This is a genomic window from Sphingopyxis sp. (genome assembly GCF_036261875.1).
GTDB lineage: Bacteria > Pseudomonadota > Alphaproteobacteria > Sphingomonadales > Sphingomonadaceae > Sphingopyxis.
The window spans coordinates 1-56,720 of record NZ_DATAJZ010000007.1 but is presented as its reverse complement, the minus strand read 5'-3'; the positions used below and the strand labels follow the sequence as shown (position 1 = coordinate 56,720).

Annotated in this window: 57 protein-coding genes (1 of these 57 running past the window's edge); 20 read left to right on the top strand and 37 right to left on the bottom strand. The window is 67.7% G+C overall.

Features of this window, described 5'->3' with window-relative positions:
- From VHO04_RS02005 to VHO04_RS01975, 7 genes are all read left to right on the top strand, one after another.
- Positions 1–223: the final stretch of a putative O-glycosylation ligase, exosortase A system-associated gene (locus tag VHO04_RS02005; protein ID WP_329626804.1), read on the top strand. Its footprint begins 1,166 nt before the window's first position; 223 of the gene's 1,389 nt are visible here — the last part of the coding sequence; its start codon lies off the left edge, out of view; its stop codon occupies positions 221–223.
- Positions 224–281: 58 nt separating this feature from the next.
- Positions 282–1,292, top strand: a complete 1,011-nt coding sequence (locus VHO04_RS02000) for a DNA topoisomerase IB (protein ID WP_329626803.1) — start codon at positions 282–284, stop codon at positions 1,290–1,292.
- 17 nt (positions 1,293–1,309) lie between these two features.
- Positions 1,310–2,521: a mechanosensitive ion channel family protein gene (locus VHO04_RS01995; RefSeq protein ID WP_329626802.1), complete on the top strand. Its 1,212-nt coding sequence runs from the start codon at positions 1,310–1,312 to the stop codon at positions 2,519–2,521.
- Between the two features lie 94 nt (positions 2,522–2,615).
- Complete coding sequence (locus VHO04_RS01990; RefSeq protein ID WP_329626801.1) at positions 2,616–3,074, top strand: MaoC family dehydratase; 459 nt, start codon at positions 2,616–2,618, stop codon at positions 3,072–3,074.
- Positions 3,075–3,137: 63 nt separating this feature from the next.
- A complete protein-coding gene (locus VHO04_RS01985) occupies positions 3,138–4,319 on the top strand; it encodes an acetyl-CoA C-acyltransferase (RefSeq protein ID WP_329626800.1) in 1,182 nt (393 codons plus the stop codon).
- A gap of 1 nt (position 4,320) precedes the next feature.
- Positions 4,321–4,905: a carboxymuconolactone decarboxylase family protein gene (locus VHO04_RS01980; RefSeq protein ID WP_329626799.1), complete on the top strand. Its 585-nt coding sequence runs from the start codon at positions 4,321–4,323 to the stop codon at positions 4,903–4,905.
- Between the two features lie 16 nt (positions 4,906–4,921).
- Entirely contained in the window at positions 4,922–5,212 is a 291-nt protein-coding gene (locus tag VHO04_RS01975; protein ID WP_329626798.1) for a putative quinol monooxygenase, read from the top strand.
- Positions 5,213–5,222: 10 nt separating this feature from the next.
- Here VHO04_RS01975 and VHO04_RS01970 read toward each other — a convergent pair whose 3' ends face one another.
- Positions 5,223–5,705 carry a hypothetical protein gene (locus tag VHO04_RS01970; protein WP_329626797.1) on the bottom strand — a complete coding sequence of 161 codons (483 nt, stop codon included), beginning with the start codon at positions 5,703–5,705 and terminating at the stop codon, positions 5,223–5,225.
- A gap of 134 nt (positions 5,706–5,839) precedes the next feature.
- On the opposite strand from VHO04_RS01970, the gene VHO04_RS01965 reads away from it, so the two are divergent.
- A complete protein-coding gene (locus tag VHO04_RS01965; protein WP_329626796.1) occupies positions 5,840–6,208 on the top strand; it encodes a DUF805 domain-containing protein in 369 nt (122 codons plus the stop codon).
- Here the strand turns inward: VHO04_RS01965 and soxR are convergent.
- Positions 6,197–6,703 (bottom strand): redox-sensitive transcriptional activator SoxR, encoded by a 507-nt coding sequence (gene soxR, locus VHO04_RS01960; RefSeq protein WP_329626795.1) that lies wholly within the window; start codon positions 6,701–6,703, stop codon positions 6,197–6,199. The two genes, VHO04_RS01965 and soxR, sit on opposite strands and share 12 nt — an antisense overlap.
- Before the next feature lie 94 nt (positions 6,704–6,797).
- Between soxR and VHO04_RS01955 the strand changes: the two genes are divergently transcribed.
- Positions 6,798–7,193, top strand: a complete 396-nt coding sequence (locus VHO04_RS01955; protein WP_329626794.1) for a VOC family protein — start codon at positions 6,798–6,800, stop codon at positions 7,191–7,193.
- Between the two features lie 66 nt (positions 7,194–7,259).
- Positions 7,260–7,724, top strand: coding sequence for a pyridoxamine 5'-phosphate oxidase family protein (locus tag VHO04_RS01950; protein WP_329626793.1), 465 nt, complete (start codon positions 7,260–7,262; stop codon positions 7,722–7,724).
- Here VHO04_RS01950 and VHO04_RS01945 read toward each other — a convergent pair.
- The 3 genes from VHO04_RS01945 to VHO04_RS01935 all read right to left on the bottom strand — a co-directional run bounded on the left by VHO04_RS01945 (position 7,721) and on the right by VHO04_RS01935 (position 10,998).
- The gene (locus VHO04_RS01945; RefSeq protein ID WP_329626792.1) at positions 7,721–8,203 is read right to left on the bottom strand and encodes a MarR family winged helix-turn-helix transcriptional regulator; all 483 of its coding nucleotides are present in this window, start codon (positions 8,201–8,203) and stop codon (positions 7,721–7,723) included. The two genes, VHO04_RS01950 and VHO04_RS01945, sit on opposite strands and share 4 nt — an antisense overlap.
- A gap of 231 nt (positions 8,204–8,434) precedes the next feature.
- Positions 8,435–9,424 carry a dipeptide epimerase gene (locus tag VHO04_RS01940; RefSeq protein WP_329626791.1) on the bottom strand — a complete coding sequence of 330 codons (990 nt, stop codon included), beginning with the start codon at positions 9,422–9,424 and terminating at the stop codon, positions 8,435–8,437.
- A 353-nt stretch (positions 9,425–9,777) separates the two neighbouring features.
- Positions 9,778–10,998 (bottom strand): polyhydroxyalkanoate depolymerase, encoded by a 1,221-nt coding sequence (locus VHO04_RS01935; RefSeq protein ID WP_329626790.1) that lies wholly within the window; start codon positions 10,996–10,998, stop codon positions 9,778–9,780.
- Between the two features lie 177 nt (positions 10,999–11,175).
- Between VHO04_RS01935 and VHO04_RS01930 the strand changes: the two genes are divergently transcribed.
- Positions 11,176–12,960, top strand: a complete 1,785-nt coding sequence (locus tag VHO04_RS01930) for an ABC transporter transmembrane domain-containing protein (protein WP_329626789.1) — start codon at positions 11,176–11,178, stop codon at positions 12,958–12,960.
- A gap of 25 nt (positions 12,961–12,985) precedes the next feature.
- On the top strand, positions 12,986–13,528 hold the full coding sequence (locus VHO04_RS01925; protein WP_329626788.1) for a DUF1993 domain-containing protein: 543 nt from the start codon (positions 12,986–12,988) through the stop codon (positions 13,526–13,528).
- Positions 13,529–13,646: 118 nt separating this feature from the next.
- Here the strand turns inward: VHO04_RS01925 and VHO04_RS01920 are convergent, their stop codons facing one another.
- From VHO04_RS01920 to VHO04_RS01865, 12 genes are all read right to left on the bottom strand, one after another.
- Entirely contained in the window at positions 13,647–14,099 is a 453-nt protein-coding gene (locus VHO04_RS01920; RefSeq protein WP_329626787.1) for a biopolymer transporter ExbD, read from the bottom strand.
- A 246-nt stretch (positions 14,100–14,345) separates the two neighbouring features.
- Positions 14,346–14,966 carry a DJ-1/PfpI family protein gene (locus tag VHO04_RS01915; RefSeq protein ID WP_329626786.1) on the bottom strand — a complete coding sequence of 207 codons (621 nt, stop codon included), beginning with the start codon at positions 14,964–14,966 and terminating at the stop codon, positions 14,346–14,348.
- A 216-nt stretch (positions 14,967–15,182) separates the two neighbouring features.
- The gene (locus tag VHO04_RS01910) at positions 15,183–16,295 is read right to left on the bottom strand and encodes an OmpA family protein (RefSeq protein ID WP_329626785.1); all 1,113 of its coding nucleotides are present in this window, start codon (positions 16,293–16,295) and stop codon (positions 15,183–15,185) included.
- Positions 16,296–16,425: 130 nt separating this feature from the next.
- On the bottom strand, positions 16,426–16,878 hold the full coding sequence (locus tag VHO04_RS01905; RefSeq protein ID WP_329626784.1) for a DUF2793 domain-containing protein: 453 nt from the start codon (positions 16,876–16,878) through the stop codon (positions 16,426–16,428).
- 10 nt (positions 16,879–16,888) lie between these two features.
- Complete coding sequence (locus VHO04_RS01900) at positions 16,889–19,066, bottom strand: phage tail protein (protein WP_329626783.1); 2,178 nt, start codon at positions 19,064–19,066, stop codon at positions 16,889–16,891.
- Between the two features lie 160 nt (positions 19,067–19,226).
- Positions 19,227–19,643: a peptidoglycan endopeptidase gene (locus VHO04_RS01895; protein WP_329626782.1), complete on the bottom strand. Its 417-nt coding sequence runs from the start codon at positions 19,641–19,643 to the stop codon at positions 19,227–19,229.
- Complete coding sequence (locus VHO04_RS01890; RefSeq protein WP_329626781.1) at positions 19,636–20,475, bottom strand: DUF2163 domain-containing protein; 840 nt, start codon at positions 20,473–20,475, stop codon at positions 19,636–19,638. Before VHO04_RS01890 ends, VHO04_RS01895 begins: the two co-directional genes overlap by 8 nt.
- Positions 20,469–22,790: a DUF2460 domain-containing protein gene (locus VHO04_RS01885; protein ID WP_329627009.1), complete on the bottom strand. Its 2,322-nt coding sequence runs from the start codon at positions 22,788–22,790 to the stop codon at positions 20,469–20,471. Before VHO04_RS01885 ends, VHO04_RS01890 begins: the two co-directional genes overlap by 7 nt.
- Positions 22,790–23,359, bottom strand: coding sequence for a tail tape measure protein (locus VHO04_RS01880; RefSeq protein WP_329626780.1), 570 nt, complete (start codon positions 23,357–23,359; stop codon positions 22,790–22,792). Before VHO04_RS01880 ends, VHO04_RS01885 begins: the two co-directional genes overlap by 1 nt.
- Positions 23,352–23,555, bottom strand: a complete 204-nt coding sequence (locus VHO04_RS01875) for a phage tail assembly chaperone (RefSeq protein ID WP_329626779.1) — start codon at positions 23,553–23,555, stop codon at positions 23,352–23,354. Before VHO04_RS01875 ends, VHO04_RS01880 begins: the two co-directional genes overlap by 8 nt.
- Before the next feature lies 1 nt (position 23,556).
- Entirely contained in the window at positions 23,557–23,868 is a 312-nt protein-coding gene (locus VHO04_RS01870) for a gene transfer agent family protein (RefSeq protein WP_329626778.1), read from the bottom strand.
- A complete protein-coding gene (locus VHO04_RS01865; protein ID WP_329626777.1) occupies positions 23,865–24,272 on the bottom strand; it encodes a phage major tail protein, TP901-1 family in 408 nt (135 codons plus the stop codon). Before VHO04_RS01865 ends, VHO04_RS01870 begins: the two co-directional genes overlap by 4 nt.
- A 46-nt stretch (positions 24,273–24,318) precedes the next feature.
- On the opposite strand from VHO04_RS01865, the gene VHO04_RS01860 reads away from it, so the two are divergent.
- Positions 24,319–24,660 carry a hypothetical protein gene (locus VHO04_RS01860; protein ID WP_329626776.1) on the top strand — a complete coding sequence of 114 codons (342 nt, stop codon included), beginning with the start codon at positions 24,319–24,321 and terminating at the stop codon, positions 24,658–24,660.
- 337 nt (positions 24,661–24,997) lie between these two features.
- Here the strand turns inward: VHO04_RS01860 and gp17 are convergent, their stop codons facing one another.
- The 11 genes from gp17 to VHO04_RS01805 all read right to left on the bottom strand — a co-directional run bounded on the left by gp17 (position 24,998) and on the right by VHO04_RS01805 (position 33,373).
- Positions 24,998–25,399, bottom strand: coding sequence for a tail completion protein gp17 (gp17, locus tag VHO04_RS01855; protein WP_329626775.1), 402 nt, complete (start codon positions 25,397–25,399; stop codon positions 24,998–25,000).
- Positions 25,396–25,944, bottom strand: a complete 549-nt coding sequence (locus tag VHO04_RS01850; protein WP_329626774.1) for a head-tail connector protein — start codon at positions 25,942–25,944, stop codon at positions 25,396–25,398. Before VHO04_RS01850 ends, gp17 begins: the two co-directional genes overlap by 4 nt.
- The gene (locus VHO04_RS01845; protein ID WP_329626773.1) at positions 25,941–26,222 is read right to left on the bottom strand and encodes a hypothetical protein; all 282 of its coding nucleotides are present in this window, start codon (positions 26,220–26,222) and stop codon (positions 25,941–25,943) included. Before VHO04_RS01845 ends, VHO04_RS01850 begins: the two co-directional genes overlap by 4 nt.
- Positions 26,223–26,251: 29 nt before the next feature.
- Positions 26,252–26,407 (bottom strand): hypothetical protein, encoded by a 156-nt coding sequence (locus VHO04_RS01840; RefSeq protein WP_329626772.1) that lies wholly within the window; start codon positions 26,405–26,407, stop codon positions 26,252–26,254.
- Complete coding sequence (locus tag VHO04_RS01835) at positions 26,404–27,891, bottom strand: tail fiber domain-containing protein (RefSeq protein WP_329626771.1); 1,488 nt, start codon at positions 27,889–27,891, stop codon at positions 26,404–26,406. Before VHO04_RS01835 ends, VHO04_RS01840 begins: the two co-directional genes overlap by 4 nt.
- 253 nt (positions 27,892–28,144) lie before the next feature.
- Positions 28,145–29,287, bottom strand: a complete 1,143-nt coding sequence (locus tag VHO04_RS01830; RefSeq protein WP_329626770.1) for a phage major capsid protein — start codon at positions 29,285–29,287, stop codon at positions 28,145–28,147.
- Between the two features lie 5 nt (positions 29,288–29,292).
- Positions 29,293–29,691 (bottom strand): HK97 family phage prohead protease, encoded by a 399-nt coding sequence (locus VHO04_RS01825; RefSeq protein ID WP_329627008.1) that lies wholly within the window; start codon positions 29,689–29,691, stop codon positions 29,293–29,295.
- A gap of 41 nt (positions 29,692–29,732) precedes the next feature.
- A complete protein-coding gene (locus tag VHO04_RS01820; RefSeq protein ID WP_329626769.1) occupies positions 29,733–30,062 on the bottom strand; it encodes a DUF6127 family protein in 330 nt (109 codons plus the stop codon).
- Between the two features lie 14 nt (positions 30,063–30,076).
- On the bottom strand, positions 30,077–31,183 hold the full coding sequence (locus VHO04_RS01815; RefSeq protein WP_329626768.1) for a phage portal protein: 1,107 nt from the start codon (positions 31,181–31,183) through the stop codon (positions 30,077–30,079).
- 397 nt (positions 31,184–31,580) lie between these two features.
- Complete coding sequence (locus VHO04_RS01810; protein ID WP_414713076.1) at positions 31,581–32,864, bottom strand: DNA-packaging protein; 1,284 nt, start codon at positions 32,862–32,864, stop codon at positions 31,581–31,583.
- A 23-nt stretch (positions 32,865–32,887) separates the two neighbouring features.
- On the bottom strand, positions 32,888–33,373 hold the full coding sequence (locus VHO04_RS01805) for a hypothetical protein (RefSeq protein ID WP_329626766.1): 486 nt from the start codon (positions 33,371–33,373) through the stop codon (positions 32,888–32,890).
- Positions 33,374–33,671: 298 nt separating this feature from the next.
- Between VHO04_RS01805 and VHO04_RS01800 the strand changes: the two genes are divergently transcribed.
- Entirely contained in the window at positions 33,672–35,876 is a 2,205-nt protein-coding gene (locus VHO04_RS01800) for a S9 family peptidase (RefSeq protein WP_329626765.1), read from the top strand.
- Positions 35,873–37,534 (top strand): M20/M25/M40 family metallo-hydrolase, encoded by a 1,662-nt coding sequence (locus VHO04_RS01795; protein ID WP_329626764.1) that lies wholly within the window; start codon positions 35,873–35,875, stop codon positions 37,532–37,534. Before VHO04_RS01800 ends, VHO04_RS01795 begins: the two co-directional genes overlap by 4 nt.
- Positions 37,535–37,747: 213 nt before the next feature.
- Here the strand turns inward: VHO04_RS01795 and VHO04_RS01790 are convergent, their stop codons facing one another.
- Complete coding sequence (locus tag VHO04_RS01790) at positions 37,748–41,383, bottom strand: hypothetical protein (RefSeq protein ID WP_329626763.1); 3,636 nt, start codon at positions 41,381–41,383, stop codon at positions 37,748–37,750.
- Between the two features lie 187 nt (positions 41,384–41,570).
- Between VHO04_RS01790 and VHO04_RS01785 the strand changes: the two genes are divergently transcribed.
- A complete protein-coding gene (locus tag VHO04_RS01785; protein ID WP_329626762.1) occupies positions 41,571–42,539 on the top strand; it encodes a helix-turn-helix transcriptional regulator in 969 nt (322 codons plus the stop codon).
- Positions 42,540–42,788: 249 nt separating this feature from the next.
- Here the strand turns inward: VHO04_RS01785 and VHO04_RS01780 are convergent, their stop codons facing one another.
- Both VHO04_RS01780 and VHO04_RS01775 read right to left on the bottom strand, forming a co-directional pair.
- Positions 42,789–44,129, bottom strand: a complete 1,341-nt coding sequence (locus VHO04_RS01780; RefSeq protein ID WP_329626761.1) for a PLP-dependent aminotransferase family protein — start codon at positions 44,127–44,129, stop codon at positions 42,789–42,791.
- Positions 44,122–44,562, bottom strand: a complete 441-nt coding sequence (locus VHO04_RS01775) for a DUF983 domain-containing protein (protein ID WP_414713069.1) — start codon at positions 44,560–44,562, stop codon at positions 44,122–44,124. Before VHO04_RS01775 ends, VHO04_RS01780 begins: the two co-directional genes overlap by 8 nt.
- Positions 44,563–44,636: 74 nt before the next feature.
- On the opposite strand from VHO04_RS01775, the gene VHO04_RS01770 reads away from it, so the two are divergent.
- Positions 44,637–45,212, top strand: coding sequence for a phosphoribosyltransferase (locus VHO04_RS01770; protein WP_329626759.1), 576 nt, complete (start codon positions 44,637–44,639; stop codon positions 45,210–45,212).
- Positions 45,205–46,230, top strand: coding sequence for an adenosine deaminase (locus tag VHO04_RS01765; protein ID WP_329626758.1), 1,026 nt, complete (start codon positions 45,205–45,207; stop codon positions 46,228–46,230). The genes VHO04_RS01770 and VHO04_RS01765 overlap by 8 nt, the downstream gene beginning before the upstream one ends.
- A gap of 7 nt (positions 46,231–46,237) precedes the next feature.
- Here the strand turns inward: VHO04_RS01765 and VHO04_RS01760 are convergent, their stop codons facing one another.
- The 6 genes from VHO04_RS01760 to VHO04_RS01735 form a co-directional block, all read right to left on the bottom strand.
- Positions 46,238–46,549: a reverse transcriptase-like protein gene (locus VHO04_RS01760; RefSeq protein ID WP_329626757.1), complete on the bottom strand. Its 312-nt coding sequence runs from the start codon at positions 46,547–46,549 to the stop codon at positions 46,238–46,240.
- A gap of 245 nt (positions 46,550–46,794) precedes the next feature.
- The gene (locus VHO04_RS01755; RefSeq protein WP_329626756.1) at positions 46,795–48,894 is read right to left on the bottom strand and encodes a TonB-dependent receptor plug domain-containing protein; all 2,100 of its coding nucleotides are present in this window, start codon (positions 48,892–48,894) and stop codon (positions 46,795–46,797) included.
- A complete protein-coding gene (locus VHO04_RS01750; RefSeq protein WP_329626755.1) occupies positions 48,891–49,622 on the bottom strand; it encodes a hypothetical protein in 732 nt (243 codons plus the stop codon). Before VHO04_RS01750 ends, VHO04_RS01755 begins: the two co-directional genes overlap by 4 nt.
- A gap of 110 nt (positions 49,623–49,732) precedes the next feature.
- On the bottom strand, positions 49,733–51,415 hold the full coding sequence (locus VHO04_RS01745; protein ID WP_329626754.1) for a M56 family metallopeptidase: 1,683 nt from the start codon (positions 51,413–51,415) through the stop codon (positions 49,733–49,735).
- A complete protein-coding gene (locus VHO04_RS01740) occupies positions 51,415–51,792 on the bottom strand; it encodes a BlaI/MecI/CopY family transcriptional regulator (protein ID WP_329626753.1) in 378 nt (125 codons plus the stop codon). The genes VHO04_RS01745 and VHO04_RS01740 overlap by 1 nt, the downstream gene beginning before the upstream one ends.
- A gap of 364 nt (positions 51,793–52,156) precedes the next feature.
- Positions 52,157–52,807, bottom strand: a complete 651-nt coding sequence (locus tag VHO04_RS01735; protein ID WP_329626752.1) for a glutathione S-transferase family protein — start codon at positions 52,805–52,807, stop codon at positions 52,157–52,159.
- Positions 52,808–52,982: 175 nt separating this feature from the next.
- On the opposite strand from VHO04_RS01735, the gene VHO04_RS01730 reads away from it, so the two are divergent.
- Both VHO04_RS01730 and VHO04_RS01725 read left to right on the top strand, forming a co-directional pair.
- Entirely contained in the window at positions 52,983–54,578 is a 1,596-nt protein-coding gene (locus VHO04_RS01730; protein ID WP_329626751.1) for a CHASE domain-containing protein, read from the top strand.
- Entirely contained in the window at positions 54,568–56,646 is a 2,079-nt protein-coding gene (locus tag VHO04_RS01725) for a hydantoinase/oxoprolinase family protein (RefSeq protein WP_329626750.1), read from the top strand. The genes VHO04_RS01730 and VHO04_RS01725 overlap by 11 nt, the downstream gene beginning before the upstream one ends.
- Positions 56,647–56,720: the final 74 nt, after the last annotated feature.

The window sequence follows — 56,720 nt, the reverse complement described above, 5'->3', positions numbered from 1 at the left end:
ACCGCTCGCCACCGCCCTCCAGCACGGCCATATCGTCTATATGGTCGGCTCGCTGTTCGTCGGCATAGCGTTCCAGCCCTTCATCTACATGATGCTCGCACTCGAAATCGGGCTGTCGACCTATGTTCGGCGGCGCGAAAAGGAGTCCGGATGGCGCCCGCTGATGGCGCGCCCGGCGCGGGTTCCCGCGCGACAGGGGTTTCCGGGTTCCCCGTCAGCCTAGCGGGATTCTTATCCGGCGGCAGCGGGAACCATGAGCGGAGTCGGGGCGCTATTGCCCCATGCCCCGTACCCGCCTTATCCACATCGACGACAGCCTGCCCGGCATCGGCCGCGAGCGCGCGGGCGAAGGCTGGCGCTACCGCGACGCCAAGGGTCGGGTCATCCGCGACGTCGCCGAGATCCGCCGCCTGAACGCGATCGCGCCGCCGCCCGCCTATGAGGATGCCTGGTTCTGCCCGGCGCCCAACGGCCATATCCTCGCCACCGGCTATGACGCGCGCGGGCGCAAGCAATATCGCTATCATCCCGAGTTCCGGCTGGCGCAGGATGCGGACAAATACGACCGCTGCATCGCCTTCGGCCACGCGCTGCCGCTGCTCCGCGCGCGGCTGGAGGACGATCTTGCGCGGCGCGCCCTGTGCCGGGAGCGGATCGTCGGGGCGGCGGTGCGCCTGCTCGACCTCGCCGCGCTGCGCGTCGGGAACGAGGAATATGCCGCCGCGAACAACAGCTTCGGCGCCACGACGCTGCGCCAGCGCCACGCCCGCCTGTCGGGCCGGACGCTGCGCCTCAGCTACCGCGCCAAGGGCGGCGCAAAGCGCGAGGTGACGATCAGCGACCGCAATCTCGCGACGCTCGTCCGCCGCCTCCAGGACCTGCCGGGGCAGCGTCTCTTTCAATATGAAGACGAGGACGCCCTCTGCGCGGTCGGATCGAGCGACGTCAACGCCTATATCCGCGAGGCGATGGGCGAGGATTTCAGCGCCAAGCATTTCCGCACCTGGTCGGCGAGCGTCGCGGCCTTCGCCTTCCTCCACGATGCACCCGAACCGCCGACGCTGAAGACGATGCTCGCGCATGTCGCGGACCGGCTCGGCAACACCCCCGCGGTCGCGCGCAAGGCCTATGTCCACCCCGCGATGATCGCGGCGGCGCAGGAGCGCGGCGATTTCGCAGCCGCCGCCGGTCCACTGCCGCGCGCGACCCGATATCTTTCGCGTTACGAACGCGGCTTTCTATCCTATCTCGAACGCGCGCCCGACGCCGCGGCGTTGCTTCGTTCCGCCTGATCCGCCAAGAGGATGATGTGACCCTTTCGCTTCTCGCCGCCGCCCAGACCGCTGCCACACGGCCCGCTGCCGCGCGAACGGCCGCTGCGGCGACCAATCCGCTCGACGACCTGCGCCATTATTGGGACGCCAGCATCATCTGGGTGAACAACCACTGGCTGCAGATCGGCATCGCGATCGGCGTCGGGCTGGTCATCTATGCGCTGCTGACGATGGCGCGGCGTTTCGCGCTCAAGCTCGCGCAGTCGGCCGATGCCGAGATGAGCTTCACGCACATCGCCGGGCGCGTCCTGCACAAGACCAAGTCGACGGTGCTCGCGATCGTCGCAATCCGCCTCGTCGCGGGCTATGCGCAACCGCCGGCGGTGATCCTGCAACTCATCCAGTTCGTCTTCACGATCGCGGTGGTGATGCAGGTCGCGATCTGGGCGCGCGAGATCGTGCTGGGCCTCATCCAGCGCCGCGCCGCCGAAGGGCACAACGAAACGCTCAGCAACGCGATGGGAATCATCCGGCTGCTGATCAGCGTCGCGCTGTTCGCGATCGCCGCGATCGTCATCCTCGACAATATGGGGGTCAACGTCACCGGCCTCGTCGCCGGGCTCGGCATCGGCGGCATCGCGATCGGCCTCGCGGCGCAGGGAATCTTCTCCGACCTCTTCGCTTCGCTCTCGATCATCTTCGACCGGCCGTTCCGGGTCGGCGAGACGATCAAATATGACACGAGCACCGCGACGGTCGAGCGCATCGGCCTCAAGAGCACCCGGCTGCGCTCGGTGAACGGCGAACTGCTGGTGATCTCCAACACCAATCTGCTCAGCAAGGAGATCACCAATTTCGCGCATCTCCACCGGCGCCGGGTGAGCTTCGTCCTCAACATCATCTATCAGACGAGCCCCGAAAAACTCCGCGCCCTTCCGGCCTTGCTCGAAGAACAAGTGAAGGCGGCCGGGCATGAATTCATCCGATCGAGCTTCGTCGCCTTCAACCCGTCGAGCCTGGATTTCGAGCTGGTGTTCGACGTGTTCAGCGAAAATTACGACGAGGTCATCGCGGCGCGGGGCGACGTCGCGATCCGCATCGTCGCGGCGCTGGGCGAGGCGGGCTATGAATTCGCCTATCCCACGCAAACCACCTTCACCGCCGCCCCCGATGGTACGATGATCATGCCCTATGCCGAGTCCCCGAAGCCTCGCGCGAGCGCCGCAAAGTCGGGAAAGTCAGGCTGACGCTACGGCACCGTAGCGCAAAGTCCTTCGCTCTTGTGCAATGCGGCAAGACGGGCCTAGAACGCGCCCCGAACCAACAATCGAGGGGATCAATATGACCACGATTACGCCGCAGGAATTGCAGGGCAAGGTGGGCGAACATCTCGGCACGTCCGACTGGGTGCTCGTCGATCAGGAGATGATCAACAAGTTCGCCGACGCGACGGGCGATCACCAGTTCATCCATGTCGACGCGGAAAAGGCGAAGCTGACGCCGTTCGGCGGCACGATCGCCCACGGCTTCCTGACGCTGTCGCTGATCCCGATGCTCGGCGCGAGCACTGACGGGCCGAAGGTCGGCGGCGTCAAGATGGGCGTCAACTACGGCGGCAACAAGGTCCGCTTCCTCGCCCCCGTCCGTTCGGGCAAGCGCGTGCGCAGCCATGTCAAGCTGCTCGAACTCGACGAGAAGCGCCCCGGCCAGTGGCAGCAGACCAACGAGATCAGCATCGAGATCGAAGGCGAGGAAAAGCCCGCGCTGATCGCCGAATGGATCACGCAATTCTTCGTCTGAGCAGAAATATCCGGCCGACCTCCCCCGAAAAGATAATCGGAACCAAGCAGAAGGACCCTTATCATGCGTGACGCCGTCATCGTTTCCACCGCCCGCACCCCGCTGACCAAAGCGGCGCGCGGCTCGTTCAACAACACCACCTCGCCGACGCTCGGTGCCTATTCGGTCGCCGCCGCGGTCGAGCGCGCCGGGGTCGAGGGCGGGACCATCGACGACGTCATCTTCGGCGCCGCGATGCAGCAGGGTTCGCAGACGATGAACGTCGCGCGGCTGATCGGCCTGCGCGCCGGGCTGCCCGTCACCGTTCCCGGCATGTCGATCGACCGTCAGTGCTCGTCGGGCCTGATGACGATCGCGACCGCCGCGAAGCAGATCATCGTCGACCGCCAGGACATCGTCGTCGCGGGCGGCGTCGAGAGCATCTCGAAGGTCAGCGGCAGCGGCAAGACCTTCTTCGAGGCCGACCAGGAACTGCTGGCGATGCACAAGGACATCTATATGCCGATGATCGGCACGGCAGAGGTCGTCGCCAAGCGCTACAACATCAGCCGCGAAGCGCAGGACGAATATTCGCTCCGGTCGCAGCAGCGCACCGCCGCCGCGCAGGCCGCGGGCAAGTTCGCCAACGAGATCGTCCCCTGCAAGGCGACGATGGCGATCGTCGACAAGGAGACCAAGGAGGTTTCTTACAAGGAGGTCGTTGCCGACCGCGACGAGTGCAATCGCCCCGACACGACGCTCGAAGGGCTCGCGAGCCTGAAGCCGGTGATGGGCGAAGGCCATACGATCACCGCGGGCAACGCCAGCCAGCTTTCGGACGGTTCGTCGGCGTGCGTCGTGATGGAAGCCAAGGTCGCCGAAAAACGCGGCCTGACCCCGCTCGGCCGCTATGTCGGCATGGCGGTCGCGGGCACCGAGCCCGACGAGATGGGCATTGGCCCCGTGTTTGCCATTCCGAAGCTGCTCGAACGCTTCGAACTCAAGATGGACGACATCGGCCTCTGGGAACTCAACGAAGCCTTCGCGGTGCAAGTGCTCTATTGCCGCGACAAGCTCGGCATTCCCGACGAACTTCTCAACGTCAACGGCGGCTCGATTTCGATCGGCCACCCGTTCGGCATGACCGGCGCGCGCTGCGTCGGCCACGCGCTGATCGAAGGCAAGCGCCGCGGTGTCAAATATGCCGTCGTCACCATGTGCATCGGCGGCGGCCAGGGCGCGGCGGGCCTGTTCGAGGTCTTCTGATTTGCGCCTGAACGCTCCGCGTATCGAGCCGGTCGATCTCGATCGGCTCGATGCCGACCAGCGCGCCGCGCTCGCCCCTTTCCTTACCACCGATGGCGGCAAGGTCGGGGGCGGGCGGGTGCTCAACATCTTCCGCACCCTCGCGCACGCGCCGAAAGCGCTGACCGCTTTCCTCGCTTGGGGCGGCTATATCCTCTCGCGCCGCAACGCGCTGACGGAACGCGACCGCGAACTCGTCATCCTGCGGACGGGATATAATTGCCGCTCGGGCTACGAATGGACGCAGCACAAGCGCATCGGTCTCGGCTGCGACCTGTCCGAAGCCGAGATCGAGCGGATCAAGGCCGGCCCCGACGCCGACGGCTGGAGCGATCTGGACCGCGCGATGCTGCGCGCGACCGACGAGCTGACCGGGCGGCATTTCGTGACCGACGCGACCTGGGCGGCGCTCGCGCCGCTCGGCGACAAGGGCCGCATGGACCTGGTCTTCACCGTCGGCCAATACACCCAGGTTTCGATGATTTTGAACAGCTTCGGTATCCAGGTCGAAGAAGGCTGGGAGGTCGACCCCGATCTCAAGGCCTGAAAAGGGAGAATAGGATATGAGTGCCATCGGCGTGATCGCAACGCTGCGCGTGCAGCCCGGCAAGGAAGCCGATTTCGAGGGCGTCTTCGCGGAACTCGCCGCTGCGGTGAACGCAAACGAGCCCGGAAACAGCTATTACCGCCTGTTCCGCACCGAAGAGACCGGCACTTACAAGGTGCTCGAATGCTATGACGACGCCGCGGCGGTCGAGGCGCACCGAGCATCGACCCATTTCCGCGAGATCGGCGCCCGCTTCGGCCCCTGGCTCGCCAGCGCGCCCGACATCGAACGTCTCGCCGCGGCCTGACCGTTCGCGCCTATTTCACCCGATTGAACAGGTTCGTGCGCATTCCGGGCGTGCCGTCCTTGGTGAAAAAGACGACCGTTTCGGTCATCGTCTTGCCGTCGGGCGACACCGTATAGGTGCGCATCGATCCGGGCACGCCGCCGAGCGCGAGGGCGGTGACCATGACGTTCGGCTCGGGCATTCGTGTCGCGACGGTGTCGGCCTCCAGATTGCCCTCGACATGGACGGGTTGGCCGTCGGGGGCCCAGGTCGACTTCGCCCGGACCATCTTCCCGTCGGGTAGCGTCACGTCGACCAGCGTCCGCCATTGCCCCGCACCCGCGTCGCTATAGGTGATCGTGACGCTCTTCGGCCGCGCCTCGGGCGGGATCGGCAGCTTGGCGACGTCGACCGCCCAGGTGCCGATGAGCGGTGAAACCGCTTCCGGCGCGGCAAGAATGGGCGAGGCGCACAGAACCGCGACAGCCAGCAGGGCCGGATAGAGCTTTTTCATTCCACCTCTCCAGAGAGTTAGCCTGGCGTGATACTACATATCACGGATGCGGGGGGCAAGGCGGCGTGAGCGGTCGTCTATTGACGCTATGCCGCCTGAATGAAACAATCGCAGCGTGGGAAAAGGGGGTGGCCATGGGCTTCGATCGACTCAACGAGCGGCTTTCCAGCAGCATCAGCCTGTCCGGTCGGACGCAACGCGAACCCTATGTCGTCATGACTCTGATCGCGTTCTTGGGCATCGTCGCGAGCCTCTGGACCAAGCCTTGGCGGGAAGCGCATCGAACTATCAATATTTCTTGGTTCGTCGTCGCGGCTCTTCTCTATCTGTTTTTCTGGGCTCAAACGATCCGGCGTCTCCGGGATTCCGGCGATCCGCTCGTGCTCCACTGGTGCTTTCTTTGGGGCGGCGCCGTGATTCCGGTCTGGCTCGGCTGCAAGAATCCTTCGCGCGAAGACCGCTGGGACAAAAGCGATCCGCGATATAATGGCCTATATTCCTGAACGATCAGCTGCCAGCTCCCGGGCTCCATCAACCTCCGCAATCTCCCCCGCCCGGTCGCCGAGCAGATAGCGCGGCCCCGCGCCGTGTTGCGCCGCCTTGTCGCCGCGGTTGTAGAGACCGCATTTCTTGAGCGACAGGCAGCCGCAGCCGATGCACTGGTCGAGCAGTTCGCGCGTGCGTTCGAGCGCCGCGATCCGCGCATCTATGCGCGTGCGCAAACCGGTGCTGATCCGCGTCCAGTCGGCGGCATTGGGCGTGCGCCCCGCCGGCAGCCCAGCAAGTTCGGCCGCGATCTCCTCGAGGCTGAGCCCCATCTGCTGCGCGATCAGGATGAAGGAAATGCGGCGGATATCGGCGCGCAGAAACCGCCGCTGCCCGCCGCCCGAACGCAGCGCCGCGAGCAGCCCCTTCGCTTCGTAGAAGCGGATCGCCGACACCGCGACGCCGGTCCTCGCGGCAAGCTCGCCGATCGCGATCAGGTCGGTGCGATGCATGGCCTTCTCCTCCTCGCAACGGTAAATTGCCCTTGATCTAAACCTGACTTGAGCTTTCATACCCTGAGCGTCAATTCGAATCAGGAGCTCTTTCGTGACGCATCCCTTCATCGAGCATGTGAATCTCACCGTCAGCGATCCCGATCGCACCGCGGGCATCCTGTCGGGGATCTTCGGCTGGCACGAGCGCTGGCGCGGCCCGGCGCGCGACGGCGGCCGCACGATCCACCTCGGCAGCGACGCCGCCTATGTCGCGCTCTATACCGGCCCCGACGGCGAACATGCCGACGCGCGCTACCCGAAGGGCGAACCGCTCAACCATGTCGGGGTGCAGGTCGACGATCTCGACACGATCGAGATGCGCGTGAAGGCGGTCGGCCTGACCCCCTTCAACCATGGCGATTACGAGCCCGGCCGGCGCTTCTATTTCCTCGACCCCGACGGCATCGAATATGAAGTCGTCAGCTATGCGGAGCCGCGCCGGCGCTGAGCGGAGCAACATCCAGGCTGGCCGAGCGTTGATCGGGCATCGGGGGCGACAAAGGAGTCCCGACCGATGAGCGACGATATCAGGAAAGCCTTCTGGAAGGCGCTCGACGCCAGCCCCTATGTGATGGTCGGCATGACCGGCGAGCGCGAGCATCATATCCCGATGAACGCGCAGCTCGACAAGGATGCGAACAGCGCCTGGTGGTTCTTCACCGCGACCGACAACCGGCTCGCCGCGGGCGGCCCGGCGATGGCGCAGTTCGCCTCAAAGGGGCATGACCTCTTCGCCTGCATTTCGGGCACGCTGCGCCGCGAAGAGGATCGCGCGGTGCTCGACCGGCTGTGGAACAACAGCATTGCCGCCTGGTATCCGGGCGGCAAGGGCGACCCCAAGCTCGTCCTGCTGCGCTTCGACCTCGAGGATGCCGAAATCTGGACTGCCGATCCGGGGATCAAGGGGCTGTTCAAGCTCGCCACCGGCATGACGATGAAAGGCGGCAACCTCGGCAAACATGCCGAGGTGACGCTTTAGGACGCGTTCGCCGCCCGCTCGCGCGCCTCGATCGCGATGTCGATCAGCGCCGACAGCACGCGCCGCGCCGCGGCGATGTCGTCGGCGCTGACGCGCGCCGCGAGCTTTGTGTCGACCGCATCGCGCGCCTTGCCTTGCACCGCCGCCGCATGCGCGCCGCGCTCGGTCAGCCGCAGCACGAACCGCCGCCGGTCGGCAGGATCGACCTGCCGCTCCAGATAGCCGCGCATCACCAGCGTATCGACAAGCTGTCCCGCCGCCTGCTTCGAGATGCGCAGATCCTGGATCAGCGCGCTCAGCGGCACATCCTCGGCCCCGAGCGCAAGGCCGCCGATCACATAGAGCCCATTGGCGGGAATATCGTCGAACCCCGCACGGTCGAGCGCCCGGCGCATGGCGCCGCCATAGGTGGTGCGGGCGTGGCGCAGCAGCGCGGGCATGACGATATCGGGATGGCGGGGGGTGTTGGCGTCGATCATGGCACGCCTATATAGTCTAAATTCAGGATAGTCAATTTATTTTACTATCCTGAATTTAGACTATATAGACATGTTTTACCTTCCTTCCTGTTCTCCCGCGAAGGCGGGGGTCCATCTCCTGCCCCCTCGGGATTCAACCTGCGCTGCGGGAAAACGACGGCATGGGAGATGGGCCCCCGCCTTCGCGGGGGAACAGCTATGAATTGGGGGCAGGACAATAGCCATTCGCGACTACACCGGCGGCGCGACTCGTCCTTCGCGGAACTCGAACCCGCCCTCGCGGTCGCGCGCGAGCAGCGCCGGCCCGTCGAGATCGACCCAGCGCGCGCGCTGCGCTAGGACGAAGGCGGGCGCGATCGCCAGGCTGGTGCAGAGCATGCAACCGACCATGATCGACAGCCCCGCCGCGTCGGCGGCATCCGCAAGTCGCAACGCCTCGGTGAGCCCGCCGGCCTTGTCGAGCTTGATGTTCACCCCGTCGTAAAAAGGCCCGATGCGCGCGATATCGGCGGCGGTGTGGCAGCTTTCGTCGGCGACGAAGGGGATCGGTGCATAGACCCCGTCGAGCAGTGCGTCGGACCCGACCGGCACCGGCTGCTCGATCATCTCGACCCCCATGTCGGCCAGCGCCTCGGCCTCGCCGAGCAGATCGACCTGCCCCCAGCTTTCATTGGCGTCGGCGATCAGCCGCGCGTTCGGCGCGCCCTTGCGCACCCCCGCAACGCGAAGCCGGTCGTCCTCGCCGGTCAGCTTGATCTTGAGTAGGCGATAGCCGTCGGCTTCGGCGGTCGCGGCGGCTTCGGCCATCGCACCCGGCGTGCCGAGCGAAATGGTGAAAGCAGTGACGCGCGCGGTCGGCGCGCCGTCGCACCCGGCAAGCTGCCAGAGCCGGAGGCCGCGCTGCTTCGCTTCCAGGTCCCACAGCGCGCAGTCGAGCGCGTTGCGCGCCGCCCCCGGCGCCATAATCTCCTGAATCGCGCCGCGTGCCTCGGCGGCGCCCAATCCGGCGACATGCGATGCCGCCTGCAAGATCCGGTCGCGGCATCCCGCCGCATCCTCGCCCAGATAATAGACCGGCGTCCCCTCGCCGCGCCCGGCAACGCCGCCCTCCTCGACTTCCGCGACGACGACATCGACATGCGTCTTCGCGCCGCGGCTGATCACGAACGCCCCCGCCACCGGCCAACGCTCGACGCGCACGCTTTTCAGGTGGATAGCCATGCGGGGAGGCTAGGGCAGATCGCCAGGACCGGCAAATGTCTTTCGGCCAAAGCGCTGCCCCTCCGGCATGGATCGGAACGATACGGCCGGTTTGGGGTGGGGAGCGGACACTCCCCACTTTCGTCATTCTCGCGAAAGCGGGAACCCAGAGTGGGGTCGGCTGACGCACGCTCTGGGTTCCCGCTTTCGCGGGAATGACGATGTTACGAGATGCTGAGCGCGACTTTCAGACTCTCGTCATCCCGGATTTGATCCGGGATCCATTCTCTCAGCGCCGGATGAATGGATCCCGGATCAAATCCGGGATGACGATGTAAGATTAGGTCCGCTCCCGGCCGCGAAGAGCCGCCGCCTCACCCGCCGTTCGCGCGAATCCATGTCTCGACCACCGGCGCAATCTCGTCGCGCCATTTGCGGCCGTTGAAGATCCCGTAATGGCCGACGCCTTTCGCCATCAGATATTTCTTCTTGTCCGCGGGCAGCGCCTTGGCGAGCGTCAGCGCCGCCTTGGTCTGGCCGATCCCCGAAATATCGTCGCGCTCGCCCTCGATCGCCAGAATCGCGATATCCTCGATCTTCGTGAGGTCGACCGGCTTGCCGCGATGGAGCATCTCGCCCTTGGGCAGCAGGTGCCGCTGGAACACCACATCGACCGTCTGGAGATAGAATTCGGCGGTCATGTCGCAGACTGCGCGATATTCGTCATAGAATTCCTTGGTCTTGTCGGCGCTTTCGCCGTCGCCGTCGACCAGATGCTTGAACATCTCCCAATGGCTCATCATATGATTGCCGAGGTTCATCGACATGAAGCCGGCAAGCTGGAGGAAGCCCGGATAGACGCGGCGCCCGGCGCCCGGATACCAGGCCGGAACGGTCGCGATGACATTCTCCTGAAACCAGGCATAGGGCCGTGTCGTCGCATGTTGGTTCACCGCGGTCGGCGCCTTGCGCGTATCGATCGGCCCGCCCATCATCGTCAGCGTCTTCGGCCGGCACTTGTGCTTTCCGGCCGCCATCACCGCGGCCGCAGCGAGGCTAGGCACCGACGGCTGACATACCGCGAGCATGTGCGCGCCCGGCCCGATATGCTCGAGCCACGCGATCAGATAATCGACATAATCGTCGAGATCAAATTTGCCCGCCTCCAGCGGCACGTTGCGCGCGTCGCGCCAGTCGGTGATCCACACGTCATGGTCGGGCAGCATCCGCTCGACGGTGCCGCGCAGCAAGGTCGCATAATGACCCGACATCGGCGCGACGATCAGCAGCTTGGGCTTGCCCGCACTGCCCCGATGCTTGAAATGCTTGAGTTGACCGAACGCCTTGCGCGCCTCGATCGACTCGGCGACGCGCACCGTCTCGCCATCGACGACGGTCTCGTATAGCTCGAACCCCGGCTTGCCGCGCGGTGCGGCGGCATGTGCGAACACTTCGAGCGCCGAGGCGAACATCGGACTGCCGCCGAAATAGCCGAGCGGATTGGCGGGATGCTGAATCGCCTGCGCTCCGGCGGTCGCCAGCGCGCTGGCCCCCGCGAGCCAGCTCTTCTGCATGTCAAAGGCGTGATACAGCATGTTCGATGGGCCCCTTGCGTCCGGCCGCGCTCTTTTCGGCGCGCCCTATTTGCTGAGCAGTCTAGGGAAACGCTGTCATTGTGCAATGCATCATTTTGCAAGGCTTCATACGGCTTGAAGCGGGACGCCATTTTGCGGCGTTGAGCGGCGTCGGCGCGGCTGCTAGGGCGATCCGCGATGGCGACCAAATCAGACCAATCCGCCCCGGCCCGCCGCAAGCTGTCCAGCCTGCGCATGGTCTGGCACCATGCCAGCCGATATCCGCTGCAATTGCTGATCGCGGCGGTGGCACTCGGCGTCGCTGCGCTCGCGACGCTCGCCATTCCCTATCAGTTCAAGGCGATGATCGACTCGGGCTTCGTCGCCGGCGGCGGTGACGTCGCGCCGCATTTCCGCATCTTCTACGGCATCGTGCTGCTGCTCGCCGCCGCGACCGCGGTGCGTTTCTATTGCGTGAGCTGGCTCGGCGAGCGGACGGTCGCCGATATCCGCGAAGGGGTGCAACGCAACCTGCTGCGCCTCGCGCCCGGCTTCTTCGAGGAAAATCGTCCGTCCGAAATCGCGTCGCGAATGACCGCCGACACCGCGATCATCGAACAGACCGTCGGCACCACCGTTTCGGTCGCGCTCCGCAACACGGTGATGGGGATCGGCGGGATCGTCTATCTCTTCTCGCTTTCGCCCCGGCTGACCGCGGGGATGTTGATCGGCATCCCGGTGATCATCATGCCGATCGTCATTCTCGGCCGCCGCCTCCAGAATGTTTCGCGGTCGAGCCAGGATCGCGTCGCCGACATCGGCGCGACCACCGCCGAGCAATTGGGGGCGATGAAGATCGTCCAGGCCTTCGGACAGGAGGGGCGCGAAGCCGATCGTTTCACGGCCGCGGTCGAGGCCAATTTCGCGACCGCCAAACGCCGCATCCGCCTCCGCGCGGTGATGACCGCGATCGTCATCGGGCTGCTTTTCGGCGCGATCACGACTTTGCTCTGGTATGGCGCCGCGGGAGTCGCGGCAGGCACGATCACCGGCGGCACGATCGCCGCCTTCGTCCTCACCGGCGGGCTCGTCGCGGGCGCGTTCGGCGCGCTCACCGAAGTCTATGGCGACCTGCTACGCGCCGCGGGCGCGGCCGAGCGGCTCCACGAACTGCTCGTCGCCGAACCGACCATCGCCGCTCCGGCGAATCCGCGGCCCCTGCCCGAACCGGCGACCGGGACGCTCGAATTCGACCATGTCGAATTCCGCTACCCGACGCGCCCCGACGCACCCGCGCTGCACGATTTCTCGCTCGCGGTCCGCCCGCGCGAAACCGTCGCGATCGTCGGCCCCTCGGGCGCCGGCAAGTCGACGCTCTTCCAGCTTGCCGAGCGCTTCTATGATCCGCAGGCAGGGCAGATCCGGCTCGACGGCGTGCCGCTGATCGAGGCCGATCCCGCCGTCATCCGCGCCCGGATCGCGATGGTGCCGCAGGAAACGGTGATTTTCGCCGCCTCCGCGCGCGACAATCTGCGCTATGGCAATTGGGCCGCGAGCGACGACGAATTGTGGGACGCCGCGCGCGCCGCCAATGCCGAGGAATTCCTCCGCAAACTGCCCGATGGTCTCGACACCTTCATGGGCGAAGGCGGCGCGCGCCTCTCGGGCGGCCAGCGCCAGCGCGTCGCCATCGCCCGCGCGCTGCTGCGCCGCGCGCCTTTGCTGCTGCTCGACGAAGCGACCTCGGCGCTCGACGCCGAATCCGAGCGGCTGGTGCAGGACGCGCTCGAGGCGCTGATGCACGACCGCACGACGATCGTCATCGCGCACCGCCTCGCGACCGTCCGCGCCGCCGATCGCATCGTCGTGATGGACGAAGGCCGCATCGTCGAGGAGGGTCGCCACGACGACCTCGTTGCCGCCGACGGCCTCTACGCACGCCTCGCGCGCCTTCAGTTCCAGGACAATCTCGCCGCCGCCTGATCGCCATCCTTCAAAGGAAGCCCCGATGCCCACACTCCACGACCTCACCATCCCCGCCTACGCCAACGGACTGCGCGCGCTTTCGGGACAACTCGTGAAGGCGCTCGACTGGGGCGAACAGAATGGCGTCGGCGAATTGCAGTTCATCGCCGCGCGTCTCGCGCCCGACATGTTTCCGCTCGCCGCGCAGGTCCGTTTTACCTGCGCGCAGGCGATCCAGACCGCGGTGCGCCTCGGCGCGGACGAGGCGCCGGATCTTGGCGAAGACGCCGCTGATTTTCCGGGCCTCCAGGCGCAGATCGCCGCGACGCTGGCGTGGCTCGATGCGATCGCCCCCGCGACCCTCGACGGCGACGACGACCGTGCCATCGGCTTCGATCTTCCGAACGGCATGGCGTTCGACATGACCGCCGCCACTTACGTGCGCGATTGGGCGCAGCCGCAATTCTACTTCCACCTCGTCGCTGCCTATGCGGTGATGCGCCACATGGGCGTGCCGCTCGGCAAGGCCGACTATGTCAGCTACATGATGCAATATCTGCGCCCGGGAACCGCACCGGCCGCGTGATACGTCAACCGGCGCAGCTACCCTCAGGGCATCCGCCAAGACGGCAGGGGACGATCCCGCACATCATGCGCTGCACGGAGGCATATCATAGCAACCTGCCGCGATTTGGGTCCCGACCCTAAATCAGGTCGCGATATCGGCTGATTCCCGGAAAGGCGATTTTGCTGCCGCCGTTACGCCGGATGGCGCCGATCGCTTCGTCGACGCGCAGATAGCGCGCCCGCGCCTCGGGCTCGAACAGCAGCATCGCCGGTTCGCTTCGGTCCGACGCGGCTTTGACGAGCAGGCCGAGCTCGGCCAGATCGATCGCGTCGCCGTTCCAGCGGATGACGTCGCTCGTATCGATCGTCACATGATTTTCGTCGAGGATCTTGCCGTCGACGATACCCTGGCTGGGCAGGGTGATAGCGACGCTATGCGTCGGCGGCGGGATGGTGATGATGAACATCACCAGCATGACGAGCATCACGTCGATCAGCGGCGTCGTGTTGATATCGGGATCGCCGTTGGGGTCGGCCCAAAAAATGCTGCTATGAAATCGGCTGCGTTGAAACCGGCTGTGCCCGCGCATCCTATCGCTCCCTGTCGGGCGAAACACGCGCTTTTCGCGCCTATCCCGCGCTGCCGATCGGGTCGACCCATCCAATCGCGCCGCCTCGATCGATCTTGTTACGATATAACATTTTTCGATCATCGCAAATAAAAAGCGCAGCAGCGGCATTCGTGGCAATGGTCAGGATCCGATGACGGAAATCCCGCTATCGACCGAAAGAAGACCAAGGGAGCAGCGAACGCCGCCCCGATAGCCGCCGTTGGACTATGCCGCGCAAGCAGTATCCGCAGCCAGAAATGGAGCGACCACCGACAGCGCCTGTGTGATGTAAAGGTCTTTCTCACCGACCGGCGCCACATAGTGCATCGCGTCCGTGGCATCCTCGACAGACGCACCTCGCGCAATCATCCACATGGCGAGATATTGAGAAGCGAGGCATCCGCCAGCGGTCGCCACGTTGCCATGCGCGACGAACGGGGCGTCGAGGACGTTGATGCCAGCCTCAATCACCCAGGGCTTGGTCGTCAGGTCGGTGCAGGCGGTAAGTTCGCCGACCAAGCCAAGCTTGGCCAGGATCAGAGTGCCCGAGCACTGCGCCCCGATAAGTTGGCGAGACGGATCGAGGTTGATCTGCGCGAGCAGTTCGGCATCCGCTGCAATGTCCCGCGTTTTCACGCCGCTGCCGATCAGCACGGCATCCGCCTCGCGCGCAAATTCAAGGGGCCTTTGCCGCCGGACGGTGACGCCGTTCATCGACGTGATTTCCTGGGTCGGCGAGGTGATGTGTGCGGCCCAGCCCTTGGCCTTCATCCGATTCAGGATCGCGGCGGCAACGAAACTATCAAGCTCGTTGAAGCCATCGAACGTAAGAACCGCGATCTGCACTATAACCTCCTATGTCGGGAAATCGGGAGCGCGCCGGCCTCGCCCATCGCGATGCGATGCACACTTCGGACCGCGAAACGACGATAGCCATCCGTCTGTTCTCTACCCACGGCAGTCATCAACAAGGTTAGGCGGATATGTCGCTACTCAAAAAGAAAGGGCGGCACCTTGCGGCACCGCCCTCCTTTTCTTCGAGCCCGAACCGGGCTGGAAATCTTAGTTGCCCGAACCCGGACCGTACTTGATTTCCACGCGACGGTTCTGGTCGTTACGGACGCCATCGGCAGTCGCGACGGCCGGGCGGCTTTCGCCGAACGCTTCCGCCGAGATCGAGCCGTCCGAGATGCCACGCGCGGTCATGTAGCTGCGAACCGCATCGTTGCGGCGCTGCGACAGGCCGACGTTGTACTTGGCCGAACCCGAACGGTCAGCGTGACCGGCGAGCCAGACCTGCGTACCCGAGCAACCACGGTTGTAGGCGCTGATCGCATTGTCGAGCGTTGCAGCCGCTTCCGGCGTGATCGCCGACTGATCCCAGTCGAAGTACACGATATACGGCCCAGGCTCACACACGGCCGGAGGCGGCGGCGGCGGCGGGGGCGGCGGGGGAGGCGGCGGCGGGGGCGGCGGCGGAGCCGGCGGCGGCGGCGGCTCGGCGCCACCGAAGTTGTACGTCAGCGTGCCCAGGATCGAGTGCGACCGGAAGCGCGTCGAAACGTCGCGGCCAGTCTGATCGACGAGGTCGAGATTGCTGGCGTTGAAGAAACGATACTTCAGACCGACGTCCCAATTCTTGGTCAGCGGAGCGCGAACGCCCGCGATCGCCTGCCAGGCGAAGCCGGTGTCCGAATCGTCGAGGAACGAACCGGCAAAGACCGGCTCGACCGAAACGCGCGCAACGCCGACACCGCCGCCGACGAAGCCCTGCAGGCCATCGTCGTCACCGAAGTCGAGCAGACCGTTGACCATGAAGCTGAGGGCGTTCGAATCGCCGTTCAGCGGGGTGGAGCCGGTGAAGGTTCCAGTGCCATTGGCGTTCGTCGGGATACCCGGAGTGGTGAACGTGCCCGACTTGATGTCGGCTTCGCGATAGCCGACTTCGACTTCCGCGCGGAAGCCACCGAAGTCGTAACCGACGGTGCCTTCGACATCATAACCCGCACGATGATCGAGCGTACCAGCGTTATTGACGGCGCCGATGTCCAGATCGATATCCTCGACCAGCATCACACCACCACCGACACCAACATACCACGAGTTGTCGCGCGCAAGGGCCGGCGACGCAAGGGCAGTGGAGGCCAACGCCACAGCGACGGCAAGCTTCCTCATAGTAGATTCCCCTTTCAATTGAGATATACGTCTCGACAGACGTCCTACGCGTGCCTTTGGTTCCGTGCAAGCCAACAAATCGTTAATCTGTTGCCAAAAAGTCGCACTTGCCACTAGAATATAAGCGAAATCACGCTGAAATCAGAAGGCCCTGCGCTTCGAGAAAAAGAATCAAGGCGGCGATCGCCGCGCGCGCTTCGACATCGATCGTCGCGCCGCCCGCCGGATTCGCCAGCACATCCGGAACGACCCACGCGCCCGACCGATAGCGCAGCCAGGCGCCGTCGCTCAACCGCGCGATCCGCATCCCCGGACGCGGAGCCGCAAAGCGCCAGCCCCCGTCACACCAGATGGCGATGGCGTCCGCCTGCCCGGCCCAGTCGCCGTCGGCCCCAGCGCCGACCAGCCAGCATTGGCCCGCGACCGGCGACGACGGCGGCGCCGTCAGCGGGCCATCCTCGATCGCAGCGTGGACGAGCGCATCGAGCAGCACGAGCGCCTCGTTATGCGTCACTTCCTTCTGCGCCTGCGCCATCGCCAGCAGCGGAAGGGCCAGGCGCGCGGTCCGGGTCGTTTCGGTCATCGGATCATCCTCATATTGTCAGGGGCAGAAGCAGCGGCTCGGACAGCGCGAAATCGCCAGCCTGCCGGACCGAAAACACGCTTTCCGGGGCTAGCGCGGCCCAGGTCGCGGCGTCGAGGGTGAGCGACGGCGACGAAGTCTCCCACGGCCCGATGCCCGCCGCCGCGGGCTCGACCGCGACCCGCCAAGCCTCGCGGCCTTCGCCGAGCGGGACATCGACATGATCGCGCCAGCCGGCATCGGTGCGGGTGCGGCGAATCCAGCGTATCTCGACGCTGCCCGCACCGCCCCGCCGGATAGCGCCATGGACGGGCGCCAGCGGACGCAGCGCCTGCCCCGCCGTGGGCACCGCGATGTCGGCAACGTCGACCCCCGACCGGGACGCCCATTGCAGAACGGCGGCGCCCGCTTCGGCAAGCCGCGCGAGATCGTCGGGGATCGGCAGCAGCGCCGGGTCGTCGAGCAGCACGAAAGGAGCCCCCGCCGCCTGCGCCGCCGCCGCGGTTCCGTTCCGCCCGCGCAACAGGTTGGAAAGCCGCCATGTCGCCGGCCCGATCATCTCGGCATCGGCGAATTGCAGCAGTTCGTCGCCGACCATCGCGCGGTTCGCGCCGCCGAGCAGCGTCCGCTCGTCGACCGATTCCAGCGTCATCGACGGGTTGGCCAGCGTCACCGTCAACGCGCCCGACCGATCGAAAAGCAGCGTTCCGCCCGCCGGCAAGGTCGCGCCCAGCACGCCCAGCGCCGCCGTCGGGCGCGCGGTGCCGAGCGTGATCGGCTCGGTGCCCGCTTCGGGCTGAAACCACAGGTCGGCGCCGCGCCAGCCGTCGTTGCTGCCCGCCGCCGCGACGACCAGCCTAGGCGCTGACGCCGAGGTCGTGCCGATATTCGGCAGATCGAACAGGCGCACGCTCGCTTCGGCGTCGGGCCAGTCGGGACTGCCGACCGGGAGTCCCGGGTCGGCCGCCATGACCTCGGTCGATGCCGGCTGAAACCGCCGCAACTCGATCGACACGCCGCTCCCCCGCACCGTCCGCGCCGCGGCGCGCCAGACTCCGCCGTCCGTCAGGGCGATCAGCCCGCCAACGGGCAGCGCCAGCGCGGCGAGGTCGCCCGCCCACACCAGCGTCTCGCGCCCATCGGCGGCAGCGGCGGCCAGTGCGCGCGCCAACGCGCGTGCCGACCCGGCGGAAAGCACCGCGGGCAGATCGACCCGTTCCTCACGCGCTCCCCCGCCCGCGACCGCCGCCGTCTGCTGGCCGAGCTGATAATCGCGTTCGGGCTCATAATGGCGCAGGCGGACCATTCCAGGGAGCGAGGACAGCGGCGCGCGGCGCCGTTCGCGGCAATCGGCCGGTGTCAACACCCGCTCCGCTTCGCAGAAATCGCTGAAAGCCGATGGGTCCGGCGGAATTTCAGCCGGAGCAAGCCGCCAGCCGGCGGGATCGCTGACCAGCCTCGTGCCGTCGATCTCGAACAGCGGCGCCAGCGCGTCGCGCACCTGATCGCCCGATGCCGCATAGCCCGCGATCGGCCAGTGCCCGCCGCAACGCCCGACCTCGCCAAGCAGCGCGTCGCCGACGACCCCCGCATCGACCGCACCCGCATCGGCCTCGACCTCGAAGGTCAGCGACGGAATGCGATTGCCGAACGCGCCCAGTTCGAGCTCCTCGAACACCGCATAGGACAGCCCGCGAAAGGCGCTCGCCGACGCGGCGCCGACCGCCGAGGCGATCAGCGGATCGACCGGCTGGTCCTCGCCCCCGTCATACCAACGAAAGGTGCAGCGCTCCTGGAACGACCCGCTCGATCCGCGCAGCAGATTGCCGTCGGCCCAGATTCGCCGGATCGCTCCGACCCGCCGCGACGACAGCGCGACCGCCAGCGACACCGCATAGCTATATTCGGTCGTCGACGGCCGCCCCTTGCCGCCGCCGCGCTTGTTCCGGCGTTCGATCAGGTCGGTCGCCCAGATCACGCTCCCCGCGACGCGCATCGTCCCGAACAGCTTGGGAATCTGCTGGCCATAGGTCGAGGCCTGCACCTTCAGGTCGGCCAGCCGCGGCCCTTCGCGCCCCTTGGGCTTGAAGATCGCGGCATCGACCTGCTGCCCGATCGCTGCGCCCACCGCCGCCCCGACCGGCCCGCCCACAATCCCGCCGACCACCGTCAGCACCAGCGTTGCCATCCCGAACCTCCTGAAAAACCAGAACTTCGTCATTCCCGCGAAGGCGGGAATCCAACTTCCTCCTCCCTTTCATCTTCGTGCCTTTGCGCCTTTGCGTGAGACCTCAAAATCTCACGCAAAGGCGCAAAGGCACGAAGATGAAAGGGCTTGAAATCCGGTCCTAATCCTCGCCGAATGCGCATAATCGCCACGACGCCGCACGCATCGCCGCCGCATCCACCGGCGTCTCCACCACCCGCCGCAGCCCCGCATGGGCATGGACGAAACTCGCCGCTCCCATCACGCCGAAATGAAACTGTCCCGCCGCGAGCGCGATCAGCGCGACATCGCCGTCGCGCCCATCATCCACTCGCTCGAACCCGGTCGCCGCCAAGGCCGCTTCGACCCGCTCGCGCCCCCACCCCCGCAGCGGATAACCCGTCGGCAGAGGGAGCACATATCCGGCCGCGGCATAGGCCGCCCACACCAGCCCGACGCAGTCGAGCCCCGTCGCCGGATCGCGCCCCTGCGGCCGGAACCGCGCGCCGATCATCCCCCGCGCCGCCGCAAGGACGCACGCACCCAAACCGTCACCCACCCGGATACCGCGTCAGCAGGTCGTTGCCCGGCAGATGCGCCTCACCACGAAAATTGACCGCATTGGCAAAGCGCATCCGGCACGTCGCAAGCTGCTTGTCGCACCCCTCGACCAGCCGCACGCGCAGCGGCAGCGCGGGCAGCACCGGCGGCATCTCCGCCAGCGTCAGCACCGCCCCCGCCTCCCCGATCACCGGGCTCGACAGCCCGCACACCGCGCCTTCCATCCACATCAGTTCGCCGAACGCCATCGCACCCGCCGCCACGGCGGCGTCGAGCGTCACCGCGCGCCCCTCGATCGCCACCACCCGCCGCCTGTGCGTGCGCGGCGCCAGATCGACCCGACACGCAGGGTCGCCCAGCATCGCGCGGCACGAGGGCGAGGTCGCGGGGCACGCCGGTCTATCGAGCGCGCGCGTCACGCCTTGCAACTCGGCGGTGAACGCCGCGCCGCGCCGCTCGACCGCGCCGAGCGATCCCCGCGCCACGACGACCGGCGCCGCATCGGGCGCGCTCCAGTCGGTCACGAACAGCTCGACCGCCGCCCCGTCCCAGCGGCCTGCGTCGAGGTCGTCGGCCGCGATCGCATCGCTCGCGATCGCGCCCTCCAGGTCCATCGTCCCGGCGTCGATCTCGTCGCGGGTCTCGAGCGCCGACGGCTTCATCCCCGGCGCGGCGCGATAGGGCATTCCGCCGACGATCAGGTCGCGGTCGTGCGAGGTCAGCCCGATCGCTACCCCGTCGCGCCGCGCCAGCCGCCAGCACCAGGCAAGCGTCACCAACTCCTCACGCAGCCAATCAGGCGCCGCTTCCGTTCCCTCAAAGCTCACCATGGCGCGCGCACCTCGATCAGCGGCACGCCCGCCATCTCGCCCGCGAGGAAGGTCGCGCGACTGACCTCGAACCGATCCTCGGCAAAGCGTACCGGCACATCGAACAGAAAGCCCGCGCGCACCATCACTCCGACAGCCGGCGCCGCATCGAGCAGCACCTCGCCGTCCGCCGTCAGCGTGAACGCCGCCGTCTCGACCCCATCGACCGACACGCGCACGCTGCCCGCGACCGGCAGGCGGACCCGCCGCTCCTGCACCGCATCCCCCGCCCCATAATGTTTGACCAGCGCGAACTGCCGCCGGCTCCCGTCGCCGGTCCCCAGCATCTGGTCCGCCGCGCCCGGCAAACCGCCATCCGCCGCCGACCCATGATCGAACGGATCGCGAAAGCGAAACCCCCGCGCCGCGCCGCGTCGCGCGCGAAAGAAATCGGCGAGCAGTCGTACATCGGCTTCGGACCGGACTCCCGGCCCCGCGTCATAGCGCATCCGCGCCTCGGCCCATTCGCTCGCGCGCTGCTCGTGCCCCGAGGGCGAGCTCACGATCTGGGTCGAAAATTCGGTCTGGACCATCGCCTCGCGCCCGATCGCGATCGGAAAGTCCACCGCATCGAAAGCCTGCACGTCATCCTCCCCGTCAAAAGCCACGAATCCGTCGCGCGCGACCTGCGGCAGCGCCCACACGAACGCCCGCGCCACTCCGCCGCGCCGCGCTGCACCGGCCGCCGCGGCGATCGCCTCCCATTGTCGCCGATCTTCGGGCGCCAGCACGAAGCCCGCAAAATAATGCTGATCGCCGACCGGATAGCCGAGCCGCACCGCCATCGCGGTCTGCGCCCCCGCCGTGGCCGCCCCGCGCCCGCCGGTCACCCAGTCATAATCCTCGAGCTGCAGCACATCGAAGGCCGACGCCGCCCACCCCATCGGCACATTGGCGCGCCGCAGTTCGGGCGCCTCGGGATCGAGCACCGTCGGCAGATAGACGAGCAGATGGCTCGTCAGCCCCGCCGCCCCTGCCTCGTTACGCGCCGCCGCGACCAGCGCCGCGGTCGATGTCGCCAGCAGCGCCCCCAGCGCATCGAGCATCGCGCGCTGCGCCGCCGTCAGGCTCCCGCGCACATCAGGAATCGCGACGCTCGCTCCGCCCAGCACCGCGCTCGTCGCCGCGTCATAAGCGAACAAGTGCCCGCCCGCGCCGACCCACCACCAGGGCTCGCCGACCTGAAACTTGACCGCCAGTCCCGCCTCGACCGCGAAACCGACGAAATCCCGCGCGACGAGCTGCAGATAGCCCATCGCCTCGGCATTGGCGGGCGAGAGCAAGGTCGACGGCGGCTCCCACCCCGTCAGCGCGGGCGCCCCTTCGACGTCGCGCTGCTTCCAGTCCTCGGGGCAATAGGCGTCGAACAGTTCGTACGAGAGCGACCAGATCAACCCCAGCCCCGCGCTCGCGCATTCTGCCGCGAGCGCCCGGTGCCACACCGCCGCCGGCGCGTTGATCGTCCCGCCCGCGACGCTCGCCCGAAACGCGGCGCCGTCTGCCGCGAGCCGCATATAATGGCTCATCCCGACATAATGGACGACATCGCCGCGATAACCGAGCTGAACGATCTGGCGCACCAGCCGCGCCGGGGTCAGATGATAGCTGTCGTCATAGCCGTTCGCGATTCCCAGACCGTGCTCGGGCAGCACCGCGTCGCCGATCGCCAGCACCGATCCCGACCCCGAACAGGCGATGCCACTCATCTCCGCCCACCCCTCGGCGGGCGCCGCGAGCACGCCCTCGCCGCCGTCATAATCCGGCGGCACCAGCGAGACGAACATCCGGTCGATATCGCCCGCCCACACCGGATCGGCCTCGTCCGGCAACAGGAAGCCGCCGGTGAGCGCATCGAAATCGAACGTCACGACCGCATCCTCGGGCGTCCCCGCCGCATAATTCCACAGCCGCACATACCAGGCGCGCGGAGTCCCGGCGGCATCGCGCCCCTCGATCGTCAGCGTCGGCCCATGCAGCGCGTCGAGCGGCTTGACCCCACCCGACCGCCAGCGAAAGCGAAGCTGGCTATGCCGGAAATCGCGCTTCGTCTCATAGGCAAGCAAAGGATGATCCCAACGATCCGCCGCTTCCCAGATCAGCCCCGCCAGATCCTGCTTGCGGTAAAAGACCCCCTCGACCCGCAACGCATCGGGCGCGGTCGTCGCGACCGCTGCCATCATCGGCCGCGCGAAATCGACCGTCCAGAAGCGCGGATCGAACCGCTTGACCCAGCCTTTCCGGTGATGCGGCTCGGCCGCGACCAGCGCCCAGCCCATCATGCGTCCTCCGCGGCCACCGCGCGCCGCACCGCGCGCGCGAGTTGCCGCCCGGTCTGCGCCAGCCGCTGCGGCTCGCTCGCACCGTCGCCGCGGACGTTGACCGTGATCGCGATATTGCGCACCGCGCCGCCCGCCGCCTCGACACGGCCGCTCGCAGTCGGCACGAACCATTCGGGGCCGCGCTCGCCGACGCGATAGGCGCGCCCCGCGCTCACCGGCCCGCCGGTCGCGCGCCCCGGCGCCCCGAACAGCGCGGAGACCACCGATGCGCCGAGCGACAGCAGTCCGCCGCTGCCCGCCCCCCCGCCACCCAGCGAGCTGAGCCCGTTCGAGATCGCCGCCCGCGCGATGTCGGCCATCACCGACAGCGCGATCCGCTTCAGATCCTCGAAGCCCAGCTTGCCGCTGACGATCGCGCGCGACAGCGCCCGCTCGATCGCCTGCCCCGCCCGCTCGGCCTCGCTTACCAGCGGCCCGCCGATCTCGGCGCGCAGCGCCGCGATCTCGCGGCGATAGCCCGCGGCATCGCCGCGCAGCGTGCCGAACATCTCGTCGATCTCATCCATCGGGACATTGCTCCATCATCATCGCGAGCCCGGCGCGGTCGACCCCGGCCGCCGCGTCGTCCGCGCGCCATGCGGCCAGCACCGCCGCCACATCGGCCGGCGTCGCCGCCCAGAAATCGTCGGGCCGCCAGCCCAGGACGCGCGCCGTCACCCCCGCAAGCGCCAGTGCGGCGGGGCCGAACCGCTCGTCCATCATCTCACCGCCCCTGCAATATCTGCCCCAGCAGCACGCGCAGCGCCGGGATCGCCGCCGCCAGCCCGCCGGCGACCACCGCCTCGCCGACCGCCTCGCGCGTCAGCGTCTCGGGCCGCTCGCGCACGCAATGCCAGAATAGCGTAGCGAGTTCGCCGAGCCCCAACCGCCCGCCCGCCGCGCGCTCGACCAGCGCGAACAGCGGCCCCAGTTCGCTCTCGGCCGCGACCAGCGCCGCGAAACTCGGGCGCAGCACATGAAGCGCACCGCCGACACGCAGCTCGGCCTCGCCGCGCAAGGCATTGGCCCCGCTCACAGGCTCACCACCGGGCCGCTCGATTCCAGGCTCAGCGTATAATTACGCTCGCCATTATAATCGCCGGCATAGTCGAGCCGCGCGACCAGAAAGCGTCCGCGCATCCGCTCGCCGCTTTCGAAGCTCAGCTCATAATCGTCGATCGCGCCCGCCAGGGCATGACCACGCAGCCGCGTCTCGGCGGCCGACCCGGTAAAGATCCCCGCCGCGCTCACCGAAACCGAGCGCACCCCGGCACCCGACAATAATTCGCGCCAGCCGCCCGAATCCTTGGTCGTGACGTTCACCGCCTCGCCGTTCACCGACAATTGGGTGGTGCGCAGCCCCGCCACCGTCGCATAGGTCGGCGGCGCCGCGCCATCGCCGATTTTCAGCAGAAAAGCGCTCCCATTTTCGATTGCCATGGTTTAAACCTCCTTTGAAAAATCACTGCAAACGGGGAGTCGCAGGATGCTCATCACCAGCTTGCTCTTGGCCACCATGGCGCCGGCGGGGACCGGCACCGTCGACACGACGCGCGCCGCTTTCACCAAATGCCTGCGCGGCCATTTGAAGAAATCACTCGAGGCCAAGATGGGCGAGGCCGAATATGAAGTGTCGCTCAAGGGCGCCTGCGACACCGAACGCGAAGCGTTCCGCGCCGCAGTGACCGCGGCCAATGCGGCGAGCGGCTATTCCGCGGCGGATGCCGCCGACAATGCCGAAATGCAGATCGAGGATTATCACGCGAGCTTCACCGACAAATTCGCCGATTACTCCTCAAGCAACACGATGCCCGCCGACGACCAGTAAGCGAGCGGATTCGAGGCCCGCCGGAACGAAACCGCAAGGCCGCTTCGGGGTGGAAGGCGGACGTTCCCCATCTTCGTCATTCCCGCGAAAGCGGGAACCCAGAGTGGAGTCAGCCGACGCACGCTCTGGGTTCCCGCTTTCGCGGGAATGACGAAGATAAGAGATACTGAGCGCGACTTTCAGACTCTCGTCATCCCGGACTTGATCCGGGATCCACTCATCCGGCGCCGAGGGAATGGATCCCGGATCAAGTCCGGGATGACGATGCATGATAGGTCCGCTCCCGGTCAAAACCGGACACCTCCCATCCTCGTCATTCGCGTCGCAAACCCGGCGATCACCCCTGATCCGCCGCCAGGCACCGGCACCGCACGACCAGTTCCCGCCGCCATCCGCCTTCGCGGACCAGGGTGAACCGCGTCCGCACGATCCGCGCACTGACGACAGTCCAGCCCTCGGCGGCGCCGCGCAGTCCCGCCGCAACCGCCTCGACCCGCGCCGCCGCGCGGTCGTCCAGGCTGTCGCCGACGCCGTGAAGCATCACCGTCAGCCGGATTTCGCGCCCCGCCCGATCCTTGGTTCCCCAGTCGCTGCCATCGGCCGCGCCGACCGATACGCAAGGCGCGCTCGCGCGCGGCGGCATCCCGTCGAACACGCCATGGACCACGCTCGCCAGCTCGGCATCGGCGGCCAGCAGCGCGATCGCCTTCGCACGCAGCGCCTGCTCGGCCGTTCTCATGGCCTCCCTCCCAATGTCAGCCGCCGCCAGGGCTGCCACAGCGCCGCGATCGCCGCGGGCGGCGCAGCGCCGCCCCCGTCGCGCGCCTCGTGCAGATGCTGCGTCATGCGGACAATGCCTTGCCGGATCGCCTCGGGAACCCCGTTCGCTTCGGCCGCCATCCCCGCTCGAAAGGCGATCCGCGCGCGATCCGCGGCACCAGGATCGTGAATCACGATCGATGCGGCGCCGTCGCGGGCGATGCGCACGCGATAGGCCGCTTCGTCCAGCATCGTTTCGCCGCCGCCTGGCGCCAGCAGCGCGACCGCGTCGACCGCGACGACGGGCCGCACGCCCGGCCCGACCGCACCGCCGCCCAACGGCACCGTCTCTTCGCCCGCGCGAACAATCAGCCATCGGCCGATGAAGGCCTCGCAGATATTGGTCGCGGCGCGGATCAGCCCCGCGATGACGGCATCGTCGATCGTCGCGCCCAGCCGCAACCAGCCCCGCGCTTCGTTCAGGCTGACCGGGCTCGCTGCCGGCAACAGACTCTCGGCCATCATCTTTCCTCCACCCGCACCGCCGCCGATCTTTCGTCGATCTGCCCGTCGCTCAGCGTCACCCGATTGGTCACGCGATAGACGCGCCCCGCGATGCCGCCCGCCAGCGTCGCGGTGGTTCGCGTCAGGTCGTGCGCCGCCGCCGCGACCGTAACGCCGCCATCGTCGGTGGGCGCGACCTCCCAGTCGCTCGCGAGCACCGCCTGTCCGTCGGGATAGGCCGCCGCCCAGTCGAATTCGAAATCGATCCGCGTCCCCGGATCCTTCGCTACCATCGTCATCGCTCGTCCTTCTTTATGGTCGCCGCCGATCACGGCTTGCGCACGGTCACGCGGCGCCCGGTTTCGCGGACGAGCGGCAGCGCCACCTGCGTCGTCGCCGGGCCGGGCCCGCTCCATTCGCTCGCCAAGTCGCGCCGAGTGGCGTCGGAGAGCGCGCGCGACGACAGCGCCGAACCGCCCATCACGCCGCCATCTCCAGCGCAGCGAGCCGCATCTCCTGCGCCGCGAGCAGGAACAGCGCGAGCTGATCGGGCCGGATGCCGAAGCGATTGCCCGCCGCGACCGCCGATTGCCCCGCCTCGTCGCTCTCCTCCGCCCATTCATCATAGCAAAGGAAGGCATAGCGGCTGTCGGGCCGCACTCCTTCGGCGATCGGCTCGATCAGCCCTTCTTCGGCCATGATCCCCCACACCGCCTGCGCGCGCACCCCGCAGTGCAGCCGCGCACCGTCCACGCCCTTTTCGGCGATGGCGTCCTGCCATTGATAGAAACCGAGATCGCCGACGATCCGCCGCGCCGCCGCCAGCTCGGCGCCCGACAAGGGCCCGCGCCACATCTTGTCGCGGGCATCCGACGTGTTGATCGCGCCGGAGGCGGCATAGACGACCGACCAGCGCAGCGACGAGGCGCCCAGCGTCTGGGCGTTGTCGGCCCCCGGCGTGACCGCGCCGCCGGCATTGACGATCAAGGCATTGGTCAGCACGACCGGGGTGCCGATCGGGGTGGTTTGCTGCGTCCCGAAGGCAATGTTCATCTGCGTTCCGCTGACCCGGATGCCCGCGCGCGCCCAGGAGCCGCTGACCGAAGACACCCAGCCGTCGGCAGTCGTGGTCGCGGGCTGGACGCAAAAGCCGAGCGCCAGGGCCCCCGTGCTACGCAAATTGCCGAACGTCGCCACTTGCTCGCTGTTATATCGGGTCCCCAACGCTGTTATGCCGTTCGTCGCGTTCGTCGAACCGGCCAGAATCGATCCGCTGACGTCGAGCGTCGCATTGGGCGACGAGACGCCGATGCCGACACGGCCCGCCGCATCGACGCGCAGCCGCTCGCTGCCGCCCGTCGCCAGCCCCAGGCAATCGCTCGCCGCGCGGAACAGGCCGGTGTCGCCATCGGCAGCAAAGCCGATCGCGGGCGCCGCGGCGGTGCCGACACTCGCCGCGATCGGGCCACCGACCTGATAGCGTCCTCCGTCATCACGCCAGGCAAGCGCCGCCAGCGGCAGGTTCACCCAGCCACCGCCGCGCCGCACGGTCAGTCGGTCCTCGCCCGCGCCGCTGTCGGCGTCGGCGTGCGTCGTCGACAGCGGCTGCTTCACCGCCAGCGTTTCGGCGGCTGCCGCGGCGGCCGTATCGCTCGCCGCGAACCAGCCGGCGCCGACGGTCAATGCGATCGTCTTCAGCCCGGGCGCGAAATCGACCGGCAGGCCCGCGTTCGACGATGCCGCGACCGTGTCGCGCTGCAACCGGCCGTTCGCATCGATGCGGCCCAGCCCTGCCTCCCATTGGCCGGGCTGGCCGACGCCCGCCACGGCATAGTGAAACGGGGTATCGGGGGGCACCGTCCCGGCAAAGCTGCGATGCCCGGGCACTGCGCCGGTCGGCGTCAGCGGCCCGGTCCCGCCGTCTTGCGCGAACTCGCGCACCAGATCGGCGAAAAAGGGATTCGGCATGGCAGGGCCATCCTTTCCAAAGTCGATTGTGAAGAATGTGGGGAACAGGCCTGTGTCGAGCTTTCGCTCAGGGCGCGTCGAAAATGGTGGATTTTTGGAAGCCGGAGCGCAGCGTGCTACTGCACGTGAGCACCGGAAGTCCGAAAAGCCGCCATTTGCAGACCGCCCTGGGCGGAAGATCGATACAGGCCGTAGCGCCCGGCCCTTCCCCGAAAGGGTTGAGAAGGAACCGGACGCCCCTCGCGCACCAGCCTTAGCTGGCGGCGAATTTCATCAGCTTGATGGCCTGCGAATCGATGATCGCACCACCGACCCTCTTGGTTGCATAGAAATGCACGAAAGGCTTGTTGCTGAACGGGTCGCGCAGGATGCGCGTCTCGCCGCGGTCGGCGATCAGGTATCCGGCGCGGAAATTGCCGAAGGCGATCGACAGGCTGTTCGCCGCCACGTCGGGCATGTCCTCGGCCTCGACCACCGGGTATCCCAGCAGCGTCGCCGCTTGTCCCTCGACCATCCCCGGCTGCCAGATAAAGGCGCCGTCGCTGGTCTTGAACTTGCGGATGCGCGCCAGCGTGTCCGAATTCATCACCCAGCACGCCCCCTGCCGATACGGCGCCTTCAGCGAATGGACCAGCTCGACCAGCTTGTCCTGCGGGGTCGTCGCCGGAAATGCGCCCGCGGTCCCGGTCGCCAGATATTGCAGCGATCCGAAGGCGCGCACGCCGTCGGCCTCGTTCGTCGCCGTATAGCTCAGGAACCCCTTCGGCCGGTTGGTGCCGTTGCCGGTCACGAACGCCGCGCCCTCGGCGACCGCGAACTCGCGCCCCAGTTCCTCGGCCAGCCAGTCCTCGACGTTGAACATCGCATCGTCGAGCATCGCCTGACTCGCCGCCGGATTGGCGTAAAGCTCGCCACCGGGCGGCGCGATCTCGGCAAAGCTGCGCGTTCCGGTCGCCGGCCGCGCGTCGGTCTCGCCGACCCAGCCCGCACCCATCGCCCCCGTCGCGATCAGCTTGCGATATCCGCTCGTCCCCGTCTGCACCACGGTCGCGATCGACCGGATCGGCGACAGCCCCTTCAGCGTCGCGGCGATCGCGCCGTCGATCTCGCGCGGCACGGCATAGCCGCCCTCGCCGCCCGACGCGCCTGACAGGCTCTTCATCTCCACGCCCGCATCGATCCCGCGCCGGATATAGCGCTCGACGAAGGCATCGCGCGCCGGATCGGCCGCCGCCTTCGCCCCGTCGAGCGGCAGCCGCGACGCCGCCACCGCCTGGGCATCGACCTGGGCCTTCAGCGCCGCGACCGAGGCCTTCAGCTCATCGACCGCTTCCGCCGCCAGCACCGCATCGAACGCCCCGTCGAGCGCGTCCGCCTTCATTTCCATATCGTCCATATTCGTCACTCCTTCACCACCTTGATCACCCGCGCCGCCGGCTGCATCGGCGCCGCCACCAGACTCACTTCGGCCAGATCGAGCGCCAGCAGCTCGCGCGGAGCATCCCCGCGCGAAGCCCGCACCCGATAGCCAAAGCTCAACCCGGTCAGTGCGCCCCGTTCGACGAGCCCCGCCGCCGTCGGATGCGTCACCCGCGCCACGACGCGCAGCCCGCGCGCATCCTCCGCCAATGTCTCGATCACCCCGACAACGGCCCCCGGCCGGTGCTGCCACAGCAGCGGCACCGCGCGCCCTTCCGTCAGGCTCGCCGCAAACGCCCCCGCGCGCACCACATCGCCGCCCCGGTCCACCCGGTCGAACACCGACGCATAGCCTGCGAACCGAACCTCCCCCTCCCGCAGGCGGGAGGGGGCCGGGGGGTGGGCCCGCTCGGCCAACACCCTCACTTCAAGAGCCCCGCAAACCCCAGCCTCATCGCCAGTCCGACGACGAGCAGCGCCAGCATCCCGCGCACCGCCCAGTCGATCACCGCCGCCCACACGCTCTTCTTGGCATCGCGCCAAGCGCCGAGCAGTTGCCGCAAATCGCTGACATCGTCGCGCGCCGCCGCGTCGGCCAGCCCCAGCCGCGCCAGCGCCCGCCGCGCCCCCAGCTCGCTCGCCTCCTCGACCAGCGCCCGCAGCACCGCCGCGTCGCCCGCCGCACCGGACGCACCGGACGCACTCGTCCCCGCCAGCGCGATCAACCGCGCCAGCGCTTCATCCTCATCCATATCGATATCTCCGTTCAGGCGACGCCCAGCAGCGCCTTCTTCTCCTCGGCCGTCAGCCAGTCCGCCGCCGACACCTCGCGCCACAGCGCCATCCGGTCCTCGACCAGCGCCGGCACCCGATCCAGATCGACGCGCAGTTCAGCCCCCTCGAACCACCCGCTAAGCCCCTGCGAAATCGCCCCCAATATCTTCGCGCAGAGCGGCAGCACCGTCAGCCGCCACAGCGCGCGATTGGCTTCGCGATAATTGGCATAGGTCGCATCCCCCGGCAGCCCGAGCAGCATCGGCGGCACCCCGAACGCCATCGCAATCTCGCGCGCGCTCGAATCTTTCAATGCCAGGAAATCCATCTCGGCGGGCGACAGCGACAAGGCCTGCCACCTGAGCCCGCCTTCCAGCAGCAACGGCCGCCCCGCATTCGCCCCGCCCGCGAAGCTCTCGGCCAGTTCCTCGCGCAGCCGGTCGACCTGTTCCGCCGACAGCGGCATCCCCTTGTCGCCCGGATCATGCACCAGCGCGCCCGAAGGCCGCGCCGCATTGTCGAGCAGCGCCGCGTTCCACTTCGCCGCCGCATTATGCGCCGCGACCGCCCCCGCCGCGGCGCCCAGGCACCCCGCGCCATAATGATCGTCGAGCGGATGCAGCGCCTTCACATGCACCACCGCGACGCGCCCCGCGCCATCCTCGGCCGGCAGCACCGCGGCCGATCCGCCAGCCTTGTAGCGATAGGCCACCGGCCACCCCCGCGCGTCGGCCTCGACCGTCACCCGCTCGGGCCGCAGCGCGAACAGCTCCGCCGGCGCCCCCGCGCCGTCGGTCAAGATCTGCACATAGCCGTTGCCGTGGAGCAGCAGTTGCGACGCGAGCGTCTCGACCAGCCCCTGCCCACCCGACGTCGCCGCGACGAGCGCCGCCAGCGCCGGATCGCTCGCCGCCACCGGCGCCGACCCCGCCGCCTCGGCGACCAGCCGCACCGCCCGCTGAACGATCACGTTGCCCAGATACCCCTCGCGCACCTGCGTCTCCCACGACAGCGGCGCGGGCGCGCTCCAATTCCCGTACACACGCGACAAAGCGGGCCGCGCAGGCACCTGCGCGGCCTTGCGGCCAAACCAGTTCATAACTGTCTCCCGTGATCCATCGCGACGAAGGCCGCCCCGTCCTACCATCGTCATGCTGAACTTGTTTCAGCATCCATGACCCGGCGTTCGCCGGAAAAGGCGGCGCCAGTTGTATTTCGCACAAAGACACGAAGCCGCGAAGAAGGCGGTTTGGGCCGACAGGCCCTTTTCCTTATCGAGGGCGCGTCTCGCCGCACGGCCCGAAGGATAGGCCGCTTCGCGGCAAGCACCATATCTTCGTGGCTTCGTGTCTTTGTGCGAAACAAAAATTGCCGCGCCCGAGGAGAGGGCAGGCCATGGATGCTGAAACAAGTTCAGCATGACGAGGCAGAAAGGCAGCCCCCGCCCTTCCGCTCCCCCCGCCTCTGCACGCTCTGCGCCTCTGCGCAAAATCATCTCAAACCCGCCGCACCCCCGGCATCTTCCCCAACCTCAGCCCCTCCAGCAACGCCGCCAGCGCCCACACGCAGGCATCGGCCCGATCGGGCGAGCGCCCCGGCCCGGCATAGCCGCCGCCGATCTGCAACCCGCAAAGCTGATCCTCCAGGCTCTCGAAAACCCCCGCATGAACCACCTGCCCGCGCTCATAGGCGAGCGCGACCGGCTCGGCGCGGCGTGCCTTGCCGACGCTCGCGTGCACCGCCACCACCGGCAGCGTCACATCGGCCTGGCGCAATATGCCCTCGACCATTTCGCCGCCCATATTGCTCTCGGCCACAACCCGCTCAGCGCCCCAGCGCGCCGCCGCGGCAGCCACCGCCTGCGCCCAGACGTGCGGCGGCGGATTGGCGACGCTCGCATCTTCGATCACCGCGATCCGCCGGTCGCGCAGCAGCGCCGCGACGACGATCCCGCACGCATCGCCGTTCGCCGTCGCCGGCGGATCGACCCCGATCACGACGCGCACCGGCTTGGCCGCCAAGTCGGCATCGACCCGGCACCGCTCAACCAGCCCGCGCGTCCACAGCGCCCCCTCGACATCCTCCAGCAACTCGCCGTCGAGCTCCTGACGCCCGAGCCGCGTCCCGCCATAGATCGCGCCCATCGTCGCCAGCCACTGCGGCGACAGGTTCAGCCGGTTGCTCCGCGTCCCGCCGCCGGTCGTCACGACGCCCTTTTCCTTCATCAGCCGCCGCACCAACGGCACGCCGCGCGGGGTCGTCGTCGCGACCACGCGCGGCCGCTCGCCGATCCGCATCGTCAGCATCAGATTGTCCCACGCCGCTTCGCCCTGCGGCCATTTTGCGATCTCGTCGCACCAGGCCGCATCATGTTGGGGGCCGCGCAAGCTGTCGGGCTCGGCCGCCGAATAAAGGGTGGCAACGGTCCCATTCGCCCAGCTCAGCCGCCTGAGGCTGCTTTCATACGCCGGCCGCGTCTGCGCGGGCGCGATCGCCAACAGGCCGCTCTCGCCCTCGACCATCACCTGCCGCGCCTCGTGCAGCGACGCCGCCACCAGCGCGATCCGCGCCCCCGGATGGGTTTCGGCATGGCAACGCACCCATTCCGCGCCGGTGCGCGTCTTGCCGAACCCACGCCCGGCGAGCAGCATCCAGACGTGCCAATCCCCCGCGGGCGGACATTGATCGTCGCGCCGCCACCAACTCCAGTCGACCAGCAGCTTTGCCGCCGCTTCGTCGCGAAGCCTCTGCACCCATGCCGCGAATTCGGCTGGAGGCATGTCCAGCAGGTCGGGCAGGCGCTTCAAAATTCCGGGCTTCCGCTATCTTCGGCGCCATCTTCAACCGCCGCCATCTGCGCCCGCATAACGTCCAGCTTCGCGGTCAGCCTGGCCTTGGCGCTCCCCTTCGGCTCGATATTCGCGGCCGGCAGCTTCGCTCCGCGCACCGCCGCGCGATGCGCAGCCAGCAGCGACAGGCCGAGCCGATATTTCTGCGCCCGCGACTTCAGCGTCGAATCCTTCACATTGCCCGTCGGCGCGATCAGCGCCTCGGACAGCAACTCGGCCTCGAGCCGGGCAAAGCCCTCGCACAGCGCCTCGTGCCAGCGCGCCGCGAATCCGGCGTTGCGGCGCCGCTCGCGGTACATGGCGTTCGCCGCGATCCCGGCCGCGCGCGCCGATGCCGCGACATTCGAGGATTCCGCCAGCGCGTCGAGAAAGACGTCCATCTGCCGGCGGTCCGGGCGCGCCGCACCGCAGCCGCCCTTTCCCTTGCCGATCCGTCCCATCGCCAACCTCCCAAAAGCATAAGGACCGGAACACCCTCCCGCATCGGAAGGGCGCCGGCCCGAATCGCAATTCTTCATGATGTGACACTTGTGCCATAACAGCGTCACGATGTCAATATAAAATAACCTATATGGTTATTTGTCGCTATTCGCTCTCGCTTTCTTCGGCACCCCAGATCAGGTGCAGGGTGACGGAAACGACGGGCCGCCGCATCCATACTTCATCCCCACCCGATTGACGCCCCGCGCCAGATGGTTACACCTTCAACCATTCACCGCAAAAAGGGGCACTCATTCGATGCGTAAACTCGCCTTGCTCGGCGCGAGCCTTCTCACTCTCGCCGTCCAGCCGCTCCTCGCTCAGGAAAGCCCCCCTTCCGAACCGGCGGCGGCGCCCGCCGCGGCCGAAGACGCGGCCCCGGCCCATGGCAGCGCGCGCAAGGGCCCCGAACGCCACTTCACCGGCGAGGATCTGTTCAATCTCGCCGCCGCCGCCGATCCGCAGATCAGCCCCGACGGGCGCCGCATCGCCTATGTCCGCCGCGCCAACGACATCATGTCCGACCGCGCGGTCAGCAGCATCTGGCTGCTCGACACCCAGACCGGCGCCGAGACTCCGGTCGCCGGCCGCACCGGCGGCGCCTTTTCGCCGCGCTGGTCGCCCGATGGCAAGCGCCTCGCCTATGTTTCGACCCAGGGCGGCGGCGCCCAGCTCTGGGTGCGCTGGATGGACGGCGGCGAAGCGGCGAAGCTCACCGGCCTGCCGACCAGCCCGTCGAGCATCGCCTGGTCGCCCGACGGCCGCTCGATCGCCTACACGATGCTCGTCAAGGACGAGGCGCCGAGCTTCGGCAAGCCCCCCGCGAACAAGCCCGAGGGCGCGAAATGGGCGGACCCGCTCGAGGTGCACGAGCTTCTCGCCTACCGCGCCGACGGTCAGGGCTATATCGAGCCGGGGTTCGAGAAGATCTTCCTCGTGGCGGCGACCGGCGGCGCCCCGCGCCAGCTCACCTTCGGCCCCTATCACGACGGCGGTCCCTTGAGCTGGTCGCGCGACGGGACGACGCTCTATTTCAGCGCCGACCGCCGCCCCGACTGGCAGAGCGACCCGCTCGAAAGCAATATCTACGCGCTCGACGTCGCCGGCGGCGCCGTCACCCAGCTCACGACGCGCAAGGGCCCCGACGCGAACCCGCTCGTCTCGCCCGACGGCCGGACGATCGCCTATGTCGGCTTCGACGACCGGCTGCGCGCCTATGAAAATACCGGCCTTTACGTCATGAACCGCGACGGGTCGGGCAGCCGCCGCCTCGCCGCCGACTGGGATTACAGCGTCGACGGCGCCGCCTGGGACGCCGACGGGCGCGGCCTCTATGTCCAGTATGACGATCGCGGCGAGACCAAGGTCGCGCGCATCGGCCTCGACGGATCGGTGCGCACCGTCGCCACCGGCCTTGCGAACAGCGATTTCGACCGCCCCTATTCGGGCGGCAGCTTCTCGGTCGCGGGCAATGACGCGATCGCCTTCACCGCGGGCACGCCCCAACGCCCGGCCGAGGTCGCGCTCGCCGCGGGCGGCAAGACGCGCACCCTCACCGATTTGAGCCGCACCCTCGCCGCGACCAAGGCGCTGGGCGAGGTGCGCAAGATCAGCGCCGCGTCGAGCTTCGATGGCCTCGCGATCGACGGCTGGCTGACGCTCCCGCCCGGTTATCGCGAGGGGCAACGCGTGCCGCTAATCCTCGAAATCCATGGCGGGCCCTTCGCCGCCTATGGTCCGCATTTCGCCGCCGACAACCAGCTTTACGCCGCCGCGGGCTATGCCGTCCTCTCGGCGAACCCGCGCGGCTCGACCAGCTATGGCGAGGCGTTCGCGAACGCGATCGACAAGAACTACCCCGGCAACGACTATTTCGACCTGATGAGCATCGTCGATCGCGCGGTCGAGCTCGGCATCGCCGATCCCGACGCGCTGTTCGTCACCGGCGGCTCGGGCGGCGGGGTGCTGACGAGCTGGATCGTCGGCAAAACGGATCGCTTCAAGGCCGCCGTCGCCCAGAAACCCGTGATCAACTGGACGACGCAGGCGCTCACCGCCGACGGCCCTGCCTTCTTCGGCCGCTACTGGATGGGTGCGATGCCGTGGGAGAATCAGGCCACCTACTGGAGCCATTCGCCGCTGTCGCTGGTCGGCAACGTCAAGACGCCGACTATGGTCGTCGTCGGCAGCGAGGATTACCGCACGCCAGTCAGCGAGTCGGAGCAATATTATACCGCGCTGCGCCTCCGCGGAGTGCCGACCGCGCTGGTCAAGGTGCCCGGCGCCAGCCACGGCGGCATCGCCGCACGCCCGTCGCAGGCCGCGGCCAAGGCCTCGGCGATCCTCGCCTGGTTCGAAAAATACCGGAAGGGCTGGACCCCGGCGGCGGGGTCGCCCACGGAAACACCTGCCGCCGCCGCATCCACGCCTTCCTCCCCCGCTTCGGAAACCCCTCAGCCATGATCCTGCGCCCCGCTCTCCTCGCCGCCGCTCTCCCCACCGCTGTCTTCGCCGCCGCGCCCGCCGCGGCGCAGGACATCAGCGCCGCCAACCTCACCGACACCGTCCGCACCCTCGCCTCGGCCCAGTTCCAGGGCCGCGCGCCGGGCACGGTCGGCGAGGAGCGGACGATCGGCTATCTGATCGGCCGGCTTCAGGCGCTCGGTCTCGAACCCGCCGGGCCGGACGGCGGCTGGACGCAGAAGGTGCCCTTGCTTCACACTCGCCTCGGCACGCCGACCACGCTCGCCTTCGACCGCGGGGGCACGGTGACGCCGCTCCGCCTCGGCACCGACATCTATGTGTCGAGCCAGCAGTCGAAGGACGTCGCCGCGATCGCCGGCGCACCGATGATCTTCGTCGGCTATGGCGTCCACGCCCCCGAACGCGGCTGGGACGATTTCAAGGGCGTCGATCTCAAGGGCAAGGTCGCGGTCTTTCTCGTCAACGACCCCGATTTCGTCGCGACGAAGGGCGACGACAGCTTCGGAAAGTTCGGCGCCCGCACGATGACCTATTACGGCCGCTGGACCTACAAGTTCGAGGAAGCGGCACGCCGCGGCGCGATCGGCGCGCTGATCGTCCATGACACCGACGGCGCCGGCTACGGCTGGAACGTCGTGAAAAGCCCCGGAGGCGAAAACTACAGCCTCGTCGTTCCGCCCGAAAAGATGACCAGCCTCGCATTGCAGGGCTGGATTTCGGGCGACACTGCGGCGAAGCTGTTCGCGGATGCCGGGCAGGATCTGGCAAAGCTCCGCCTCGCCGCGCGCCGCGCCACCTTCCGCCCGGTCGACCTCGGCACGACCTTCGCCGCGGCGATTCCGGTGACGCACGAAGTGGTGCAAAGCCAGAATGTCCTCGCCAAAATCCCCGGTGCGAAGCGCCCCGACGAGGTGGTGATGTACGGCGCCCACTGGGACGCCTATGGCGAGGGCAAACCCGACGAACAGGGCCGCATCTATCGCGCCGGTGCCAATGACGACGCGCTCGGCGTCGCCGCCCTGTTCGAGATCGCGCGCGGCTTCAAGGCTGCGCCGCCGCCCGACCGCACCCTCCTCTTCGCTTTCTGGACCGCCGAGGAACGCGGCCTGCTCGGCTCCGAGGCCTATGCCCAGACGCCCGTCTATCCGGTCGAGAAAACCGTCGCCAATCTCGGCATCGACATCCTCCAGACCGCGGGCCGCGCAAAGGACGTCATCCTCGTCGGCAAGGGCCAGGGCAGCCTCGAGGACGACCTCGCGCGCGTCGCCGCCACCCAGGGCCGCACCGTCAGCGTCGAAAGCCTACCCGAACGCGGCCTCTTCTTCCGCGCGGACCATTTCAGCATGGCGAAGCGCGGCGTCCCCGTCCTGCTGATGATGGGCATCGCGGGCGCCTCCGACCTCGTGAACGGCGGCAAGGCGGCGGGCCAGAAGTGGGTCGATGATTATACCGGCAAATGCTACCATCAGGCCTGCGACGCTTGGGACGCGAGCTGGAATCTCGATGGTGCGGTTCAGGATATCCAGATTTTTTACCGGATCGGTGATGAGCTCGCACGCTCGGCCAAATGGCCGCAATGGAAACCCGGCAGCGAATTCAAGGGGATCCGCGACCAAAGTGCCGCCGCACGGGAATAGGTCGCCGGCGGAGCCGCTGGCGACTGAAAAGGCGACACTCTGTGCCTCATGACTTCGTCATTCCCGCGAAGGCGGGGACATCTATAATGGTGGTCTCATCACTGATCTTCGACCAACGACGGATCGCTGGGTCTATCGGCCCGACCGCGATCGAGCACGATCACGGTCGGGCAACTGACGGCCTATCACGCCGGGCGGGCACTGACGGATTGGTTAAAAGCCAAAGGCCACTCCGACGCGGCCGCCCGTCGACCCTTTGACGGTCGAACCTGCGACGCCGCCGCTGACATAGACGCGGGGCGTCAGGCGGACCACGGCAGCGCCCGAAAAGCCCTGTTCGCCGCGGTAGGTCGCGAGATTGAACGAGATGGAGACATTGCTGTCGGGGACGATCATCGTTCCGCCCATCGCCATCGCCGTCGCGATTCCGCCGTTCGCCTGGCGGGCATGCCGTTCAAGCACGACCGTCCGCGCATCGAGCGCAGCCGACTGCTGCTCGAGCAGGTCGACCCTTCCCCCGAGCCCGCCCAGTTCCGCGATGTCGAGCGCCGTGGTGCCGATATTGCCCGCGGCATCGGTCGTCAGCAGATGCAGCGCGCCGCTCTGCGCCGCATTGCTGTCGGACGAGGCGACCCCGGCGAGCGTATAGGTGCTCGCCGAATTGCCGAGCGCCACCTGGTTCGCGCGGTCCGCAACGGCCCCGTCGCCGATCGCCACCGCGCCGTCGCCAGTCGCGCTGCTGCCGTTGCCGAGCGCCACCGCACCGGTGCCGATCGCGCTGTTGTTGGCGCCGAGCGCGACGGCGCCGGTGCCGGTCGCGACATTCGGGTCGCCGATCGCTACTGCGCCGTTCCCGCTCGCGACATTGCCGGCACCGATCGACACCGCCTGTCCATCGACCGCGCGGGCGTTCGCGCCCATCGCAACCGACTGGCTGCCGCTGGCGATCGCGCCGGGGCCGACGGCGATCGAGTCGATGCCCGTCGCCTGCGGCCCCGCACCGGTGCCGTTGGCCCTGAAATAGGCGCCGTTGGCGAGCGCGGTGTCGGCGGTATCCCGCGCCGCCGCGGCTTCGGCGCGCGCCATGTCGGCGGTGTCCTGCGCCTTGCCGGTGCTCGTCGCGAGTTGCGAGACATCATCTTCGACCGCCTCGACGCGCCCGTCGAGCGCGGTCACTTGGCCTTCGACGGTGCCGACGCGTCCATCGAGCGCGGTCACTTGGCCCTCGACGGTGCCAACGCGTCCGTCGAGCGCTGTCACTTGACCCTCGACGGTGCCAACGCGTCCACCGAGCGCGGCCATATTGCCCTCGACCGTCCCGACGCGTCCGTCGAGCGCAGTGACATCGCCTTCGACGGTTCCGACGCGCCCGTCGAGCGTGGTAACATTATCGGCAAGTGTTCCGAGCTGGCCACCGAGCGTTCCGACATCGCCCTCAACCGTTCCGAGGCGCCCATCGAGCGCGGAGATATCGCCGCTGATCGTTCCGACCTGGGTGCCAAGCGCCTCGAGATTGCTCTCGAGCGTCCCGACCCGCCCGCCGAGCGCCGTGACATCGCCCGCGATCGTTCCGATCTGTGTGCCGAACGCGGTGACATTGCCCTCGACCACGCCGAGACGCCCGCCGAAGTCGACGATATCGCCCTCGACGAACCCGACCCGTTTGCCGAGCCCCAAAAGATCCTGGTTGGTCATAAATAGCTGGGCGCCGGTCACGGCATCGCTGCTCGTCGCGGTCAGCGCGCCGTCGCCGACCCGCGTGATCACGCGGGTCTTCGCCGCGTTGCCGACCGACACCGTATCCGCGGCGGTCGTCACCGATCCTTGGCCCAGCGCCACCGAATCGTCGAAATTGGCTTGGGTGTCGGTACCAAGCGCGGAGGCTCGGTTGGCATTGGCCTGGCTGTCGGCGCCGATTGCCACGGCGTCGGATTGGGTCGCCGACTGGGTCGCTCCCGCCTGGCTGCGGACGCCGATCGCGGTGTTGTTGGCGCCCAATAATCCGTAAGCGGTGACCACGCCATCGCTTACGATATAGCCATCGGTGCGGGCATAGTCGCCGATCGCGATCGAGCCATAGCCGCCGCTCGCGGCCTGTATCCCGATCGCCACCCCATTGCTCGAATTGATGCCGCTCGTGGCACGGTCGCCGACCGCGATGCCCCCGATTGCGCGAGAGAGGTGGCCGAGCGAGATCGCCCCGTTGAACTCGGCAAGCGCGCCATCGCCGAGCGCAAGCGACGATTCGCCGCGCGCCTGCGCCACGCGTCCGAACGCGATCGCGCCATCGGCGCTTGCGATCGAATCGTCGCCGATCGCAATCGCCCCGTCGCCATCGACATCGCCGTCTTCGGCGGCGAGCGCGAACAGGCCCCGTTCGACGACGGTGCGGCGGCCGATCGTCGCATTGCGGCCGATCGCGATCGCGCCGTCGCCCTCGGCCTTGGTCGCCGCGCCGACCGCGACCGCCCCGGCCTTCGAGGAATTCGCCTCGCTTCCGATCGCGACGGCGCTTTCGGCGCTCGCGACGCTCGATGGGCCGACGGCCAGCGTCGCCGGCCCCACCGACTGGGAAAGCGAGCCGATCGCCACCGAATCGCCGCCCGTCGCGGTGCCCGCCGGAACGCTCGCATTGAGCGCGGCGAGCTGATCGGACAGCGCGTTGAGCTGGCCCAGATTCACGGCGTCGTTCGCCTGCGTGCCATTGGCGACGTGGATGATCTGACGCGGCGCACTCGCCGAACCGACCGACACCGAATAGTCGCGGTCGCCGACCGAACCGAAGCCGATGGCCGTGGAGCCTTCCGCATTGGAGACGGCATTGACGCCAAAGGCACTGCTGTAATCGCCGAAAGCGCGAACGCCCGAACCTATAGCTACGGCGCTGATGCCCGATGCGACGGTTAGTTCATGAAGGTCGCCCTCCAGGCCGAGGTTGTCCGTGGCGCCGCCATCGCCGTTGCGGTCGTACCATCCGCCGAGCGCAAGGCTGCCTCGACCGCCAGCCTCGGCCCAAAACCCGAAGGCGCTGCTGGAATCTCCGAGCGCGGAAACATGGTAGCCGAAGGCATTGCTGTACGTCCCGACCGCATAATTCTGATACCCATAGGCGTTACTGCTCACGCCCGAGGCGACATTCCAGGCGCCGAAGGCATTGCCGAAGGTTGCGCTGGCAAGGTTCACCCAACCGAAGGCGTTAGACAGCGCGCCACTGGCTTCGTTGGCGAATCCGAACGCCGAGGAACGATAGGCGGTCGCCAGATTTAATCGACCGAATGCATTCGCTTCCTTTGCGCTGGTGAGATTCTCGCTGCCGAACGCATTGGCGTAGCCGGTGCCGTTGGTCAGCGTGTCGTCGTTGATCACATTGCCGAATCCGAACGCATTGCTGCGCTCGACGGTGATGGTGTTGGCGTTGCCGACCGCGTTACTGAAATCCCCGCCGACGCTGTTGCTGTTGCCCAGCCCTGTGCCGCTATCGCCGGTCACCGCGTTGGCGGATCCGGTCGCAGTGCTGTATTCGCCACTCGCTTCATTATTGTCCCCGACCACCACGCTGGTCAGCACCGGCGGCGGCGTCGGCGGGCGTGTCGTCGTCGGGCAAAGGCCGTTGATCGCGATGTAGCCACCCTCGCAAAGCGCGACGGGGACAGGATCGTCGGAGGGCACCACCTTGCTAAGTGCCAAGCCGGATTGCGCGTGCGCGGTGGCGGGCATGCCGAGCGCGCCCGCGAAGCCGAGAACGAGGCCGGCACTGGCGCATGTGTGGAGGAGCGCGGCGCGCCTGCCGCGGCGTGGCGCGGTCGCGCCGACCCGGTTCTCGATGCTATCGAAGGTCAGAATGGTCATTGGTTTCCCCCATGTCCGCGCCGCGCCGAATGGCGCGCGGGTGCAATGGTGCGGGAATGACATGGGGTTTCCCTTGGCCGTTAGGCAGGCTGTTTCATTTTGTTCGGTCGAACGTCTCAGATTCGGTTGACCGGCGGCGGGACGGCGTTAGGTTTCCGGCCCTGCGATCTCCGGGGGGAGGGAAGGGGTGGACCAGCAAAGCAGGCCGCATTGGCACGGGACGCGCTTCATGCGCGTGACGACCGAAGCCGAGCGGGCCGGCGAACGCTTCGATTTCTGGCATTCGTTGTTCCCGCACATCGAAATGCGGCGCACCACCGGCGAAGGCGGCTATCGCGCCGCGGCGCTCGCCTGCGCCGGGGACGACGGCATCGCCTTCACCGATCTGGTCTGCGCGCCCACCGCATCGCGCTTTTTCGACGGCCGCGTCGATCATATGCAGCTGTGCGCCGTCGTGGAGGGCCAGTTCGGGGTCGCTCATGGAAAGGACGAGCGCGTGTGGCTCGGCCCGGGCGGCGGGCTGCAACTGCTCGATTGCCACCGCGCGGCACAGACCCATTCCGAAGCCCGCTATCGCGCCTATCACATCACGCTGCCGCGCGCCGCGGTCTATCGCGCGATGGGCGGCGACCCGATCGCGGGGACCGGCGCGCTGCGCGCCCTTCCCGATACGCCGCTCGCCCGGCTGCTCAAGGATCAGCTCGGCGCGCTCGCGCGCCACGGCCCCGGCATGGACGCCGCGGCGGCGGCCGCGGCGATGACGCTGCTCAGCGGTCTCGCCCTCACTTATCTCCAGGGCTTCGGCACCGCCGCCCCGAACGCCGGAAAGCGCCTCGGCGAAGCGCAATTCGCCAGCGCCTGCCGGCTGATCGATGCGCGGCGCGACGATGCGGGGCTGACGGCCGAAGCCATCGCGCGGGCGATCGGCTGCTCGCGTGCCAGCCTCTACCGGCTGTTCGACCAGCGCGGCCTGTCGGTCGCCGAGCATATGCGCGCCGTCCGGCTCAATCACGGCCGCGCGCTGCTGCGCGATCCCCGGCTCGGCATCGGCGATATCGCCCTGCGCTGCGGCTATGACGATCTGTCCGCCTTCGGCAAGGCGTTCCGCCGCCGCTTCGGCATGACGCCGCGCGACTGGCGGATGATGGTAAGCTGAAAATTCGAATGCAGTCGGCGACTATTCCGCCGACAAGGTCTCACGATCGGCGCCGATTCCTGAATATCGGCAACGCACCGGCGAAGCCTGATCCGAGACCGGTCTGTAAGACGGTACGGTAGCGAGACAGCGCCCATTTCTCGCCACCCTCCACTCATATCAAGATATCGAGCGAGTTATAACATAGGTGTCTCGCTTTCACAGAAATGACGAAGAGGGGAGTTCGCTCCCAAGACCATTTTCCGTCGCCTAGCCCTTCGCGAACTCCCGCGCCAACACCGCCAGCCCGCGCCGCAATCCCGCGCGGTCGATCGCACCGCCCAGCGACACGCGCAGCGCGGGTGCCTTTACCGCGCCCACGGCAAAATCATCCGCCGCGATGGCCATCATCCCGGTAGCGCGCAGCGCGCCCCCGATCCGCGCCGGATCGGCTCCGCCCGGCAACGGCACCCACAGATGATAGCCGCACGGATGCGCGGCATAGCTCCCTGAAGGCAACAGGTCGACGGCGATCGCCTGCCGCGCCACCGCTTCGGCGCGCGTCTCGGCGATCAGCCGGTCATAACTCCCGTCCTCCAGCCAGCGCGTCATCAGCGCAGCATTGAGTGGCGGTGGCATGACGTCGCTTCCATGCACCTCGACCGCGACCGCCAGCGCGTCGGTGACCGACGGCGCACGGACATGTGCAATGCGCAGCGCCGGGGAGATGATCTTCGATGCGCTGGCGACATACCAGCCGCGTTCGGGCGCAAAGCTCGACAGCGGCGCGATCACTGCCTCGGCAAGCTGTCCATAGGCGTCGTCCTCGATCAGCCGCACCCCGTGCCGCCGCGCCGCCGCGGCGAGCGCCGCGCGCTCGTCGGCATCCAGCGTGACGGTGGTCGGATTGTCGTTGGTCGGCACGATATAAAGCGCCGCGATCGTCTCGCGCCGGCAGAGCGCCTCCAGCGCGTCGGCATCGATCCGCGCCAGCGGCGCCAACCGCAACCCCGCCTTCTTCGCAATCGCCAAGAAGCCCGGATAGACATGCATCCCGCACGCGACGACATCGCCCGCCTTCAAGGTCGCGCCGACGATCGCGTGCAGCGCATTCTGCGCCCCTGCGGTCACCACCAGTTGATCGGGCTCGCTCGCCAGCCCCAGCCGCCCGAAAAGTGCCGCGCCCGCCGCGCGGTCGGCCTCGCGCCCGCCCGCGGGCGTATAGTGCAGCCGCCCGCCCGCGCCCGGCGCGCGCAGCAACGCACTCGACGTCCGCTCCCACGCCGCGAGCAGCGACCCGCCCGCGACCTCGGGCGGCATGTTCATCCCCGTGTCGCGCGGCGGCGGTCCGGCAGCAATCGCATCCTGCGGCAGCACGAAGCTTCCCGCACGCCCGCGCGCGCCGATCAGCCCGCGCCTCCGCGCCTGCTCATAGGCCCTGGTGACGGTGGTCAGGTCGATCCCGAGCCGCGCGGCGAGATCGCGTTGCGTCGGCAGCCGATCGCCCGCGCAGAGCACACCGGTCTCGATCGCATTCGCAATCGCCTCGGCGATCGCGACATATTTGGCGCCGCTGCTGCGGTCGAGATCGGGAACCCAGCCGTCAGCCATCGCCCTCTACGCTCTCCCCCTTGGCGCGCGCATGGAGCTTCGCCCACAGCGCGTCGGTGCCCGCTTCCTGCGCGCGGTTCACATATTGCGACGCGACCAGCCAACCCTTGATCGGCTGCAGCGCCGCAAGGCAAGGAATGATCATCAACGGCACCGAGACGATCAGGTGCATCCACCACGGCGGATTCAGCGCGACCTCGAACCAGACGACGAGGAACAGCAGCGGAAAGGCGATGAAGCAGAGCGAGAAGAAAGCCGGCCCGTCGTCGGGCGCGGCGAAATCATAATCGAGCCCGCATTGCGGGCAACGCTCCTGCACCTTCAGCCAGCGCCGGAACATCCGGCCCTCGCCGCAACGCGGACACAGGCCGTGCAATCCCATCCTGTAAATCCACATCCACTTGTCGCGGCCCTCGAGTTCGCTCATTGCCATCGTCCATATCCATACACAATACCATACATAATACCGAGCATGACAAATGTCGAGGGGCGGATTATTTCCCGCGCATGAGCGACGATAAAATCTACATCAGCGCGAACGATCTTCTCGCCGACTCGCTACGGCTCGGCATGAAGGTCATCGACAGCGGGTTCAAACCGACGCATCTCGTCGGCATCTGGCGTGGCGGCGCGCCGGTGGGGATCGCGGTGCAGGAGCTGCTCGACTATCACGGCCACCACTGCGACCATATCGCGATCCGCACCTCCTCGTACAAAGGCATCGACGATCAGGATCCGCACGTGCGCGTCTTCGCGCTCGGCTATCTGATCGACACGCTGAACCCCGAAGATCGACTGCTGATCATCGACGACGTCTTCGATTCGGGGCGCAGCATCCGCGCCTTCATCGCCGAGCTTCGCGCGCGCTGCCGCCACAATATGCCGCGCGACATCCGCATCGCGACGGTCTGGTTCAAGCCCGGCCGCAACGTCACCGACCTCCGGCCCGATTTCTTCGTCTACGAAACCGACCGCTGGCTGATCTTCCCGCACGAGATCGACGGGCTGACGGTCGAGGAAATCCGCCGCCACAAGCCCGAGGCGGCGATCATCCTGCGCGAGGAGGACGCATCGCATGACTGAGGGTTTCGCATCCGCCGCTGAGCGCGCCGCCTTCATCGCCGGCTTGCCCAAGGCCGAGCTTCATCTCCATATCGAAGGCTCGCTTGAACCCGAACTGATGTTCGACCTCGCGCAGCGCAATGGCGTTGCCATCCCCTTCGCTTCGGTCGAGGAGGTGCGCGCCGCTTACGCCTTCTCGAACCTCCAGGACTTCCTCGATATCTATTATCAGGGAATGGGCGTCCTCCGAACCGAGCAGGATTTCCACGACCTCACCGCCGCCTATCTCGCCCGCGCCCGCGCCGACGGCGTCCGTCATGTCGAGATCTTCTTCGACCCGCAGGGTCACACGACGCGCGGCGTCGCCTTCGAGACCGTCATCGCCGGCATCACCCGTGCGCTCGACGCAGCACGCGCGGAGCATAGGCTGACCTCGAAGCTGATCCTCTGCTTCCTCCGTCACCTCAGCGAGGCCGAGGCCGAAGCGACGCTCGACGAAGCGCTGCCGTTTCTGGACCGCATCGCGGGCGTCGGCCTCGACTCCTCCGAGGTCGGCCACCCCCCATCGAAATTCGAACGCGTCTTCGCCCGCGCCCGCGACCTGGGGCTGAAGCTCGTCGCCCACGCCGGCGAAGAAGGCCCGCCCGCCTATGTCCGCGAAGCCCTCGACCTCCTCAAGGTCGACCGCATCGACCACGGCAACCGCAGCCTCGAGGACGATGCGCTCATCGCGCTCCTCGCGAGCGAAGGCATGACGCTGACCGTCTGCCCGCTCTCGAACCTCAAGCTCTGCGTCGTCGATGATCTCGCCGCACATCCGCTGAAGACGATGCTCGACGCCGGGCTGGCCGCAACGGTGAACAGCGACGACCCCAGCTATTTCGGCGGCTATGTGAACGCGAATTATCAAGCGGTCGCCGAAGCGCTCGACCTGTCGAAGGCCGACCTCGTGACACTGGCACGCAACAGCTTCACCGGTTCCTTCCTGAGCGACACCGAGAAAGCAAAACACCTCGCCGCGATCGACGCCTACGCCTGATCCTTCGCTATCGCGGGTGCAGCTTCGCCAGCGCGATCCCCGCCAGATTCTGCGCGCGGCCGATATGCCGGATAAGCGGCGCCTGCCCCTCGCCCGCCAGCGCGCGAAACACCGCCAGATGCGCCGCCGCCGCGCCACGCGCCTGCGCCCTACCCGTCGCCTGCGCGATCACCCCGGCAGCATCACCCAGCAGCACGAAATCCTTCAGCTCCCGTACCCGCGCCAACTGCAGCGCCGCGATCAGGGCCAGCCACTCGGCGTCGAGGCTGCTCCCGACGCCGATGTCGCGCTCGATTGTCGCGACTCCGCCGGTTACCACGGCGACCTCCATCGGCCCCGGGTTGGGCCGACAGCCGCCATCGAAATAGATTTTGGTCCGCCGCGCGATCATTCCACGGATATAGCGCGAAGCATAGCGATCCGGAACGCTCCCCCCTAGGGCGTAGCCGTGGGGAGGGGGACCGCCCGAAGGGTGGTGGATGGGCAGCGACGTCGCCAAGGCCCCTCCGACAGCGCTTCGCGCTGCCACCTCCCCATGCCCATGGCACAGGGAGGATTCAACAATCAGAATTTCCCGCGCACCGAAAAGGCGAAGATCGGACCGATCAGCCGGTCGCGCTCCTCGACGAAAGCGATCTCGCTCGCCCCGCGCAGGCCCTCATAGACCGTCCGGTCGCGCCGCGAGCGGGCGTTGGTGATATTGTTGATCGACGCACGCACGGTCAGCCCCATCACATTCTTGTGCTCGACGAACACCGACGCCCAGATCGGTCCCTCCCACACCTTGTCGGTCTGGTTGCGGCGATAATTGGGCTGAACGTGCGAATATTCGACATGGCCGCCCCACGCCCAGTCGCTACCCGGAATGTCGTGGCGCAGGTCGGCGCTCAGCGCCGTATCGGTGAACCCGCTCCATTGCCTTTTCTCGCCGGTGAAGGGATCGCGCAGCGTCGATGTCTGGAACAGCAGACTGGTGTCGAGCTTGACCCCCTTCAACCCCGCCGGATCGAAGTTGATCGTCGAGGTCCATTCGACCGCGCCGGCCTTGGCCTTGGCGATATTGCCGACCGCCTCGCCATCCAGCCCGATCGGAATCACGTCGACGCGATCCTCGACGTCGCGATAGACGAAATAGAGCTTGGTCGATCCCCACGCCCCCAACTTCTTGTTGATCTCGAGTTCGTAACTCCAGTCCTGCTGCGGCCGCAGATCGTTGTTGCTCTGATTCTCGTTGCCGTCGTTGAGGAAGGCGCGCGCGAGGAAATCATAGAAGCTGAGCTGCAGCACCCGCCGCCGGATCTTGAGCGATGCATCAAAATCGGCCGACGGCGCCCAGGCGAGCGTCAGCGACCCTTTCGGCCGGAAAAAGCTGCGCGTCAGGCCGTTCAGTCCGGTCTGCGTGATCGTCGAATGCTCGGCGCCCGCGATCAGCTGAAAACTGAAACTGCCGGTGAGCTTGCGCCCGAAACTCAGCAGTCCTTCGTAGCGATCCTCGCTGACCCCGCCGGTCCCGCCGTCGAACGGCTGGTCGATCCACGCACCCGAGGGATCGAGCGTCGCGATCGACGCGACATTGCCCAACGTGTTGAACGCCCCCTCGCCCGAAAGCTGCCAGTCGCCGCCGAACATCTTCCACTGATATTCGCCGCGCGCGATCGTCTCGCCCAGATTGCCGGTCTGCGCGAAGCGGTCGCCGGTCGCGGGCGTCCCATCGTCGGGGGTGGTGACGATCTCCTGCGAATAGGGTTCGTGGCTGAACCGGCGAAGCCCGATCAGCTTGAGTTTGCCCGGGCCGACGCCGAATTGATAATCGCCGCCGAGCTCGTAATTCCAGCTATCGGCATTTTCATACACTGTGCGGAGCCGGTCGGGCTGGCCGGGGCCGGTGCGCACGCCATCCTCGTAATAACGGTCATATTTGCGCTGAATATGGCCGCCGAGATTGGCGACACTGTCCCCCGGCGGGTCCCAGGTCAGGCGCCCCGACAGCTTCGGCGTGTCATAATGGGTATTCCAGATATCCTTGCGCCGCTCGATGATGCTGCCCGTGCCATCATAGATCAGCGTCGGGCCGCCGGCGCCGCTGCGCGCCGAATCGTCGTTACTCAGCGCCGCCTCATATTCGATCTCGCCCGTCCGCCCGCGCACCGACACGTCAGCGCGGGTCAGCAGCGGATCGGTGTAATGCGCCCGGAATTCGGGCTTCCACGAAAACTGGCCCGAGAAACTGTCGGCGCGATAGACGATGTTCGCGACCTGTCCCGACAACCCCGGAATATCGAGCGTCGCGCCGTCGACGATCTCGATCCGCTCGACATTGCCCGCAGGAATGCGCGAAAGCTGGGTATACATGTCGTCGGCCTTGTTCGACGGCCGCTCGCCGTTGAACAGCACATTGCCCGTCGCCTGCCCCAGCCCGCGCAGATTCTCATTGTCGCGGATCGAAAAGCCCGGAACCTGCGCCAGCATGTCATAGGCATTCTTCGGCGCATAGCGCGCGAAATCGGCGGGCGTGAAGACCTGCCGCGCCGCGCTGTTCGCACTCGCGGCGATGTCGGTCGACGCGGGCGGCGGCGTGTCGCCGGTCGGCGGCGCCTCCTGCGCCGCGGCGGGCACGGCGGAAAGGACGGCGGCGACCGCCGCAAGGCTGACGGCAAATTTCACTGGCCGCTCCCCCGCGCCCGGTTCATCGCCCGCGCATAGTCGGACGACACGTCCAACGCCTTCATCGCTATGACGTCGTCGGCAGCCAGGCCCCGATAGCCCGCCACGGCGAGGCCCCGCACATAGGGGCCGTCGATATCGAGCGCCTTGCACGCGATCGCATCGCCGACATCGACCAGCACCATCGCATCGGACTTCAATTCGTGGACATAGGCGGGGGTGACGTCGAGCGCCGCGGCGGCGATCAGGTCGCCGCTATCCTTGGGCCTCACGCCTTCGCGGGTCAGTCCGTCGGCCAGGTCGAGCGTCGCATCGACGAGCAGCATCGCGATCAGCTCACCGCGGTCGTCGGGCGCCAGTCCCCGCGCCGCGAGTCCGGCCTCAAAGCGCGGATCGGCGGAAAAACGGCAATGCCCCGCGCCCGCGAAAGCGCCCGTCAATCGGCCCGAGCAAGCGAGCGTCCCGGCCGCGTGCGCCACGGTGAAGGATACCGGCCCCGCGCCGCCTTGCAGCGCATCGCGCGCCGCCCGAAACTCGGCGCGGCCGTTCAGCGACACATCGCTGCTCGACGATGCGTGGCTGATCCGCAGATGCGGCTCGGCACCGGCCGAAGGCGCGACCTTCCAATCGATAGGATCGACGATCAGCGGATCGGCGGCAGCGTTCGGCGCGGCCTGCGCAAGAACCGACAACAAGGCGGTTCCAGCGGCAAGAATAAGGGTTTTCATGGCATGTCCTCCCTCCACACGCCAGGCGAGCGCCATCGCTCGCCGCGGCGGCGGCGTTTCAAAAGCGGGGTTCGATCAACAGAAGCTGTGGTTGGACGAACGTCCGGGCGTCAGTTCTCGGGTGCGGCCGGGGGCTCGGGCGGCGCGGGGAATTCGACCCGTGCGACGCGGCCATCGGCGCCGCGCGCTTCGATCACGCCGCGGCTGATATCGACCGTCGCCCGCTCGTCCCGGCGGCTCGTCGATTTCCGCATCACCCCCCGCGTCATTCCGGTCGCGCGCAGCTCGACCGCGTCGTCGGGGCTTTTCAGCGCGTAGCCCGCACCGCGCATCTTGCGGATATAGTCGCCGGTGACCCCCATCGCGCGCAGCGCGGTCAGGTCATCGATCGACAGGCTGCCGAACTCGCCCTTCATCTCGCGGGCATAGCCGGGTTCGATATGCAGCGCCGAAGCCCCGATCAGATCGTCCATGGAGGCGCCAGGAAAGACGCCGCGCATCGCCCGGATATAGGCGGGGTCGACCCCCACCGCTTTCGCCGCGATGATATCGTCGGGGTCCATCGAACCACCATGCTCGCGCATCTTGGCAACATATTCGGGGGTCACGCCGACCGCGCGCATCCCGACGAGCTGGTCGGCGGTGAGCGGCTTCGGCGCCGCGGCGGCAGGCGCCGCCTCCCCGCCCTGGTTTCCGCCCGCGGCCGCGGTGGACTGCGGCGCGGCCGGGGCGGCGGCGGCGAAAGGAACCGGGGAGTCCTTTGCCGCCCTGTCGAGATCGGCGTTCGATTCCGCAGTCGCCGAAAAGGCGGCGAGCGGCGCGGTGACGCCCGCGAGCAGCACCAGACTCATCAGCATCCAGCTCACGCTCGCGGGGCCGCGCTTCAGGCTGCCGTCGAGCACGCGGGTGATCCGGCGCTTGAGGCTGCCCTTGCCCGGCGCGACCCCGTGCGCGGCGAGCAGCGCGCCCTGATTGTCGTGGCGCGCGGCGCCGACAAGCAGGCTCGCATAATCGGGGCCGTCGATATCGGCCATCAGCACCGCATCGTCGGCGGCTTCTTCACGCAACTGATGGCTTTCGCGCGCCAGCATCCAAACCAGCGGATTGAACCAGAAAAGGGCGCAGACGGCGCGCGCGCCGAGCAGTTTCGCCCAGTCGAGCCGCGCGACATGCGCCAGTTCGTGCGCGATGATCGCCTCGGCCTCATCGACCGCATCGACCGTCACCGGGCTCAGCACGATCGTCGGGCGCAGCACGCCCCAACTGATCGGCGAGCGCAATTCGCGGCTGACGAGCAGCGCGGTGCCGTGCTTGAACCCCATGCGCCGCTGCGCCTCGGCGAGCGCCGACAGCCACGACCCCTCGGTCAGCACTTCGGCCCGGCCGCGCATCGCGAACAGCCGCACCACCGCAAGCAGCATCATTCCACACAGCAATGCCAATGGGATCGCATAGAGAAACGGTGCAAGATCGCCGACCTCCGGCAGCGCAAAACTCGCCGTGTCGGCCGTGGCCGAAGCGGCGGGGGCGGCCGCGGGCAGGGGGGCCGCCGAAGCGGGCGCGGCGGGCGCAGCGGCAACCGGTGCGGCGGTCCAGCTTTCGGGAAGCGGCGCCCATGCGGGCAAGAGCAGCATCGCGGCGGGAAGCGCGAGCAGCGCGACGATTCCGGCGTGCGCGATCAGCGACCGCTCGCCCGACGACCGCGACCGCGCGAGCCGCAGCAGGATCAGGGTCAGTCCCGCGACTGCGGCGGATTTCCAGGCAAGGCCCAGCAGCATGGCGGTGGTGATCATCACTGCTCTCTCCCTTCACGCGCTTTCGCGATCATCTTTTCAAGCTCATCGAGCTCCGAAGCCTTCATTCCGTCCTGCATCCCGAGCAGCGCCGCGGCGGCGCTCGTCGCCGATCCGTTGAAAAAGACGCGCACGACCTGGCTCAGCGCCGACCTGCGCGCGGTCTTGTCGGACACGCTCGGCGCATAAACGAAACCGCGCTCGGACGCCGCGCGCGCCACGAAGCCCTTCGCCTCGAGCCGCTTCAGCATCGCGCGGATCGCTGATCCCGACAGATCGTCGCTCAGCGCCTCGCCGATTTCGGTCACCGTGGAGGCGCCGCGTTCATAGAGAATATCGACGATCTCGCGTTCTCGCGGGGGCAGGCTCGACAGCATTTCCGAATCACCTCATGCGCTACATTTGTAGCGTGCTACATTTGTAGCGCATGATTGGCAAGAGATTTATTCGGATAATACACGGGGGCGCGGAGCAGCGCCTGCTTTTGGGAGTGCGGAGCGGACACTCCCCTCTTCGTCATTCCCGCGAAAGCGGGAACCCAGTGTGGGGTCAGCTGACGCACGCTCTGGGTTCCCGCTTTCGCGGGAATGACGAAATTGTGAGCCCCGCTACGCGCCCCCCTCCCTTCGTCATCCCGGACTTGATCCGGGATCCATTCTCTCAGCGCTGAATGAATGAATCCCGGATCAAGTCCGGGATGACGATGAAAAATTGGTCCGCAATCGGCCGTAAATCCCCCTCTCAGGCCGCCAGCACCTTCGCTATCATCCGCTCTTCCTTCGCGATCCACGGCGCCAGGCTCGGCCGCGACAGGATCGCCTCGCTCCACGCCGCGATCCGCGGATGCATCGCCGCGTCGATGCACGACCCGCAATGCCGCAGATTCACGAGCGGCGAGACGGCCGCCAGGTCGGCGAGGGTGAAGCGGTCGCCGACAAGATAGCCCGAGGCCGGGATCGCGCTCTCCAGATAGGCGAGCAACTTCGGCAGCTCTTCGGTCTCGGCCTCTGCCGCCGCGGCGAGGTCGCCCTCGCGGCCGAGGAATTTCGGCGAGACGATGCGATTGAAGAACATCTTGCCGCCGCACGCCGCGAACACCGTATCGCCGAACTCGTCCCACCAGATCACGCGCCCGCGCTCCCGGGGGTCGGCGGGGATCAGCGGCGGTTCGGGATGCCTAGCTTCCAGATAATGGATGATCGCGCTCGAATCGGCGAGGAGAAAGCCGTCGTCGTCCATCGCGGGCATCTTGCCGAGCGGCGACGCCGCGCGAAATCCCGGATCGGGATCACCGATCCCCACGCCCTGCAGTTCGAAATCGATCCCCTTCTCGCCGAGATAGCCCAGCAATTTGCGGACGAACGGCGATACGATCGAACCATAGATGATCATGCAATTCCCTCTCTTTCGCGCTCCGGCCGGAGCATAAGCGAAAGCCGCTTCGGCGCAACGGCTGCCATCGCCGGATTGGCCGCGAAATCATCTTGCCATCGTCCGCGCTCCGTGAATAAGGTCGCCGCCGGAGGGGGGACGCTGCCACGGCAGCCATCAGGCAGGATTCGCAAAAATGCGCCCTTCGACCTGGGCAGATCGGCTTGTGGCGCTGCTCGTCCGCTTCGTCGGCCTCGTCATCCTGCTCGCGACGCTCGTCGCCGCGGCCGCCAGCTTTCTGTACAATCAGGCCGAGGATGCCGACCTCGCCGATCGCGTCGCGATGCAGGTCAACATGCGGCTGCGCGATCATGTCGCGGTGCTTCAGGGGGTGCGCGCCCTCTATCAGTCGGCGCCCGCCACCCATGGGCCGAGCATCCGCGCCTATATCGCCGCCCTGCGGCCCGAGGAGCGCGCGCCCGGCATGGAAGGGATCGGCATCGCCGTCGCGATCCGGCAAGGCACGCCGGCGGCGGCCGAGGCGATGCTACGCGAAAATTATGGACGCGAGATCAAGGTCTGGCCCGCGACCAGCCAGCCGGTCGGCTTCCCCATCGTCCTCATCGAACCCTATAATCCGCGCCGCAAGAACGCGCTCGGATACGACATGTACAGCGAGCCGGTCCGGCGCGAGGCGATGCGCCGCGCGTGGCAGACCGGCGTCCCCGCCGCGAGCGGCCTTGTGCGGCTACAGCAGGAAAACGGGGCGGCGCAAAAACAGTCCGGCTTCCTCGTCTATCTTCCGATCTATGCCGCCGGGGCGCCGCCGGTGGCGGGATCGACCGAACGGCCGATCGAGGCCTTCGTCTACGCCCCCTTCCGCACCACCGACCTGTTCACCGCGGTCCTCGGATCGCAGCTCGCCACGATCCGCGGCGTCGAAATCTTCGCGGGCGACGGCCCTTCCGCGCCGCTCGCCTTTCGCCACGGCACGATGGGCTGGGACACGCACACCGAAAAACTGCGCGTCGCCGACCGAGTATGGACGATGCGCATCTCCTACGGCCGCCAGTTCGAACGGCTCGGCCGCCCCTTCGGCATCTTCCTGTTCGGGCTCGCGCTGGCGCTGCTCGCAACCCAGCTCCACCGCGTCCAGCAGCGCCGCGTCGGCGCGGCGCAGGCGCTCGCCGAGCAGCAGGCGCGCCACGCCGAGGATCGCGAGCTGATGATCGGCGAAATGGCGCACCGGATGAAGAACGCCCTCGCCCGCATCAGCGCGCTCGCGCGGATCACGCTGCGCGAATCGACGAGCCTGGAGGATTTCGAGACGCGCTTCGACGGCCGGATGCGCGCGCTGTCGGAAACCAAGCAGATGATCGTCACCGGCGCGGTGAGCAGCGTCGAGCTCGGCCGCATCGTCCGCCGCGAGCTCGAGGTCGCGGGCTGGCCCGCCGAGCGCATCGCCGCGCTGGACGGCCCCGACGTGCGGCTCGACGACGAAAGCGCGCAAGCGATCTCGCTCGCCATCCACGAATTCGTCACCAACAGCGTCAAATATGGCGCGCTGTCGGGCACCGGCGACCTCGCGGTCGACTGGCGGCGGGACGGCGACGCGATCGAACTCAGCTGGGTCGAAACCGGGCTCGCCGAAACCCCGCATATCGAAAGCGAGAGCTTCGGCACCCGGTTCATCCGCACCCTGATCGAACGCCAGCTCAAGGGAAGCTGGACCCGCGCCGCCGCCGACCACCGCCTGTCCATCACCCTGCGCTGGCCCGCCCATGCCGCCTGACGCGCGCTGGCACATCTGGATCGACCGCGGCGGCACCTTCACCGACGTCGTCGCCCGGCGCCCCGACGGTAAAGTCATCACCGCCAAATATCTCTCCGAAGACCCCGCGCGCGCTGGCGACGCCGCCGTGAATGCAATCCGCGACCTCACCGGCGCGGGCAAAGGCCCGCTGCCGCCGCTCGCGATCCGCATGGGATCGACCGTCGCGACCAACGCGCTCCTCGAACGCAAGGGCGAACCGACCCTGCTCGCGATCACGCGCGGTTTCGGCGATGCGCTGACGATCGGCTATCAGGACCGTCCCGACCTCTTCGCGCGCGCGCTGCACCGCATTCCGCCGCCGCACGCGATGGTCGCCGAAATCGCCGAGCGCGTCAGCCCGGAAGGGCATATCCTCACCCCGCTCGACGAGGAGGCCGCGCGCCGGTCGCTGCAAGCCGCGCGCGACCGCGGCCTTTCCAGCGTCGCGATCGTCCTCATGCACGGCTATCGCTATCCGGCCCATGAACAGCGCCTCGCCGCGATCGCGCGCGAACTCGGCTTCGCACAAATCTCGACCAGCCACGACGTCAGCGCGCTGATCAAGCTGATCGGCCGCGGTGACACGACGCTCGCCGACGCCTATCTCTCGCCCGTCCTGCGCCACTATGTCGATCAATTCTGCGCCCAGCTTGCGGGCGGCACCGACCCGCAATTCATGAAAAGCTCCGGCGGCCTCGCCTCCGCCGCCGCCTTCCACGGCCGCGACGCGATTCTCTCGGGCCCCGCGGGCGGCATCGTCGGCATGGTCGGCAGCGCCGCGCCTTTGGGCAAGACCCGCCTGATCGGCTTCGACATGGGCGGCACCTCGACCGATGTCAGCCATTATGCCGGGCGGCTGGAGCGCGACAACGAGACCATCGTCGCGGGCACCCGCATCCGCGCGCCGATGCTGCGCATCCACACCGTCGCGGCGGGCGGCGGCTCGATCTGCCGCTGGGACGGCGCGCGCCTCACCGTCGGCCCCGAAAGCGCCGGCGCCAACCCCGGCCCCGCCGCCTATGGCCGCGGCGGCCCGCTGACCGTCACCGACTGCAACGTCCTGCTCGGCAAGATCCAGCCCGATCATTTCCCGAAACTCTTCGGCCCGAACGGCGACCAGCCGCTCGACGGCGCGGTGGTCGCGGAGAAATTCGCCGCCATGGCCGCCGAGGTCGGGGGCATTACCCCCGAAGCTCTCGCCGAGGGCCTGCTCGGAATCGCGGTCCAGCAGATGGCGAACGCGATCAAGCGCATCACCATCGCGCGCGGCCACGACGTGACGCAGGGCTACAGCCTCGTCGGTTTCGGCGGCGCTGCGGGCCAGCATGTCTGCCTCGTCGCCGACGCGCTCGGCATCGACGAGATCCTGCTCCACCCGCTCGCCGGGGTGCTGTCCGCCTATGGTATGGGGCTCGCGAGGCCGTCGGCGATCCGCGAGCGCACCCTCGCGCTGCCACTCGGCGAAGAATGTGCCGCAACGCTCGCCGCCGCCGAAGCCGACCTGTCCGCCCAGGCCCGCACCGACCTCGCGCGCGATGCCGAAACGACCCGCGAAACCCTGCTCTTCGTCCGCCTCGCCGACAGCGACAATGCGATCGAACTCCCGCTCGCGCCGCCGCAGGAGGTCGCGCCGGCTTTCGCCGCCGCCTTCCGCCAACGCTTCGGCTACGCCCCGCACGCCGATCTGGTGATCGACCGCATCCGCGTCGAACTGACCGAAGCGGGCGACGCCCCACCGGCGCTGCCGCCTCCCGCCGCGACAGCCGGGACCGCTGCCGAAATCGCCACCGCCTGGCTCGCCGGTGCCGCGCGCGACGCCCCGCTCCACCAGCGCAGCGCCCTCGCCCCCGGCCGCAGCGTCACGGGGCCAGCGATCATCGTCGACCCGCTCTCGACCACCGTGGTCGAACCCGGCTGGACCGCGACGGTCGAGCGGGAAGGGACATTGCGGCTCTCAAAAAGCCCCTCCCCTGAAGGGGAGGGGTTGGGGTGGGGTCCATCGGCCTTGCGCAAGGTTTCGAGACCCCACCCCCAACCCCTCCCCTGAAGGGGAGGGGCTTATAGGATGCAGCCGCTTTAAGCATCGGGAATGAGGTTCCCCGGATTCATAATCCCCTCCGG

Coding starts and splice junctions, on each gene's coding strand:
- VHO04_RS01935 (WP_329626790.1), bottom strand. CDS start 10,998: ATGCTGTATCACGCCTTTGACATGCAGAAGAGCTGGCTCGCGGGGGCC.
- VHO04_RS01920 (WP_329626787.1), bottom strand. CDS start 14,099: ATGCGCGGGCACAGCCGGTTTCAACGCAGCCGATTTCATAGCAGCATT.
- VHO04_RS01880 (WP_329626780.1), bottom strand. CDS start 23,359: ATGGATGAGATCGACGAGATGTTCGGCACGCTGCGCGGCGATGCCGCG.
- VHO04_RS01860 (WP_329626776.1), top strand. CDS start 24,319: ATGCTCATCACCAGCTTGCTCTTGGCCACCATGGCGCCGGCGGGGACC.
- gp17 (WP_329626775.1), bottom strand. CDS start 25,399: ATGAGAACGGCCGAGCAGGCGCTGCGTGCGAAGGCGATCGCGCTGCTG.
- VHO04_RS01885 (WP_329627009.1), bottom strand. CDS start 22,790: ATGGGCTGGGCGCTGGTCGCGGCCGAGCCGCATCACCGGAAAGGCTGG.
- VHO04_RS01910 (WP_329626785.1), bottom strand. CDS start 16,295: ATGAGGAAGCTTGCCGTCGCTGTGGCGTTGGCCTCCACTGCCCTTGCG.
- VHO04_RS01905 (WP_329626784.1), bottom strand. CDS start 16,878: ATGACCGAAACGACCCGGACCGCGCGCCTGGCCCTTCCGCTGCTGGCG.
- VHO04_RS01850 (WP_329626774.1), bottom strand. CDS start 25,944: ATGATGGCCGAGAGTCTGTTGCCGGCAGCGAGCCCGGTCAGCCTGAAC.
- VHO04_RS01795 (WP_329626764.1), top strand. CDS start 35,873: ATGATCCTGCGCCCCGCTCTCCTCGCCGCCGCTCTCCCCACCGCTGTC.
- VHO04_RS01930 (WP_329626789.1), top strand. CDS start 11,176: ATGGCGACCAAATCAGACCAATCCGCCCCGGCCCGCCGCAAGCTGTCC.
- VHO04_RS01815 (WP_329626768.1), bottom strand. CDS start 31,183: ATGAACTGGTTTGGCCGCAAGGCCGCGCAGGTGCCTGCGCGGCCCGCT.
- VHO04_RS01730 (WP_329626751.1), top strand. CDS start 52,983: ATGCGCCCTTCGACCTGGGCAGATCGGCTTGTGGCGCTGCTCGTCCGC.
- VHO04_RS01830 (WP_329626770.1), bottom strand. CDS start 29,287: ATGGACGATATGGAAATGAAGGCGGACGCGCTCGACGGGGCGTTCGAT.
- VHO04_RS02000 (WP_329626803.1), top strand. CDS start 282: ATGCCCCGTACCCGCCTTATCCACATCGACGACAGCCTGCCCGGCATC.
- VHO04_RS01820 (WP_329626769.1), bottom strand. CDS start 30,062: ATGGATGAGGATGAAGCGCTGGCGCGGTTGATCGCGCTGGCGGGGACG.
- VHO04_RS01925 (WP_329626788.1), top strand. CDS start 12,986: ATGCCCACACTCCACGACCTCACCATCCCCGCCTACGCCAACGGACTG.
- VHO04_RS01965 (WP_329626796.1), top strand. CDS start 5,840: ATGGGCTTCGATCGACTCAACGAGCGGCTTTCCAGCAGCATCAGCCTG.
- VHO04_RS01875 (WP_329626779.1), bottom strand. CDS start 23,555: ATGATGGACGAGCGGTTCGGCCCCGCCGCACTGGCGCTTGCGGGGGTG.
- VHO04_RS01940 (WP_329626791.1), bottom strand. CDS start 9,424: ATGGCTATCCACCTGAAAAGCGTGCGCGTCGAGCGTTGGCCGGTGGCG.
- VHO04_RS01985 (WP_329626800.1), top strand. CDS start 3,138: ATGCGTGACGCCGTCATCGTTTCCACCGCCCGCACCCCGCTGACCAAA.
- VHO04_RS01735 (WP_329626752.1), bottom strand. CDS start 52,807: ATGATCATCTATGGTTCGATCGTATCGCCGTTCGTCCGCAAATTGCTG.
- VHO04_RS01975 (WP_329626798.1), top strand. CDS start 4,922: ATGAGTGCCATCGGCGTGATCGCAACGCTGCGCGTGCAGCCCGGCAAG.
- VHO04_RS01800 (WP_329626765.1), top strand. CDS start 33,672: ATGCGTAAACTCGCCTTGCTCGGCGCGAGCCTTCTCACTCTCGCCGTC.
- VHO04_RS01745 (WP_329626754.1), bottom strand. CDS start 51,415: ATGATCACCACCGCCATGCTGCTGGGCCTTGCCTGGAAATCCGCCGCA.
- VHO04_RS01775 (WP_414713069.1), bottom strand. CDS start 44,562: ATGGCAATGAGCGAACTCGAGGGCCGCGACAAGTGGATGTGGATTTAC.
- VHO04_RS01780 (WP_329626761.1), bottom strand. CDS start 44,129: ATGGCTGACGGCTGGGTTCCCGATCTCGACCGCAGCAGCGGCGCCAAA.
- soxR (WP_329626795.1), bottom strand. CDS start 6,703: ATGCATCGCACCGACCTGATCGCGATCGGCGAGCTTGCCGCGAGGACC.
- VHO04_RS01790 (WP_329626763.1), bottom strand. CDS start 41,383: ATGACCATTCTGACCTTCGATAGCATCGAGAACCGGGTCGGCGCGACC.
- VHO04_RS01945 (WP_329626792.1), bottom strand. CDS start 8,203: ATGATCGACGCCAACACCCCCCGCCATCCCGATATCGTCATGCCCGCG.
- VHO04_RS01890 (WP_329626781.1), bottom strand. CDS start 20,475: ATGGTGAGCTTTGAGGGAACGGAAGCGGCGCCTGATTGGCTGCGTGAG.
- VHO04_RS01750 (WP_329626755.1), bottom strand. CDS start 49,622: ATGAAAACCCTTATTCTTGCCGCTGGAACCGCCTTGTTGTCGGTTCTT.
- VHO04_RS01970 (WP_329626797.1), bottom strand. CDS start 5,705: ATGAAAAAGCTCTATCCGGCCCTGCTGGCTGTCGCGGTTCTGTGCGCC.
- VHO04_RS01805 (WP_329626766.1), bottom strand. CDS start 33,373: ATGGGACGGATCGGCAAGGGAAAGGGCGGCTGCGGTGCGGCGCGCCCG.
- VHO04_RS01725 (WP_329626750.1), top strand. CDS start 54,568: ATGCCGCCTGACGCGCGCTGGCACATCTGGATCGACCGCGGCGGCACC.
- VHO04_RS01810 (WP_414713076.1), bottom strand. CDS start 32,864: ATGCCTCCAGCCGAATTCGCGGCATGGGTGCAGAGGCTTCGCGACGAA.
- VHO04_RS01900 (WP_329626783.1), bottom strand. CDS start 19,066: ATGGCAACGCTGGTGCTGACGGTGGTCGGCGGGATTGTGGGCGGGCCG.
- VHO04_RS01865 (WP_329626777.1), bottom strand. CDS start 24,272: ATGGCAATCGAAAATGGGAGCGCTTTTCTGCTGAAAATCGGCGATGGC.
- VHO04_RS01950 (WP_329626793.1), top strand. CDS start 7,260: ATGAGCGACGATATCAGGAAAGCCTTCTGGAAGGCGCTCGACGCCAGC.
- VHO04_RS01990 (WP_329626801.1), top strand. CDS start 2,616: ATGACCACGATTACGCCGCAGGAATTGCAGGGCAAGGTGGGCGAACAT.
- VHO04_RS01770 (WP_329626759.1), top strand. CDS start 44,637: ATGAGCGACGATAAAATCTACATCAGCGCGAACGATCTTCTCGCCGAC.
- VHO04_RS01740 (WP_329626753.1), bottom strand. CDS start 51,792: ATGCTGTCGAGCCTGCCCCCGCGAGAACGCGAGATCGTCGATATTCTC.
- VHO04_RS01835 (WP_329626771.1), bottom strand. CDS start 27,891: ATGCCGAATCCCTTTTTCGCCGATCTGGTGCGCGAGTTCGCGCAAGAC.
- VHO04_RS01845 (WP_329626773.1), bottom strand. CDS start 26,222: ATGACGATGGTAGCGAAGGATCCGGGGACGCGGATCGATTTCGAATTC.
- VHO04_RS01765 (WP_329626758.1), top strand. CDS start 45,205: ATGACTGAGGGTTTCGCATCCGCCGCTGAGCGCGCCGCCTTCATCGCC.